The 57,671-nt window shown below is 64.3% G+C and carries 45 protein-coding genes and 1 tRNA gene (1 of these 46 running past the window's edge); 27 read left to right on the top strand and 19 right to left on the bottom strand.

Annotated features, from left to right (window positions below):
• The 13 genes from IFT76_RS17965 to IFT76_RS17905 all read left to right on the top strand — a co-directional run.
• Positions 1-1,419, top strand: the 3' portion of a protein-coding gene (locus IFT76_RS17965) for a putative bifunctional diguanylate cyclase/phosphodiesterase (protein WP_192059610.1). The gene continues 561 nt to the left of window position 1, outside the view; only the last 1,419 of its 1,980 coding nucleotides appear in the window; its start codon lies beyond the left edge, outside the window; it ends in the stop codon at positions 1,417-1,419.
• 178 nt (positions 1,420-1,597) lie between these two features.
• Positions 1,598-2,875, top strand: a complete 1,278-nt coding sequence (locus IFT76_RS17960) for a serine/threonine transporter (RefSeq protein ID WP_192059608.1) — start codon at positions 1,598-1,600, stop codon at positions 2,873-2,875.
• Positions 2,876-2,963: 88 nt separating this feature from the next.
• Positions 2,964-3,458 carry a hypothetical protein gene (locus IFT76_RS17955; RefSeq protein ID WP_122477871.1) on the top strand — a complete coding sequence of 165 codons (495 nt, stop codon included), beginning with the start codon at positions 2,964-2,966 and terminating at the stop codon, positions 3,456-3,458.
• A 251-nt stretch (positions 3,459-3,709) separates the two neighbouring features.
• Entirely contained in the window at positions 3,710-3,973 is a 264-nt protein-coding gene (locus IFT76_RS17950) for a DUF1652 domain-containing protein (RefSeq protein ID WP_122477873.1), read from the top strand.
• A gap of 126 nt (positions 3,974-4,099) precedes the next feature.
• The gene (gene tpx / locus IFT76_RS17945) at positions 4,100-4,600 is read left to right on the top strand and encodes a thiol peroxidase (protein WP_192059607.1); all 501 of its coding nucleotides are present in this window, start codon (positions 4,100-4,102) and stop codon (positions 4,598-4,600) included.
• 515 nt (positions 4,601-5,115) lie between these two features.
• Entirely contained in the window at positions 5,116-6,411 is a 1,296-nt protein-coding gene (locus IFT76_RS17940) for an MdtA/MuxA family multidrug efflux RND transporter periplasmic adaptor subunit (RefSeq protein ID WP_192059605.1), read from the top strand.
• On the top strand, positions 6,408-9,563 hold the full coding sequence (locus tag IFT76_RS17935; RefSeq protein ID WP_185793259.1) for an MdtB/MuxB family multidrug efflux RND transporter permease subunit: 3,156 nt from the start codon (positions 6,408-6,410) through the stop codon (positions 9,561-9,563). The genes IFT76_RS17940 and IFT76_RS17935 overlap by 4 nt, the downstream gene beginning before the upstream one ends.
• On the top strand, positions 9,560-12,667 hold the full coding sequence (locus IFT76_RS17930; RefSeq protein ID WP_192059603.1) for an efflux RND transporter permease subunit: 3,108 nt from the start codon (positions 9,560-9,562) through the stop codon (positions 12,665-12,667). The genes IFT76_RS17935 and IFT76_RS17930 overlap by 4 nt, the downstream gene beginning before the upstream one ends.
• Positions 12,664-14,103 (top strand): efflux transporter outer membrane subunit, encoded by a 1,440-nt coding sequence (locus IFT76_RS17925; RefSeq protein WP_192059601.1) that lies wholly within the window; start codon positions 12,664-12,666, stop codon positions 14,101-14,103. The genes IFT76_RS17930 and IFT76_RS17925 overlap by 4 nt, the downstream gene beginning before the upstream one ends.
• A 169-nt stretch (positions 14,104-14,272) precedes the next feature.
• Positions 14,273-16,363: a putative bifunctional diguanylate cyclase/phosphodiesterase gene (locus tag IFT76_RS17920; protein WP_122477884.1), complete on the top strand. Its 2,091-nt coding sequence runs from the start codon at positions 14,273-14,275 to the stop codon at positions 16,361-16,363.
• Positions 16,364-16,389: 26 nt separating this feature from the next.
• On the top strand, positions 16,390-17,136 hold the full coding sequence (locus tag IFT76_RS17915) for an SDR family oxidoreductase (RefSeq protein ID WP_192059599.1): 747 nt from the start codon (positions 16,390-16,392) through the stop codon (positions 17,134-17,136).
• A 639-nt stretch (positions 17,137-17,775) separates the two neighbouring features.
• Entirely contained in the window at positions 17,776-20,610 is a 2,835-nt protein-coding gene (locus IFT76_RS17910) for a bifunctional diguanylate cyclase/phosphodiesterase (RefSeq protein ID WP_244647982.1), read from the top strand.
• A 29-nt stretch (positions 20,611-20,639) separates the two neighbouring features.
• Positions 20,640-22,037: an FAD/NAD(P)-binding protein gene (locus tag IFT76_RS17905; RefSeq protein ID WP_192059594.1), complete on the top strand. Its 1,398-nt coding sequence runs from the start codon at positions 20,640-20,642 to the stop codon at positions 22,035-22,037.
• Between the two features lie 216 nt (positions 22,038-22,253).
• Here IFT76_RS17905 and IFT76_RS17900 read toward each other — a convergent pair whose 3' ends face one another.
• A complete protein-coding gene (locus tag IFT76_RS17900; RefSeq protein WP_192059592.1) occupies positions 22,254-23,360 on the bottom strand; it encodes a Gfo/Idh/MocA family protein in 1,107 nt (368 codons plus the stop codon).
• A 108-nt stretch (positions 23,361-23,468) separates the two neighbouring features.
• A tRNA-Leu gene (locus IFT76_RS17895) sits at positions 23,469-23,554 on the bottom strand.
• Between the two features lie 239 nt (positions 23,555-23,793).
• Between IFT76_RS17895 and IFT76_RS17890 the strand changes: the two genes are divergently transcribed.
• The 3 genes from IFT76_RS17890 (at position 23,794) to IFT76_RS17880 (ending at position 29,019) form a co-directional block, all read left to right on the top strand.
• A complete protein-coding gene (locus IFT76_RS17890; RefSeq protein WP_192059590.1) occupies positions 23,794-26,064 on the top strand; it encodes an ATP-binding protein in 2,271 nt (756 codons plus the stop codon).
• A 3-nt stretch (positions 26,065-26,067) separates the two neighbouring features.
• Complete coding sequence (locus tag IFT76_RS17885; RefSeq protein ID WP_122477893.1) at positions 26,068-26,529, top strand: response regulator; 462 nt, start codon at positions 26,068-26,070, stop codon at positions 26,527-26,529.
• A gap of 111 nt (positions 26,530-26,640) precedes the next feature.
• Positions 26,641-29,019 (top strand): hybrid sensor histidine kinase/response regulator, encoded by a 2,379-nt coding sequence (locus IFT76_RS17880; RefSeq protein ID WP_192059588.1) that lies wholly within the window; start codon positions 26,641-26,643, stop codon positions 29,017-29,019.
• A gap of 18 nt (positions 29,020-29,037) precedes the next feature.
• On the opposite strand, the gene csrA (IFT76_RS17875) is transcribed toward IFT76_RS17880, so the two are convergent.
• Positions 29,038-29,232 (bottom strand): carbon storage regulator CsrA, encoded by a 195-nt coding sequence (gene csrA / locus IFT76_RS17875; RefSeq protein ID WP_192049304.1) that lies wholly within the window; start codon positions 29,230-29,232, stop codon positions 29,038-29,040.
• A 195-nt stretch (positions 29,233-29,427) separates the two neighbouring features.
• On the opposite strand from csrA (IFT76_RS17875), the gene IFT76_RS17870 reads away from it, so the two are divergent.
• Positions 29,428-29,760: a hypothetical protein gene (locus IFT76_RS17870; protein WP_122477898.1), complete on the top strand. Its 333-nt coding sequence runs from the start codon at positions 29,428-29,430 to the stop codon at positions 29,758-29,760.
• A gap of 87 nt (positions 29,761-29,847) precedes the next feature.
• On the opposite strand, the gene csrA (IFT76_RS17865) is transcribed toward IFT76_RS17870, so the two are convergent.
• The 3 genes from csrA (IFT76_RS17865) to IFT76_RS17855 form a co-directional block, all read right to left on the bottom strand.
• On the bottom strand, positions 29,848-30,045 hold the full coding sequence (gene csrA, locus IFT76_RS17865; protein ID WP_122477900.1) for a carbon storage regulator CsrA: 198 nt from the start codon (positions 30,043-30,045) through the stop codon (positions 29,848-29,850).
• A gap of 256 nt (positions 30,046-30,301) precedes the next feature.
• Positions 30,302-32,119, bottom strand: coding sequence for a glycoside hydrolase family 15 protein (locus IFT76_RS17860; RefSeq protein ID WP_192059585.1), 1,818 nt, complete (start codon positions 32,117-32,119; stop codon positions 30,302-30,304).
• Positions 32,112-32,912: a glucose 1-dehydrogenase gene (locus tag IFT76_RS17855; RefSeq protein ID WP_192049308.1), complete on the bottom strand. Its 801-nt coding sequence runs from the start codon at positions 32,910-32,912 to the stop codon at positions 32,112-32,114. The genes IFT76_RS17860 and IFT76_RS17855 overlap by 8 nt, the downstream gene beginning before the upstream one ends.
• A 153-nt stretch (positions 32,913-33,065) precedes the next feature.
• Here IFT76_RS17855 and IFT76_RS17850 point away from each other — a divergent pair, with 153 nt between their 5' ends.
• Positions 33,066-33,209 (top strand): hypothetical protein, encoded by a 144-nt coding sequence (locus IFT76_RS17850; protein ID WP_163007541.1) that lies wholly within the window; start codon positions 33,066-33,068, stop codon positions 33,207-33,209.
• Between the two features lie 60 nt (positions 33,210-33,269).
• Here IFT76_RS17850 and uvrA read toward each other — a convergent pair whose 3' ends face one another.
• Positions 33,270-35,774, bottom strand: coding sequence for an excinuclease ABC subunit UvrA (uvrA, locus tag IFT76_RS17845; RefSeq protein ID WP_192059584.1), 2,505 nt, complete (start codon positions 35,772-35,774; stop codon positions 33,270-33,272).
• A gap of 81 nt (positions 35,775-35,855) precedes the next feature.
• Positions 35,856-36,893 carry a DNA topoisomerase IB gene (locus tag IFT76_RS17840; RefSeq protein ID WP_185793271.1) on the bottom strand — a complete coding sequence of 346 codons (1,038 nt, stop codon included), beginning with the start codon at positions 36,891-36,893 and terminating at the stop codon, positions 35,856-35,858.
• Between the two features lie 230 nt (positions 36,894-37,123).
• Between IFT76_RS17840 and IFT76_RS17835 the strand changes: the two genes are divergently transcribed.
• The 9 genes from IFT76_RS17835 (at position 37,124) to IFT76_RS17795 (ending at position 48,819) form a co-directional block, all read left to right on the top strand.
• Complete coding sequence (locus IFT76_RS17835) at positions 37,124-37,624, top strand: CS1 type fimbrial major subunit (RefSeq protein WP_122477908.1); 501 nt, start codon at positions 37,124-37,126, stop codon at positions 37,622-37,624.
• An 82-nt stretch (positions 37,625-37,706) separates the two neighbouring features.
• Positions 37,707-40,229, top strand: coding sequence for a TcfC E-set like domain-containing protein (locus IFT76_RS17830; RefSeq protein WP_192059582.1), 2,523 nt, complete (start codon positions 37,707-37,709; stop codon positions 40,227-40,229).
• 197 nt (positions 40,230-40,426) lie between these two features.
• Entirely contained in the window at positions 40,427-41,011 is a 585-nt protein-coding gene (locus tag IFT76_RS17825; protein ID WP_192059580.1) for a hypothetical protein, read from the top strand.
• Positions 41,012-41,407 (top strand): hypothetical protein, encoded by a 396-nt coding sequence (locus IFT76_RS17820; protein ID WP_192059578.1) that lies wholly within the window; start codon positions 41,012-41,014, stop codon positions 41,405-41,407.
• Between the two features lie 17 nt (positions 41,408-41,424).
• Positions 41,425-42,156: a molecular chaperone gene (locus IFT76_RS17815; protein WP_122477911.1), complete on the top strand. Its 732-nt coding sequence runs from the start codon at positions 41,425-41,427 to the stop codon at positions 42,154-42,156.
• A gap of 126 nt (positions 42,157-42,282) precedes the next feature.
• Positions 42,283-42,909, top strand: coding sequence for a response regulator transcription factor (locus IFT76_RS17810; RefSeq protein WP_192059576.1), 627 nt, complete (start codon positions 42,283-42,285; stop codon positions 42,907-42,909).
• 366 nt (positions 42,910-43,275) lie between these two features.
• The gene (locus IFT76_RS17805; protein ID WP_122477914.1) at positions 43,276-43,902 is read left to right on the top strand and encodes a response regulator transcription factor; all 627 of its coding nucleotides are present in this window, start codon (positions 43,276-43,278) and stop codon (positions 43,900-43,902) included.
• Positions 43,902-47,522, top strand: a complete 3,621-nt coding sequence (locus IFT76_RS17800; protein WP_192059574.1) for a transporter substrate-binding domain-containing protein — start codon at positions 43,902-43,904, stop codon at positions 47,520-47,522. Before IFT76_RS17805 ends, IFT76_RS17800 begins: the two co-directional genes overlap by 1 nt.
• 88 nt (positions 47,523-47,610) lie before the next feature.
• Positions 47,611-48,819 (top strand): EAL domain-containing protein, encoded by a 1,209-nt coding sequence (locus tag IFT76_RS17795; protein WP_163007560.1) that lies wholly within the window; start codon positions 47,611-47,613, stop codon positions 48,817-48,819.
• Positions 48,820-49,187: 368 nt separating this feature from the next.
• On the opposite strand, the gene modC is transcribed toward IFT76_RS17795, so the two are convergent.
• The 11 genes from modC to tusD form a co-directional block, all read right to left on the bottom strand.
• Complete coding sequence (gene modC, locus IFT76_RS17790; protein WP_192059573.1) at positions 49,188-50,267, bottom strand: molybdenum ABC transporter ATP-binding protein; 1,080 nt, start codon at positions 50,265-50,267, stop codon at positions 49,188-49,190.
• Positions 50,268-50,271: 4 nt separating this feature from the next.
• Positions 50,272-50,952: a molybdate ABC transporter permease subunit gene (gene modB, locus IFT76_RS17785; protein ID WP_122477920.1), complete on the bottom strand. Its 681-nt coding sequence runs from the start codon at positions 50,950-50,952 to the stop codon at positions 50,272-50,274.
• Positions 50,952-51,701 carry a molybdate ABC transporter substrate-binding protein gene (modA, locus tag IFT76_RS17780; protein WP_185793278.1) on the bottom strand — a complete coding sequence of 250 codons (750 nt, stop codon included), beginning with the start codon at positions 51,699-51,701 and terminating at the stop codon, positions 50,952-50,954. The genes modB and modA overlap by 1 nt, the downstream gene beginning before the upstream one ends.
• 115 nt (positions 51,702-51,816) lie before the next feature.
• The gene (ada, locus tag IFT76_RS17775) at positions 51,817-52,659 is read right to left on the bottom strand and encodes a bifunctional DNA-binding transcriptional regulator/O6-methylguanine-DNA methyltransferase Ada (RefSeq protein ID WP_122477924.1); all 843 of its coding nucleotides are present in this window, start codon (positions 52,657-52,659) and stop codon (positions 51,817-51,819) included.
• 73 nt (positions 52,660-52,732) lie between these two features.
• Complete coding sequence (alkB, locus tag IFT76_RS17770; RefSeq protein WP_122478261.1) at positions 52,733-53,383, bottom strand: DNA oxidative demethylase AlkB; 651 nt, start codon at positions 53,381-53,383, stop codon at positions 52,733-52,735.
• Between the two features lie 5 nt (positions 53,384-53,388).
• Positions 53,389-54,396 (bottom strand): glutathione S-transferase family protein, encoded by a 1,008-nt coding sequence (locus IFT76_RS17765; RefSeq protein WP_192059570.1) that lies wholly within the window; start codon positions 54,394-54,396, stop codon positions 53,389-53,391.
• 432 nt (positions 54,397-54,828) lie between these two features.
• Positions 54,829-55,845 (bottom strand): glycosyl transferase family protein, encoded by a 1,017-nt coding sequence (locus IFT76_RS17760; RefSeq protein ID WP_192059568.1) that lies wholly within the window; start codon positions 55,843-55,845, stop codon positions 54,829-54,831.
• A complete protein-coding gene (locus tag IFT76_RS17755) occupies positions 55,842-56,177 on the bottom strand; it encodes a TusE/DsrC/DsvC family sulfur relay protein (protein ID WP_185793283.1) in 336 nt (111 codons plus the stop codon). Before IFT76_RS17755 ends, IFT76_RS17760 begins: the two co-directional genes overlap by 4 nt.
• The gene (tusB, locus tag IFT76_RS17750) at positions 56,174-56,467 is read right to left on the bottom strand and encodes a sulfurtransferase complex subunit TusB (RefSeq protein ID WP_192059566.1); all 294 of its coding nucleotides are present in this window, start codon (positions 56,465-56,467) and stop codon (positions 56,174-56,176) included. Before tusB ends, IFT76_RS17755 begins: the two co-directional genes overlap by 4 nt.
• The gene (gene tusC / locus IFT76_RS17745) at positions 56,467-56,826 is read right to left on the bottom strand and encodes a sulfurtransferase complex subunit TusC (protein WP_192059564.1); all 360 of its coding nucleotides are present in this window, start codon (positions 56,824-56,826) and stop codon (positions 56,467-56,469) included. Before tusC ends, tusB begins: the two co-directional genes overlap by 1 nt.
• A gap of 1 nt (position 56,827) precedes the next feature.
• Complete coding sequence (gene tusD, locus IFT76_RS17740) at positions 56,828-57,220, bottom strand: sulfurtransferase complex subunit TusD (RefSeq protein ID WP_192059562.1); 393 nt, start codon at positions 57,218-57,220, stop codon at positions 56,828-56,830.
• Positions 57,221-57,671: the final 451 nt, after the last annotated feature.

Below are 57,671 nucleotides of genomic sequence, written 5' to 3'. Positions count from 1 at the left end.
GTGATGCTGGTCACGGGCATCATGCTGGTGGTGTTGCAGAACAACTACCGCAACTTCACCGGCCTGGTGAACGCCCAGGCGCACAGCGAAGCGCTGAGCGACGAGAACTTCCTGCTGGCCAACAAGGACAGCCTGACCGGGCTACCCAATCGCCGCTGGTTCTTCAACTGCCTGGACACCTGTCTGGCCCAGGCAGGGGAGCAGGGGCACAGACTGGGCGTGGGCATTCTCGATCTTGACGGATTCAAGCCGGTCAACGACCTGTACGGGCACAGTGTCGGCGACCGCCTGTTGGCCGAGGTCGGCACGCGCCTTGCTGCGCTGCTGCCGGACGGCGTTCACGTTGCGCGTCTGGGTGGCGACGAGTTTGCCTTGATCCTGCCCGATTGCGGCGACAACGCGCAGATTGCAGCCTTTGCCGAACGCATCTGCATCGAACTGGGCAAGCCCTACCTGTTGGTCGATGTGCCAATCCAGGTCGGTGCTTCGATGGGTTTGGCGACCTTCCCGGACCTTGCCACCGATGCGCACGAGCTGTTCGAGTACGCCGACTACGCGCTGTACCACAGCAAGCGCCATGTCGTCGGTCACATGTCGCTGTTCTCGGCGCTGCACAGGAAGCAGTTGCAGAGCGCGATCCTCACCGAGCAGGCGCTGCGTCGTGCCGATCTGGATCGCGAGTTCAGCGTCGCCTTCCAGCCTATCGTCGAGTTGCAGACCGGCGCCACCGTGGCGTTCGAAGCCTTGGCTCGGTGGCAGAGCGTGGAGCTGGGGCCCGTGCCGCCCGGCCAGTTCATTCCGGTCGCCGAGCGCAGCGGCATGATCAATCGTCTGACCCTGCCACTGTTGGCCAAGGCCCTGCAGGGTGCATGCACCTGGCCGGCGCCGATCCGTTTGTCCTTCAACCTGTCGGCCCACGACTGCGGCTCCCCCGACGCCGTGCAGGCCATCGTCAAACTCCTGGCCAGCGGCCCGTTCGACCCCAGCCGAGTCGACCTGGAAATCACCGAAACGGCGACCCTGCAGGATCTGGACCTGGTTCAGGAAGCGATCGCATCCCTGCGGGCCCTGGGCTGCGGTATTTCGCTCGACGACTTCGGTACCGGCTATTCGAGCCTGAGCCATCTACACGCGCTGGCCCTGACCAAGCTCAAGGTGGACCGCAGTTTCGTCGCCCGCCTGCACGAGAAACCGGCCAGCTACAAGATCGTCAAATCGCTGCTGGCCTTGACCCAGGACATGGACCTGGATTGCATCTTCGAAGGGGTGGAAACCCGCGAGGAGGCGCAGGCGCTGGCATTGCTGGGTTGTCGCTATGTCCAGGGCTATTACTTCGCCAGGCCCATGCCCGCGGACACTACCGCGACCTGGCTGGTGCAGAGCCTCGTACCGGAGAAATGGCTGGCAACCTCGACCTAAACGCGCCGTTGTCGGGCCGGATGGCCGTGCACCGACGGACCGTTGCTCGACTAACCCTTTGCTTTCCTTGCACAATCTTGGACAATCACGCCCCTTTTCAAGGCCGGGGCGCTGCCAGCTGCACGTTTTTCCCGCTTCCGGCCATCAGTTGAACACAGGCAAGCGGAGATTCGACCGGATGAACGAGCAGGCCAACAGCCTCGACCCACGCTACGCCCAGGCGCCCGCCGCCCAGAGCCCCTGGAGCCGCCACGACACCACCTGGATGCTCGGCCTGTTCGGCACTGCGATCGGCGCCGGCACCTTGTTCCTGCCGATCAACGCCGGCCTTGGTGGTTTCTGGCCGCTGGTCATCCTGGCCGTGCTGGCGTTCCCGATGACCTACTACGCGCACCAGGGCCTGACCCGCTTCGTGCTTTCCGGCCGCGCCGGCACGGACATCACCGATGTCGTGGAGGAGCACTTCGGCCTCAAGGCGGGGGCGTTGATAACGCTGCTGTACTTCTTCGCCATCTTTCCGATCCTGCTGATCTACAGCGTGGGCCTGACCAACACCGTCGGCAGTTTCATGGAGCATCAGTTGCACATGGATACGCCGCCACGGGCGGTGCTGGCGCTGGTACTGATTCTCGGTCTGTTGATCGTGGTGCGCTGCGGCGAACAGTTCATCGTCAAGGCGATGAGCCTGATGGTCTATCCGTTCATCGTCGCGCTGGTGTTGCTCGCGCTGTACCTGATTCCGCACTGGAATGGTGGCATCCTGGCGACCGCCGGGGACCTGCCCGCGCCCGGTGCGCTGATCCATACCCTGTGGCTGGCGATCCCGGTAATGGTGTTTTCCTTCAACCATTCGCCGATCATCTCGGCCTTCGCCGTGGACCAGAAGCGTCGCTACGGCGAGCACGCCGACCAGCGCAGCAGCCAGATCCTGGCGCGCGCCCATGGCTTGATGGTGGTGCTGGTGCTGTTCTTCGTGTTCAGTTGCGTGCTGACCCTGTCGCCTGAGCAGCTTGCCGAAGCCAAGGCGCAGAACCTGTCGATCCTGTCCTACCTGGCCAACCACTTCAGCAATCCGGTGATAGCGTTCGCCGCACCGCTGATTGCGATCGTGGCCATCGCCAAATCGTTCCTGGGCCACTACATCGGTGCCAGCGAAGGCATCAAGGGTCTGGTTCTGAAATCCGGCCGTCGGCCCAATGCCAAGGCCCTGGATCGTTTCACCGCACTGTTCATGTTGTTGGTCTGCTGGCTCGTCGCCACGCTCAATCCGAACATTGTGCGCATGATCGAAAGCTTCGGCGGGCCGGTCATTGCCGCGCTGCTGTTCCTCATGCCGATGTACGCGATCCGGCGTGTGCCGGCCATGCGCAAGTACGCCGGGCACGTGTCCAACGTATTCGTGACGCTGGTAGGCCTGGTGGCGATTTCGGCGCTGGTCTATTCGCTGAGCGCCTGAGCAAGCCTGTTACACTGACCCTCGATGCCCGACCTGCGGCCGCCGATTTGCGGCATGCCCAGGGCGGGCGCGCACCGAGGTGGTCGCGATGGACGAAGTACAGCAACTGGCTGACATGCTCAAGGAACACGCCGCAGCCCAGCAACGCCTGCAGCAGGCGTTCAAGGACCAGTGCCAGCACTGGCAAGCCAGCATCCAGGCACTGTTCGGTCAAATCGAAACCTGGCTGGCGCCCCTTACCGATCGGCAACTGCTGGCGATCGAACGTTCGCCCTGGGTCGCCACCAGCAGCAATTACCCCAGCGAGCACTCGCCTTTCATCAGTGAATCGCTGGCAATCATTCTCGCCCAGCGCCGGGTCGAACTGGTGCCGCAGGTGATGGGGCAGGGTGGGGCGATGGTGATAGCCGTCGCGGGTCTGACTTCGGATCGTCACGGCAGCATTTCCATCGTCAAGGACTCGGCGGATGGTGCCTGGTACTGGCGCAAGGAACGTGGCACCAAGGAAGCGGAGTCCAATGTGCTGGATGCCGATTTCTTCGCCCAGCAGCTTCAGGGGCTGATTCCAAAGCCGCGCGACTGAGCAGCGCGACGCCGCCGACTGCAAGCATTGTAGGGCTTTCACGGTGCTGAAACGCTTCTTTGAAATTTCTGTACAAGTATTTTATTTCTATTGATTTCAGTGGGTTGCGCTGATTTTTCGCTGAGCCGCAAACTCTCGTTGCACCTGTTCGAGCGCAGGTATATATCTCTTGGAACGAAACTGTTCTGTAGTCCCGAGGCCTAGTCCGCCGCGGGTAGGACGCCGATCACAGGCTCTACAGGAGATAGACCATGCTTCCCCCCGGACTCAGCGCGCTGGAGCTGCGCAATATCGTCGAACTGGCGTTTTTGCCACGCAAATGCGTGTGCACAGTGATCGGCGATGAATCGCTGTGTATCAAGCTGTTGAACGAGCAGACCGATGAGGTCGAGCTCTTCAAGGCGGATATTCCCTTTCAACGAGTGGTCAGCGCTGTCGAACGGGCACGGCTCGTTCTGGAACTGGAAAAGCCGCAACCTGCCACCACTGTCCATGCCCGTGCCAGAGCTGGTTGAGCCTCGTTTCAGGAGTGCCAGGGCGTCTGTGTGGCTGGAACACTTATTTTCAATCTACGCATAGGCCGTGCGTCACTTTTCATGGTTAACTTTGCCCTTTCTCAATCCCGAAAAAGGACAAGGCTCATGGCTCAAGTGACGCACAAAGGCAACGCGATCAACGTCAGTGGCGAGCTTCCCCAGGTCGGTGCCCAGGCGCCGGCGTTCACCCTGGTCGGCGGTGGCCTGGCCGAGGTGTCGCTGCAAAGCCTGGCCGGCAAGCGCAAGGTGCTGAACATTTTCCCAAGCATCGATACCCCGACTTGCGCCACTTCCGTGCGCAAGTTCAATGCCCAGGCCAACGACGTGGCCAATACGGCCATCCTCTGCATCTCCGCCGATCTGCCGTTCGCCCAGGCCCGTTTCTGCGGCGCCGAAGGCCTGGAAAACGTCCAGAACCTGTCGACTTTCCGCGCCTATGATTTTCATCACGCCTATGGCGTCGACATTGCCGACGGTGCCCTCAAGGGGCTGACCGCGCGTGCAGTCGTGGTACTCGACGAGAACGACAAGGTGCTGCACAGCGAGCTGGTACCGGAAATCGGCCAGGAACCTGACTACGCAGCCGCCCTCGCTGTACTGAAGTGATCCGTCGCAGTATCTGACAGCCCGCAGTGACCCCGGACGCGGCTCGCGCCGCTGCTACAAAAATTGCGATGTTTCTGTAGCAGCGGCGCAACCCGCGCCCGGCGACACCGCGCTCCCGTAGCAGCGGCGCAAGCCGCGTCCGGCGACACCGCGCTCCCGTAGCAGCGGCGCAAGCCGCGTCCGGCAGCACCGCGCTCCCGTAGCAGCGGCGCAAGCCGCGTCCGGCAGCACCACGCTCCCGTAGCAGCGGCGCAAGCCGCGTCCGGCAGCACCGCGCTCCCGTAGCAGCGGCGCAAGCCGCGTCCGGCAGCACCGCGCTCCTGTAGCAGCGGCGCAAGCCGCGTCCGGGAGCACTGCGATGTGTCTGATGCTTGCGCGCAAGCCACGACGCGGCTCGCGCCGCTGCTACAGGGCGTGTTATTTCCTGCCAAGGTAAATTGCCCGTAAAGGCGCTTTGCTTATGCATCCCGACTCCTTATCGTTCAGCCTCCTCAAAGTAGAAGCCCACCCGCACAATGGTCGATCATTCAATGCAGTCCCCAGGTCCCCGTAAATCGCGTCGCTGGCTGTTCGGCCTGTTGATGGTGGTGGTTGTCGCCGTGTTGTGCTGGTGGTTCTGGCCAGCCACCAAGAATTCCCAGAACGACGCGGCCTCGGCGCCCGCCGCCGGGCGCAATGCAGGTGCCGCGCGGCCCGGCTTCGGCGGCTCTGCCGAGCCCACCCCGGTGCGTGTTGCCGAGGTGATCACCGGCGACTTCCCGGTGTATTACAAGGCCCTGGGTACGGTGACGGCGACCAATACCGTGAATGTGCGCAGCCGTGTCGCAGGCGAACTGATCAAGGTCAACTTCCAGGAAGGGCAGCGAGTCAAGGCCGGGGACCTGCTGGCCGAAATCGACCCGCGCAGCTATGAAATCGCCCTGCAGCAAGCCCAGGGCACGCTGGCGCAGAACCAGGCACAGCTGAAGAACGCGCAGATCGACCTGCAGCGTTACAAGGGTCTGTTCGCCGAAGACAGCATCGCCCGCCAGACCCTGGACACCCAGCAGGCACTGGTGGGCCAATATCAGGGCACCATCCAGACCAACCAGGCTGCGGTCAACGACGCCAAGCTCAACCTCGACTTCACCCGCATCCGCGCGCCCATTGCCGGCCGTCTGGGCTTGCGCCAGCTGGACATCGGCAACCTGGTGGCCGCCAACGACACCAATGCGCTGGTGGTGATCACTCAGGTGCAGCCGATCACGGTGGCCTTCACCTTGCCTGAAAGCCAGCTCACCCCGGTGCTGGCGCGCTATCGCAGCGGCGCGAAACTGGCAGTTGAGGCCTGGGACCGAGGCGACACGCGCAAACAGGCCACCGGTGTGCTTGGCAGCCTGGACAACCAGATCGACACCACCACCGGCACGCTGAAGTTCAAGGCGCGCTTCGAGAACCAGGACGAAGCCCTGTTCCCCAACCAGTTCGTCAACGTGCGGCTGCTGTCCGATACCCTCAAGGGCGTGGTGCTGGTGCCCTCGGCGGCCGTTCAGTATGGCGTCGACGGCACCTTCGTCTACGCCATGGATGGCAACGACAAGGTCAAGATCCGCCAGCTCAAGGTGGGCGCGACCGACGGCAGCAATACCGTCGTCGAGCAGGGCCTGGCGCAAGGCGACCGGGTGGTGCTCGAAGGCACCGACCGCCTGCGCGACGGCAGCCGTGTCGAAGTGGTCGATGACAGCGCCAAGGTGCCGACCTCGCCTGGGCAACACCTGCAGGGGCAGGACGGAGCCGCTGTGCCTGGAACGACGGGCAAGACCGGCGCATGAATATCTCGCGGCTGTTCATCCTGCGGCCTGTCGCAACGACGCTGACCATGCTCGCCATCGTTCTGGCGGGCGTGCTCGCCTATCGTTTGCTGCCGGTGTCGGCGCTGCCGCAGGTCGACTACCCGACGATTCGGGTCATGACGCTCTATCCCGGCGCGAGCCCGCAGGTGATGACCAGTGCGGTCACCGCCCCCCTCGAACGCCAGTTCGGGCAGATGCCCGGCCTGACCCAGATGGCCTCGACCAGCTCGGGCGGCGCGTCGGTGCTGACCCTGCGCTTTAGCCTGGAAATCAACATGGACGTCGCCGAGCAGCAGGTGCAGGCGGCGATCAATGCGGCGAGCAACCTGTTGCCGTCCGATCTGCCCGCGCCGCCGGTGTACAACAAGGTCAACCCGGCCGACACCCCGGTGCTGACCATAGCCATCAGCTCGAAGACCATGCCGCTGCCCAAGCTCAACGACCTGGTCGACACCCGCATGGCGCAGAAGATCGCTCAGATCAGCGGTGTGGGCATGGTCAGCATCGCTGGAGGGCAGCGCCAGGCGGTGCGCATCAAGGTCAACCCTGAAGCCCTGGCGGCCAACGGCCTGAACCTGTCCGACGTGCGCACCCTGATCGGCGCCTCCAACGTCAACCAGCCCAAGGGCAACTTCGATGGGCCCACGCGGGTGTCGATGCTCGACGCCAACGACCAGCTGCGCTCCCCCGAGGAATACGCCAATCTGATCCTGGCGTACAACAATGGCGGGCCGCTGCGCCTGCGTGACGTCGCGCAGATCGTCGACGGCGCCGAGAACGAGCGGCTGGCTGCCTGGGCCAATCAGAACCAGGCGGTACTGCTCAACATCCAGCGCCAGCCGGGCGCCAACGTCATCGACGTGGTCGACCGGATCAAGGCGCTGCTGCCGACCATCACCGACACCATGCCGGCCGGGCTCGACGTCACGGTGCTGACCGACCGCACCCAGACCATCCGCGCCTCGGTCACCGACGTGCAGCACGAACTGCTTATCGCCATTGCCCTGGTGGTGATGGTCACCTTCCTGTTCCTGCGTCGCTTCAGCGCCACCCTGATTCCGTCCATCGCCGTGCCGCTGTCGCTGGTGGGCACCTTCGGGGTGATGTACCTGGCCGGGTTCTCGATCAACAACCTGACCCTGATGGCGCTGACCGTGGCCACCGGCTTCGTGGTCGACGACGCCATCGTCATGCTGGAAAACATCTCGCGCCACATCGAAGAAGGCGAAACACCGATGCAGGCTGCGCTCAAGGGCGCGCGGCAGATCAGCTTCACCCTGCTGTCGCTGACGTTCTCGTTGATCGCGGTGCTGATCCCGCTGCTGTTCATGGCCGACGTGGTCGGACGCCTGTTCCGCGAGTTCGCCATTACCCTGGCGGTAGCCATCCTCATTTCCCTGGTGGTCTCGCTGACTCTGACGCCGATGATGTGCGCGCGCCTGCTCAAGCGCGAGCCGAAGGAAGAGGAGCAGGGCCGCTTCTACAAGGCCAGCGGCGCCTGGATCGACTGGCTGATCGCGCGCTACGCCGGCGGTCTGCGCTGGGTGCTGCGCCACCAGCCGCTGACCCTGCTGGTGGCGGTTGCCACCCTGGGCCTGACGGTGCTGCTGTACCTGGTGGTCCCCAAGGGTTTTTTCCCGGTGCAGGACACCGGGGTCATCCAGGGCATTTCCGAGGCCCCGCAATCCATTTCCTTCAAGGCCATGAGCGAGCGGCAGCAAGCCCTGGCCAAGATCATCCTGCAGGATCCAGCCGTCTCCAGCCTGTCTTCGTACATCGGGGTAGACGGCGACAACGCCACGCTCAACAGTGGCCGGCTGCTGATCAACCTCAAGCCCCACGGCGAGCGCGACCTCACGGCCAGCCAGATCATTGCGCGCCTGCAGCCGGAGGTCGACAAGCTGCTGGGCATGCGCCTGTTCATGCAACCCGTGCAGGACCTGACCATCGAAGACCGGGTCAGCCGCACCCAGTACCAGTTCAGCCTGTCGTCTCCGGATGCCGACCTGCTCGCCACCTGGAGCGCACGCCTGGTGGACGCCCTGAAGCAGCGACCCGAGCTCACCGATGTCGCCAGCGACCTGCAGGACAAAGGCCTGCAGGTGTACCTGGTGATCGACCGCGATGCTGCCAAGCGGGTCGGAGTGGACGTCGCCGATATCACCGACGCGCTGTACGACGCCTTCGGTCAACGACAGATTTCCACCATCTATACCCAGTCCAGCCAATACCGCGTAGTGCTGCAGGCCACCGATGCCAGCACCCTGGGACCGCAGGCGCTGGAGCAGATCTACGTCAAGGCCAGTGTCAACGGCACCGGTACCACCAACCAGACCGCCGACAGCGACACCACGGCGACCAGCGGCACCCAGGTGCGCCTGTCGAGCCTGGCGCACATCGAACAGCGCCAGGCGCAACTGGCGATCGCGCACATCGGTCAGTTTCCGGCGGTGATGATGTCGTTCAACCTGGCCGAGGGCGTGGCCCTGGGCAAGGCGGTCGACGTGATCGAGCAGGTGCAGCGCGACATCGGCATGCCGTTGGGTGTGCAGACCCAGTTCCAGGGTGCGGCGGAGGCCTTCCAGGCGTCGCTGCAGAGCACCTTGCTGCTGGTGCTGGCGGCCATCGTCACCATGTACATCGTGCTGGGTGTGCTCTACGAGAGCTACATCCACCCCATCACCATTCTGTCGACGCTGCCCTCGGCGGCGGTGGGGGCCCTGCTGGCATTGCTCATCAGCGGCAACGACCTGGGCATGATCGCCATCATCGGCATCATCCTGCTGATCGGCATCGTCAAGAAAAACGCGATCATGATGATCGACTTCGCCCTGGAGGCCGAGCGCAATCAGGGTCTGGACCCGGAAACCGCAATCTACCAGGCCGCGCTGCTGCGTTTCCGGCCGATCCTGATGACCACCATGGCCGCGCTGTTCGGCGCGGTACCGCTGATGCTTGCCAGTGGCTCGGGTGCGGAACTGCGTCAGCCGCTGGGGCTGGTGATGGTCGGCGGGCTGTTGGTGAGCCAGGTGCTGACCCTGTTCACCACCCCTGTCATCTACCTGTACTTCGACCGCCTGGGGCGGCGCTGGGGACGCCAGCCGGCCGCCGTGGAACAGGCTGAATCATGAACCTGTCCGGACCTTTCATCCGCCGCCCGGTGGCGACCTTCCTGATGAGCGTGGCGATCATGCTGCTCGGCGGGGTCAGCTTCAGCCTGCTGCCAGTGTCGCCGCTGCCGAGCATGGACTTTCCGGTGATCGTGGTTTCCGCCAACCTGTCCGGTGCCAGCCCCGAGGTCATGGCCTCGACCGTGGCCACGCCCCTGGAACGCTCGTTCGGGGCGATTCCGGGCGTGACCACCATGAGCAGCCGCTCAAGCCAGGGCTCGACGCGGGTCATTCTGCAGTTCGACCTCGACCGCGACATCAACGGCGCGGCCCGTGAAGTGCAGGCGGCGATCAACGCTTCGCGCAACCTGTTGCCCAGCGGTATGCGCAGCATGCCGACCTACAAGAAGATCAACCCCTCGCAAGCCCCGGTCATGGTCCTGTCGCTGACCTCCAATGTGCTGGAGAAGGGCAAGCTCTATGACCTGGCCTCGACCATCCTGTCGCAGAGCCTGTCCCAGGTGCCCGGGGTAGGGGAGGTGCAGATCGGCGGCAGCTCGCTGCCCGCAGTGCGCATCGAGCTCGAACCGCAGTTGCTCAACCAGTACAACGTCTCGCTCGATGACGTGCGCACGGCCATCGACGGCACCAACGTGCGCAGGCCCATCGGTTTCGTCGAGGACGGCGAGCGCCAGTGGCAGGTGCAGGCCAACGACCAGTTGGACAAGGCCGACGACTACAAGCCACTGATCATTCGCTACCAGGACGGCTCGGTGCTGCGCCTGAGCGATGTGGCCAAGGTCACCGACGGTGTGGAAGATCGCTACAACAGCGGCTTCTACAACGACAACTCGGCCGTGCTGCTGGTGATCAACCGTCAGGCTGGCGCCAACATCATCCAGACCGTCAGCCAGATCAAGGAACAGCTGCCGGCCCTGGAAGCGCTGTTGCCCGAAAGTGTCGAATTGAACATCGCCATGGACCGCTCGCCGGTGATCACCGCCACCCTGCACGAGGCCGAGATGACCCTGCTCATCGCCGTGGTGCTGGTGGTGTTGGTGGTGTTCCTGTTCCTGGGCAATTTCCGCGCCTCGCTGATTCCCACCCTGGCCGTTCCGGTGTCACTGGTTGGCACGTTCGCGATCATGTACCTGTGGGGTTTCTCGCTGAACAACCTGTCGTTGATGGCGCTGATCCTGGCGACCGGGCTGGTGGTGGATGACGCCATCGTGGTGCTCGAGAACATTTCCCGGCACATTGACGACGGCGTGCCGCCGCTGCGCGCCGCCTACCTGGGCACGCAGGAAGTGGGCTTCACCCTGCTGTCGATGAACGTCTCGCTGGTGGCGGTGTTCCTCTCGATCCTGTTCATCGGTGGCATCATCGAGAGCCTGTTCCGCGAATTCTCCATCACCCTGGCCGTGGCCATCGTGGTTTCGCTGTTCGTTTCCCTGACCCTGACCCCAATGCTTTGCGCGCGCTGGTTGAAGCCGCATCGGCCCGAGCACGACAACCGCTTGCAGCGCCTGAGCAACCGCATCAATCAGCGCATGGTCGCCGGCTACGACCGCAGCCTTGGCTGGGTCTTGCGTCATCGTCGGCTGACCCTGCTCAGCCTGTTGCTGACCATCGTCGGCAACGTGGCACTTTACGTGGTGGTGCCCAAGACCTTCATGCCGCAACAGGATACCGGCCAGTTGATCGGCTTCGTGCGTGGCGACGACGGCCTGTCGTTCTCGGTCATGCAGCCGAAGATGGAAACCTATCGCCGCGCGCTGCTCGCCGACCCTGCGGTCGACAGCGTGGCCGGTTTCATTGGCGGCAACAACGGCAGCAACAACGCGACCATTCTGGTTCGCCTGAAGCCGATCGAAGTGCGCAAGATCAACGCGCAGCAGGTCATCGAACGGCTGCGCAAGGAACTGCCCAAGGTGCCCGGCGGCCGCCTGATGCTGATGGCCGACCAGGACCTGCAGTTCGGCGGCGCACGCGAGCAGAGCACCTCGCAGTATTCGTACATCATCCAGAGCGGTGATCTGTCGGCCTTGCGCACCTGGTACCCGAAAATCGTCGCGGCCTTCCGCGCACTGCCGGAACTGACCGCCATCGACGCGCGCGAAGGGCGTGGCGCCGCGCAGGTGACGCTGATCGTCGACCGCGACAAGGCCAAGCGCCTGGGCATCGACATGAGTACTGTGACCTCGGTGCTCAACAACGCCTACAGCCAGCGGCAGATTTCCACCATCTACGACAGCCTCAACCAGTACAAGGTGGTGATGGAAATCAACCCCAGGTACGCCCAGGACCCGATCACCCTGGAGCAGGTGCAGGTGATCACCATGGACAACAAGCGCGTACCCCTGTCGAGCATCGCCCACTACGAAAACAGCCTGGCCGACGACAGTGTCAGCCATGAAGGGCAGTTCGCCTCGGAGAGCATCTCCTTCGACCTGGTCAACGGGGTGACCCTCGACGTCGCCACGCCGTTGATCGAGCGGGCGCTGGTGCGAGTCGGCCTGCCCGAAGACATCATCGTCAAGGTCGCCGGCACCGGCGATGCCTTCGCGGCGGCGCAGAAGAGCCAGCCGTTCATGATTCTCGGCGCGCTGGTCGCGGTCTATCTGGTGCTCGGCATTCTGTACGAAAGCTACATCCATCCGCTGACCATTCTGTCGACCTTGCCCTCGGCGGGGGTGGGCGCGCTTTTGAGCATCTACCTCACCGGTGGCCAGTTCAGCCTGATCTCGCTGCTGGGCCTGTTTCTGTTGATCGGCGTGGTGAAGAAGAACGCCATCATGATGATCGACCTGGCGCTGCAGCTCGAGCGCAACGAAGGGCTGGGCCCGGCCGAGTCGATCCGCCGCGCGTGCCTGCTGCGCCTGCGCCCCATCCTGATGACGACCATGGCGGCCATTCTCGGCGCACTGCCATTGATGTTCAGCACCGCCGCCGGTGCCGAGATGCGCCGGCCGCTGGGCCTGACCATCATCGGCGGCCTGGTGTTCAGCCAGATCCTCACGCTTTACACCACTCCGGTGGTCTACCTCTATCTGGACCGCCTGCGCCACCGCTTCAACGCGTGGCGCGGCGTGCGTACCGATGCCGCTCTGGACACTCCGCTATGACCGATTCCGTTTTTCCGCGCGTCTCGCGCCTTGCCAGTGTGGCGCTGTGCAGCCTGATGCTGGGTGCCTGCACCCTGGGCCCGGACTACCAACGCCCGACCGTCGCCACGCCGGTGGCATTCAAACAGGCCGATGGCTGGCGCCAGGCCAATCCCAGCGATGCCCTGGCGCGTGGCGCCTGGTGGGAACTGTACGGTGATCGCCAACTCGATGCGCTGGTGGTCAGGCTCAACCGTTCCAACCAGACCGTTGCCCAGTACGAAGCGCAATACCGGCAGGCCCAGGCGCTGGTCCGCAGCACCCGCGGCGCGCTGTTTCCCACCGTCGATCTGAGCGCCGGCAAGACCCGCTCCAGCCAGGGCACCGGCAGCAGCGGTTCGAGCCTGAGCCAATCCAGCAGTGGTATTCGCGACACCTACAACACGCAGCTGGGCGTGAGCTGGGAAGCCGACATCTGGGGCAAACTGCGCCGCGGGCTGGAAGCCGACCGCGCCAGCGCCCAGGCCAGCCTGGCGGATCTGGCGGCGATGCGCCTGAGCCTGCAGTCGGAGCTGGTACAGAACTACCTGCAGTTGCGCGTGATCGATGAGCAAAAGCGTTTGCTAGAGGCGACCGTCCAGGCGTATCAGCGCTCCCTCGACCTGACCCAGAATCAGTACCGCGCGGGCATTTCCGGCAAGGATGCGGTGTTCCTCGCGCAAACCCAGCTGAAATCGACCCAGGCCGACCTGATCGATCTGGTCTGGCAGCGGGCGCAGTTGGAGAACGCGATCGCGGTGCTGATCGGCATGGCACCTTCGGAATTCAGCCTGGCCGGCAGTACCGACATTCCGTCGTTGCCGGCCATTCCCCTGGCGCTGCCGTCGCAACTGCTTGAGCGCCGTCCCGACATCGCCGCCGCCGAGCGCTCGGTGATGGCCGCCAATGCCGAAATAGGCGTGGCCAAGACGGCCTATTTTCCCGACCTGACCCTGAGTCTGGCGGGCGGCTACAGCAGCAGCAGTTTCAGCAACTGGGTATCGTTGCCCAATCGCTTCTGGTCGGTCGGCCCGCAGTTGGCGATGACCCTGTTCGACGGTGGGCAGCGGGCGGCCGAAGTGGACCGCAGCGAGGCGGCCTATGACCAGACCGTCGCGCAGTATCGGCAGACGGTGCTCGATGGCTTTCGCGAAGTGGAAGACTACATGAGCCAGTTGAAAGTCTTCGACGAGGAAGCCTCGGTGCGCAACGAGGCGCTGCAGGCGGCGCGGGAATCGTTGCGACTTACATCGAACCAATACAAAGCCGGCCTTATTGGCTATCTTGATGTGGTCAACGTGCAAGCCACGGCGTTGAGCAACGAACGCAGCGTATTGACGCTGATGCAGAGTCGGCTGGTCGCCAGCGTGCAGTTGATCGCGGCGCTGGGCGGCGGCTGGCAGGAACCGGCACAATAGCGGGTTTGTCACGCGCACGTCCCTGGCAGCGGCGCAAGCTGCGTCAACGCTGGGCGCCTTTCGTCGGATTCACCATGGCGTTCGTGACGCGGCTTGCGCCGCTGCTACAGGATGGCTGCGCAGAGTCACGTCACCCTTTGAAACCCCGCACGGCCTTGTCGAGATATCGATGCTAATTGGTACTTATTCTTCCGCTCTTGTCGTCGTATCGCTGTGTGTTGCCATTCTGGCGTCGTACACCGCGCTTGATCTGGTCGGGCGTATTGCCACGGCGCAGGGCCGGGCTGTGTACCTGTGGATGAGCGGCGGGGCGCTGGCCATGGGCATCGGCGTGTGGTCGATGCATTTCATCGGCATGCTCGCTTTCGAACTGCCGATCCAGTTGGGCTACGACCTCAGCCTCACGGCAGCTTCGCTGCTCATTGCCGTGCTCAGTTCCGGCTTTGCCCTGTGGCTGGTCAGCCAGCCGCAGCTTCCGGGGCCGCAACTGGCCGTCGGCGCACTGATCATGGGCGCCGGTATCAGCAGCATGCACTACACCGGCATGGCGGCGCTGCAGATGCAGCCAGGCATCGTCTACGACCCTGTGCTGTTCGTTGCGTCGCTGGCGATTGCCGCAGGGGCTTCCGGTGCCGCGTTGTGGATCGCCTTCCGCCTGCGCCGCAATCGTCCCAATGTACGCGTGGCCCGTGCTGGAGCCTCGGTGGTGATGGGCATCGCCATCGTCGGCATGCACTACACCGGCATGGCTGCGGCCGAATTCCCGGCGGGCAGCGTCTGCGGCGGGGCCCTGAACGGCCTGACCGGCGACGGCCTCGACTATCTGGTGCTGGTGACCACCCTGGCGGTGCTGGGCATGACCCTGTTGACGTCGGTACTGGATGCGCGCATGGAGTCACGTACCTCGGCGCTGGCCAACTCCCTGACCCTGGCCAACCAGGAACTGACGCAACTGGCCCTGCACGACAACCTGACCGGACTGCCCAACCGCATACTGCTGGCCGACCGCATTGGCCAGGCGATCAGCCAGGTCGATGCCGTCGGCGGCTACCTGGCGGTGATGTTCATCGATCTGGATGGCTTCAAGCCCGTCAACGACGCCTTCGGCCATCACATGGGCGACCAGTTGCTGCGTGCCGTGGGCTCGCGTCTGCGCGGCGGTCTGCATGGTCAGGACACCCTGGCGCGGATCGGCGGCGACGAGTTCGTCCTGCTCGTCAGCCTGGAAGAGCCGGCCTATGCCAAGGGTATCGCCGCGCAGCAGGTGCATCTTATCGGTCAGTCTTTCGAGGTGGCAGGGCACACATTGCAGATTTCAGCGAGCATCGGTATTGCCCTGTACCCAGGCAACGGCGTCGATCAGAACGAGTTGCTGATGAATGCCGACGCGGCCATGTACCACGCCAAGAGCATCGGCAAGAACGGCTACAGCTTTTTCGAAAGCTCGATGAACACCAATGCCCGCAAGCAACTGCAGCTGCTGCAGGAACTGCGCATGGCAGTCACCGAGCAGCAGTTGCGTCTGTTCTACCAGCCCAAGTTCGGTGCCCGCAGCGGCGAGCCGATCGGCGCCGAAGCGCTGCTGCGTTGGCAGCACCCGCGAATGGGCCTGCTGGCGCCTGCCGCCTTCATCGACCTTGCGGAGAAAACCGGGCTGATCATCGACATTGGCAGCTGGGTGCTCGACGAGGCCTGTCGGCAGATGCGCGAGTGGGTCGACCAGGGCTTCGGGCACTGGCGCATCGCGGTCAATCTTTCCGCCCTGCAGTTCGGCCATGCCGGCCTGGTCCGCGGGGTGGCCAGCACCCTGGATCGGCACGGGCTCGACGCGGCCAACCTGACCCTGGAAATCACCGAAACCACGGCGATGAGCGACGCCGACGCCAGCATGAACGTGCTGCAGCAGCTTTCGGACATGGGTGTCGATCTGTCCATCGACGATTTCGGCACGGGTTATTCGAGCCTCATGTACCTCAAGCGGCTGCCGGCCAACGAGCTGAAGATCGACCGCGGTTTCGTCCGTGACCTGGAGCAGGACAGCGACGACGCCGCCATCGTGTCGGCGATCGTCGCGCTAGGTCGGGCGCTGGGCCTGCGGATCGTGGCCGAAGGTGTGGAAACCAGCAATCAACAGCAGTTCCTGACCCGCCTGGGCTGTGATTCCTTGCAGGGCTATCTGCTTGGCCATCCGCTTCCGGCCGAGCGTTTCATGCACGACATTCAGGCGGCCAGGCAGGTCAAGAGCGCCAGCCGCGCCTGAATCCGTCTTTGGAGGCTACGTATTTCATGGAAAAAGTCATTGTCATCACAGGTGGCAGCCGAGGTATCGGCGCTGCGACCGCGCTGCTTGCGGCAAGCCAGGGCTATCGTGTGTGCATCAACTATCGCAGTGACGACGCAGCGGCCATGGATGTGCTGCAGCAAGTGCGGGCGCTGGGCGTGCAGGCCATCGCGGTGCGTGCCGACGTCAGCCGCGAAGAGGGTGTGTTCCGTTTGTTCAGCCAGGTTGATGCCGAGTTGGGCCGGGTCACTGCGCTGGTCAACAACGCGGCCACCAACGGCCCCAGGGCGCGGTTGGACGAGATGTCCGAGCAGCGCCTGCTCGGGTTGATGACGACCAACGTAGTCGGCCCCATGCTGTGCGCCAAGCATGCGGTAGGGCGGATGTCGCGGCGGCATGGCGGCCAGGGTGGGGTGATCGTCAACGTGTCGTCGATCGCCGCTCGGCTGGGTTCCGCGGACGAGTACATCGACTACGCGGCGTCCAAGGGGGCTATCGATAGCTTCACCATCGGGTTGGCCAAGGAGGTGGCCGGCGAGGGCATACGGGTCAATGCGGTTCGTCCCGGAATGATCTACACCGATTTCCATGCCCTGTGCGGTGAACCGGGCCGGGTTACGCGCAAGGAAGGCGCCGTGCCCATGGGCCGCGGTGGCCAGCCGGATGAGATTGCCCAGGCGATCATGTGGTTGGTGAGCGATCAGGCCAGCTACACCACCGGCGCCCTGCTGGACGTCGGCGGCGGCCTGTAAACCCGACCCCCTCCGGTAGGAGCGGTCATCGGCCGCGAAAGAATCGCCGCCGTGTACCCGCCACACCGCGGCGCCTGGTTCGCGGCCACGGACCGCTCCTACAGAGATTGCATTTACCCCTCCCGTAGGAGCGGTAATCGGCCGCGAAAGAATCGCCGCCGTATACCTGCCACACCGCGGCGCCGGGTTCGCGGCCACGGGCCGCTTCTACAGAGATTGCATTTACCCCTCCCGTAGGAGCGGTCATCGGCCGCGAAAGAATCGCCGCCGTGTACCCGCCACACCGCGGCGCCTGGTTCGCGGCCACGGGCCGCTCCTACAGAGATTGCATTTACCCCTCCCGTAGGAGCGGTCATCGGCCGCGAAGGGCTGGCACCGTATACCTGGCACACCGCGGCGCCGGGTTCGCGGCCGCGGACCGCTCCTGCGGATCCGCCAGCAGAGCGTCGATGTTGTGTCGCTTGTGGCGGGACAAGGGGTTTGCGACACAAAGGTTTGCCGTAAACGTCAGGGCCGTTCGTGGGGCTTGCCATTAGATGGCCATAGGCTCGAAGATGTACGCCGTTGGTTTTCTGGCATGGAGCGTCTATGAGTTCCGATTCCCCGACCTTTGCCGAGTTCGGCAAGGGCTCTACGCCCATGCTCGAGGCAGCATCGCTGGAAGCGATTCTGCAGCAGGCCCGTGAATGGCCCCACAGCACTGCGTGGGCGTGGTACCGGGCGGGCGAACAGCTGCATCTCGAAGGCCAGGGCGACCTGCAGCGACACTGGCCCCTGGTGCTGGCCAACCACGAACTGCAGCGTTTCTGCGAAAGCTGCAGTCTCCAGTTGTGGCCGACCGGGCAGGGCGAAGGGGTACTCGGCTGGCTGATGGCCCCTGTGCACGTCACCCACGACGGGGCCCTCGCCGACCTGGCCGCTGCCATCGGTCGCCAGGTGCAGACCGACGCTCTGGCCCGCGCGCAGATCACTCAACGCGTACTTTACGAAATCACCTACCTGGCCAGCTCGACTCGCGACCGCGGGATTTTCCTGGTGGGTGTACACAAGCTCCTGGCGAGCCTGATCGATGCAGAGAACTTCTACCTGGCGCTCTACGATGCGCAAAGCGGCAAGATCACCTACCCCTACTACGTGGACGTCATCGACGTCGAAGCGCTGGAAGCGGAAAACTACGAGTACCTGACCCCCGAACATCTGTCGCTGACCGGCCAGGTACTGACCAGCGGCCAGCCCCTGCTGATCGACGCCAAGGGTATCGCCCTGGCAGGGCGGCAGGGGCGTTTCCACTGCGTGGGGCACATCCCCGAATTCTGGATGGGTTCGCCGCTCAAGAACGCCCGCGATGAAGTGTTCGGCATGATCGCCATGCAGGTCTACGACGTGGAACGGGCCTACAGTGCGGAAGACCGTGCCCTGTTCCTGGTGGTCGCCCGGCACGTTGCCATGGCTCTGGATCGGATTCTGCATCGTGCCGACCTGGAAGAAACGGTGTCGCGGCGTACCCAGGAATTGTCCCAGCTCAATGCCGCGCTGCGCCTGGAAGTCTCCGAGCGCAAGCGCGCAGAGCACCTGCAGGTCGCGCTGTTCCAGATTGCCGAGCTGTCGAGCAAGCCAGGCGAAATCGACGGCCTCTATCACAGCCTGCACGTGATCGTCGGCGACCTCCTGTACGCACGCAACTTCTACATCGCGATCTTCGACGGCGAAAGCGGCGAAGTCAGCTTTCCTTACTATGTCGATGAGCAGCTCACCGGCCGCCCGCAGCCGCGCCGGGGGCGGCGTGGCCTGACCGAGTACGTGATTCGCCAGCGCTGCGCCTGCCTGATCGACTTCGACGCCGCGACGCGTCTGATGATCCAGGGTGAAATCGAAGACAGCCGCGAGCTGGTCCGCTCGCAATCCTGGCTCGGTGTTCCTCTGTTCGACGATGATCGCGTGCGCGGCGTACTGGTGGTGCAGAGCTACGCCAGTGACGTGCACTACACCCTGCGCGACCAGGACCTGCTGACCTTCGTCTCGCGCCACATCGACACCGCGCTGTCGCGCCGCAGCGCTGCCGAAGCCATCTACGAAGCCAACCTGCGGCTGGAAGCGCGGGTGCAGAGTCGAACGCGCGAGCTTGACCATGCCAACGCCAAGCTGCAGTACGAAAACGCCCACGACGCACTGACCGGGCTGCCCAATCGCATTCACCTGCAGCAGCGTCTGGCCCTGGCCTGGGACCAGTACTGCACCGATGGCCGAGAACTGGTGGTGATGTTCATCGACCTGGACCGTTTCAAGATGGTCAACGACAGTTTTGGTCATCACTTCGGCGACCAGTTGCTCAGGGAAGCCGGTGCGCGCCTGCGCAGTTGCCTGCGTGAAGATGACCTGCTGGCCCGCCTGGGCGGCGACGAGTTCGCGGTGCTGGCGCCGGATTCGAACCTGGAAGCTGCCGTGGAAATTGCCGAGCGCATTCTGGTGGCGTTCGACCGGCCTTTTTTCATCAATGCCCACGAGGTGTTTTCCTCGTGCAGCATCGGCATCGTCGGCGCCGACAGCCAGTTCCACAGCGAAACGGCCGACTTGCTGCGTGACGCCGACAAAGCGATGTACCGGGTCAAGAATGCCGGTCGCGACAGCTATGCAGTGTTCAACCAGGCGTTGCGCCGCGAAGTCTCCGACCAGGTCGAGCAGGAGGGGGCGTTGCGCAATGCGCTCAAGCGCAGCGACGAACTGCTGCCCTATTTCCAGCCCATCGTCGACGTACAGACCGGCGAGGTGCGGGCGCTGGAGGCCTTGATCCGATGGCACCAGCCGGACGGGCGCATCGTCGCCCCCGGGCATTTCCTGCCCGCGCTCGAAGGCCTGCGGCTGATCGGCCGCCTCGACCTCTACATGCTGACCTGCGTAGCGGAGATTCTCGCCCAGCCGGCGCACGCAGACTGGCCGCCGGTGCACGTGAACTGCTCCAGCTACAGCATTACCCGCAGCGGGTTCGCCGACGAAGTGCTGGCCGTGCTCGCGCGGCACCACGTAGCGGCGTCGCGAATCTGCCTGGAACTCACCGAGGGCGCGCTGGTGGCCGAGCCGGCCATGGCGCAGCGGACCATGCAGCAGCTGGCCGAGCACGGCATGAGCGTGGTGCTCGATGATTTCGGAGCCGGTTTTTCATCGCTCAGCTACGTTCACCAATACCAATTCAACGGGTTGAAGATCGACAAGTCGTTCATTCTCGAATTGACCAGCAGCGCGCGCAGCCGGGCGATCGTCCGTGCCATCGTGCGCATGGCCGAATCGCTCGGGCTGACGGTCGTCGCCGAAGGGGTGGAGGACCTTGCCACCCTGCAGTTGTTGCGCGAGATGGGTGCTTCCCAGGCCCAGGGCTATTACTTCGCCCGGCCCGCAGCACTGCACGATCTGGATCTGGCGGCTTGCCGGGGCATCGTGGCGGCGTCGCAGCGGCCGGGTGCCTTGCATGACGTATGATCGGCGCCATCGTCCTTGAGAACTTACCCATGACCGATGTTGTATCCAGGCACGCCGATGTAGTGATCATCGGTGGCGGCTTGAGCGGGACCCTGCTGGCGGTGCAGTTGCTCAGGCAATCTCACGCACGGCGGATCGTCATCATCGAGCCGCGCCCCGAGCTCGGCCGAGGTGAGGCTTACAGTGCCACTGAGTTGGGGCACACCCTCAATGGCAACGCGGCGCGCATGAGCGTCGACCCCGACAACGCCGACGACCTGACCGAGTGGCTCACCCGGTTCATCGACGACGGCGGGTGGCCGCAGTCGGCCGAGCAGTCGCTGCCGGTGGCGGAGCTGTTCCCGCCGCGCGGCATCTTCGGGCTCTATGCCCAGCAACGCCTGGCCGAGGCACGTGCAGCGGGTGCCCGGTACGGGGCCACGGCAGAGCATGTGCGCGCACAGGCGATCGATCTGCAGACCCATCCTGAGCAGGTCGAGATCACCCTGGACAACGGCCAAGTGTGGTTCGGGCGCCAGGCGGTGCTGGCCACGGGCATGTTTCCCGCCGCGCGCACCGCCTTGAAGGCGCCGGGTGGGCTGAACGCTGGGGCGGTCGACCCGTGGGACGTGCAGGCCATGCGTGGCCTTGACCGTCAGGCCCGGGTGTTGATCATCGGCTCGGGACTGACCATGGTCGATGCCGTGGTTTCGCTCGACCAGGCCGGCCATCGCGGGCCGATCACGGTGATTTCGCGGCACGGTCTGTGGCCTCATGTTCGTCGCCAGCCGCCGAGCTGGCCGGATTTCCTGGCGGCGGCCGACGATGTGCGCAGCCCGCGCCAGCTCATGGCCGAGGTGCGCAAGCAATGCCGCCAGGCGCAGCAGCAAGGCGTCGACTGGCAGGCGCCGCTGGACACCGTGCGTGCGCATATCGCCCGGCTCTGGAGCCAGGCCAGCGAACGCCAGAAACGCCAGTTCGTGCGCCATGTACGGCCCTGGTGGGAAAGCCACCACCATCGGTCACCGCCGCCCAGCGACGCGCTGGTGCAGAGGCTGATACGCGAGGGGCGGCTGACCCTTCAGGCGGCCAGCTATCAGCGCGCCGACGGCACGACCCTGACCATCCGCCGGCGGGGCGAATCTGCCTCGGTGCAGCTGCACGGGGATGCGTTGATCAATTCCAGTGGTATCGAATATGACTGGCGGCGGGTCGACAAGCCGTTGCCGCGCCAGCTTCTGGCGCGTGGCTTGATCCGGCCGGGGCCTTTGGCCCTGGGCATAGAGGCTGACGTCGAAGGTGCTGTCGTGGATGCCCAGGGGCTGGTCGCCGAGCGACTGTTCGCCATGGGCCCGCCGTTGCGGGGGATGTGGTGGGAGAGTACCGCTGTGACCGACGTCGCGGCGCAGGCCAAACGCCTGGCAACGACCCTGCTGAGCCGCTGCTGAACCCGGAGTGCACCCGCCACACCGCCGCGCGCTCTTCGCGGCCACGGACCGCTCCTACGGGGATTGCGGTTCCTCTTTTCGGGCGGTCATCGGCTGTGAAAAGGGTGTCCGGTACAGCCTACGGACCGCTCCTACAGGGGGAACCCCAATCTTCGTAGGAGCGGTCATCGGCCGCGAAGCAGGCGCTGCGGTCATTCAGGCAGATCGGTGCACTGCTCAGTCGTTGGGTTCAGTGGTATTGACGTACGGCGGCACCTTGGCCAGGGTCAGCGATCGCGCCTGATCGGCTTGGATGCCCTGACGCGAAGCCAGCGGCTCGAGCTTCTGGATCTCGCCGGTCTGCAGCGAGCGCTCGATAGCGGCCAGCACTCGCACGTCACGCCAACCTTCGTCACCATCCGCTTCGGGCTGGCGGTCTTCGAGGATGCACTGAGAGAAGTACTCCGTCTCACCGCCGAACTGATCGACCACCGGGAAGGTATGAGCCTGCGTTTCGCCGTCGATGATCGCGCGATAGGCAATGGCGACGCCTTCACCGAAACCGAAGCAAGGCGATGCCTCGAACTCCCCCTTGGTACCGATCAACTGGAACCGCTCGGTTGCCGGCAGGCTGTAGCTGACGGTGAACGTAGCCTGACGCTGCTCGGAGAACCGCAGAGTCACACTGACGGTGTCTGGCGTGTTGATCGGCCGTCCGGGTGTTTGCGCACCAACGGCATGAACTTCCAGCGGCTCGCCGCCGAACAGGTTGCGCACGGCATTGAGCGGGTAGGGCCCCATGTCCGCCGCTGGGCCCGCCCAGAAGCCGCTTTTCATCCGGTGGTTCTCGGCATCGGTATGTTGCGTGAAGGTGGCGGTAAACAGCCGTGGCTCACCGATATCGCCGCGGCGCACGCGCTGGACCATGTCCACGGTGCCCGGCTCGCAATGCAGACGGTAGGCGATCATCAGCTTGGCGTTGCCACGCTCGGCAGCCGCATTGATTGCCAAGCAGTCTTCCTCGCTGGCAGCCATGGGCTTTTCCAGCAGCACATGGATACCGGCTTCGAGCGCCGGGACGGCGAATTCGCGATGACGGAAGTTGGGCGTGGCCAGGTAAATCGCATCGATCTCGCCCGACGCCAGCAGTTCGGGAAACTGCTCGTAGCTGTAGCTCTTGAGGTCATACATCGCAGCCAGTTCATCGGCCTTGATCGGGTCGCCGGTCACCAGTGCAGTCATCACCGAATTGCTGGTCTGGTCCACACCGGGCATGAACGCACCTTGCGAAATCCAGCCACCGGCAACCACGGCGTAACGAATTTTTCCCTGAGCATCAGGCATGGGTCGGGCCTCCTTGTGTCACCAGGCGAAATGCGTGGCGTATAGGAAGTCGGCAAGCTGAGAGGGCAGGAGTTCCCGAAGATTGGGAAGAGGGGGGAGAAATCGAGATGGTGCGAGGTGCGGGAATCGAACCCGCACAACCAAAGGTCGTCAGATTTTAAGTCTGATGCGTCTACCAATTTCGCCAACCTCGCATAGTCGCGCATCATACTGATTAGGCTGAGAAATGTCATGCGCTAATGGTTCGATGGCGCGGCCTGCAAAACATGCACCCGCAGTGGCTAAAATCAATTTGCCATTAATGAACGTAAAGCCTACATGGCGCGTCTTAATTTGCTAAGGTGGTAGCCGATTGTAAGTTTTTCACATGCCACGGTTGGCGACCATGCAATGGCTTGCAGCACCGCGCTGATAGGCCGCCAGGAGATCCACTGTGACATCACGCGAGACTTCGGTCCTGCTCGCCGCTGCCATCGAGCAGTGCGCGAGCGAGCCCATACGTACGCCGGGCAGCATCCAGCCGCAGGGTTTCATGCTGGTGCTCGACGCCGCCGCCCAGCGTGTGCTGCAGGTCAGCGACAACGTCCGCCATTGGCTGCAGCTCGAGCCTGCGCACCTGCTGGAAACGCCGGTCGCCGACCTGATCGAGCGAGGTGCGGCACTGTCGGCGCGCCTGGCCGCCTGGTCCGGGGAAGAACAGCAGCCATTTCATTTCGCCGATGTGCGCTTCGCCCAGGGCAGCCGTCGCCAGATTGCCACGGCGATGATGGTGCACCGCGTCGACGGGGTGATCGTCGCCGAGTTCGAGCCCGCTGCTGATGAGGCCCATGCCTATGGCGCCTTGTACCCAATGGTGCGGACGTTCATTGGCCAGTTGCACAACGCCCAGGACATTCTCGAGTTGTGCGAGCGCTCGGTGGTCGAGGTGAAGCGCGTGACCGGCTTCGGTCGGGTCAAGGCCTACAGTTTCGACGAGACGGGCAACGGCACCGTGCTGGCCGAGGCACGGGACGAGGGCTACCCCAGCTACCTGGGGCTGTGCTTCCCGGCGTCCGATATTCCGCGTCAGGCCAGGGAGCTGTACTGCATCAACCGCATCCGGGTGATCGAAGATGCCAACTACCAGGCATCGCCGCTGATGCCGGCCAACAACCCCCTGACCGGCGAGCCGTTGGACCTCAGTCATGCAGCACTGCGCAGCGTTTCACCCGTGCATGTGCAGTACATGCGCAACATGCAGACGATGGCGTCGATGTCGATTTCCATCGTGGTCGACGGCCGGCTCTGGGGGCTGATCTCCTGTCACCACGACCAGCCTCATGCGGTCGGTTTTCAGACCCGCACTGCTTGTGAGCTGCTGGGCAGCGTCTTGTCGCTGCAGATCGAAACCAAAGCCGTCCATGCGCAGCATGAGCGCATGCTCGAACTGCGTCGGCAGATCGTCCAGTTGCTCTCCGCCATGGCCGACAGCGACAGCGTGCGTGCCGGCCTGCTGACGCTGCCCGAGACCTTTCTGGGCTTCGTCCGCGCCAGCGGTGCGGCGATCATCGCCGAGGCGCGCTGCGAATTGCTGGGTGACACGCCCCCGCAGGCGCTGGTCGATGCCCTGGCAGTGTGGCTGGCCGAGCGCGGCGGGCAGGAAATATTTCACAGCGACAACGTCGGTCGGGACCTGCCCGAGCTGCCCGAACTGGCGCGTTACTGCGGCGGTGTGCTGGCCGTGGCGATTTCCGAGATTCATTCCCACTATTTGATCTGGTTCAAGCCGGAGCAATCGCACACGGTGACTTGGGCAGGGCGGGCAGAAAAAAGCCTGGACAGTGCCGGTGTGCTCAATCCACGCGCCAGCTTCGATAGCTGGAAGCAGGAAGTCAGCGGCTTCTCAAGCCCCTGGGACGCACTCGAGATCGAAGGCGTACACGAACTGCGCACCGCCGTGCTGGGCATCGTCCTGCGCAAGGCCGAGGAACTGGCGCAGTTGGCGGGTGAACTGAAGAAATCCAACAAGGAGCTCGAGGCGTTCTCGTACAGCGTGTCCCATGATCTGCGTGCACCGTTGCGTCACATTGCCGGCTACGCCGAATTGCTGGCCGATTTCGAAGGCCCCAAGCTGTCCGAGCGAGGCTTGCGTTTTCTCGAACACATCGGCGAGTCGGCGCGGTTTGCCGGCACCCTGGTCGACAACCTGCTGAGCTTTTCCCAGATGGGCCGTTCGGCCCTGCGTTTCACCGACGTCGACCTCAACGCGCTGGTCGAGTCCATCCGCCTGGAGATGCAGCCCGATTACGAAGGTCGCGATCTGCAATGGCAGGTGGCGGCACTGCCGCGCCTGGTGGCCGACGCCGCGTTCGTGCACCTGGCGCTGCGCAACCTGTTGTCCAATGCCATCAAGTACAGCCGCACCCGCGAGCATGCGGTGATCGAAGTCGGCGCCTACCAGCAGGACGCCGAGACGATCATTTTCGTGCGTGACAATGGCGTGGGCTTCGACATGGCCTACGCCGGCAAGCTGTTCGGGGTGTTCCAGCGCCTGCACCGCATGGAAGAGTTCGAAGGCACCGGCATTGGCCTGGCCAGCGTGCGCCGCATCATCGAACGACACGACGGCCGGGTGTGGGCCGAAGGCGCCCTGGATCAGGGCGCCACTTTCTACATGGCGTTGCCGCGACGTACACATTCCGCCGGCACGAATCTACCGAGGTAAGCGATGCTCAAACCTATTCTTCTGGTCGAGGACAATCCCAAAGACCTGGAGCTGACACTGGTGGCGCTGGAGCGCAGCCAACTGGCGAACGAAGTCATCGTCATGCGTGACGGTGCCGAAGCGCTGGACTACCTGCTGCGCCGCGGCAGTCATGCGGCGCGTGACGCGGGCAACCCGGCGGTGCTGCTGCTGGATCTCAAGCTGCCAAAGGTCGACGGGCTGGAAGTGCTCAAGGTGGTCCGCGAAACCGAACAGTTGCGCAGTATTCCCACGGTCATGCTGACCTCATCCAGGGAAGAACCGGATCTTGAACGGGCTTACTCACTTGGAGTGAACGCTTACGTGGTCAAGCCGGTCGAATTCAAGGAATTCGTGTCTGCCATCTCCGACCTGGGTATTTTCTGGGCGGTGTTGAACGAGCCCCCACCCGGCTCGTCGCGAATCGTTCGTCGTCCCGGCTCTTGAGTCCTGCTCGCGCTGTGTGACGGTCGAGACCAACCACACCCAGCGTGCCCCACCCAATGGCGCACGGACGGCGCTAAGCGCGCCACACTCCAGCCACGTATTCGGATCTCTATGCCGCCCAAGCCTTTGCAACTGCTGTTCGTGGAAGACAGCCCCCTCGATGCCGAACTGGCGCTGATGACCCTTGAGCGCGCGGGCGTGGCCGTCGAGTCGACCCTGGTGTTCAATCATCAGGGTGTGGAGCAGGCGCTGGCGGACGGTGCGTTCGACCTGATTCTGTGTGACTACATGCTGCCAGGCTCATCCGGCCCTTTGGTGCTGCAGGCAGCGCAGCGCCTGGCGCCGATGACGCCGTTCATCTTCCTGTCCGGGGTCTACGGCGAAGAGCATGCGGTCGAGATGATGCGCCAGGGCGCTATCGACTATGTGCTCAAGCAGAACCTGAGCCTGTTGCCCCGCGCCATCCAGCGCGCCATGGACGAAGTTCACGAGCGTCATCGTCGGCGCGACGCGGAACGTTCCCTGCAGCATGCCGAAGTACGTGCGCACATCGCCACCAACGCGGCGCGCATGGGTGTCTGGGACTATGCGCCGCCCAGCGACACACTGCTCTGGGATGAACGCTGCCGGGCACTGTACGAGCTTGACCCCGCTGCCGAGGTGAACCTGGCGCTGTTTCTCGACTACTGCCACGGCGAAGACCTGCCCGTGGTTCAGGAGCGCATGACTGCAGCCTTGACGGTCGACGATGGGCGGTTGTTTCACATCGAGTATCGCGTGCGTCTGGCCAGCGGTACCCTGCGCTGGATTGCCAGCCATGGGCAGGCCTTCTTCGAAGACGGCGTGTGCGTGCGTTTCACCGGCGTCATCCAGGACATCACCGAGCAGAAGCAAGCGACCCAGGCCCTTGAGCAGCTCAACGAGATGCTTGGGGAGCGGGTGGTCAAGCGTACCCGCGAGCGCGACCGCACCTGGGAGCTGTCCCGCGAGTTGCTGGGGGTAATGCGCTTCGACATGTCGCCGGTGTCGCTCAACCCCGCGTGGGAATCCACACTGGGCTGGACCCGTGAGCATCTGGGCAGCATCCAGTTGTGGGAGATCATTCATCCCGACGATCTCGCGGCAACCCGCCGCGAGACCGAGAACATCGCCAACGGCAATGTCTCGACCCGCTTCGTCAACCGCATGCGCCACGCCGACGGAAACTACCGTTGGTTATCCTGGACCATCGTTCCGGACGAGGGGCTGATGTACACCGCCGTGCGCGACATCACCGGTGAGCGTGAAGTGCTGGATGAGCTGGCCGGTGCCAACCATCAGCTCCGTGAGCAGATCGACGAGCGCCAACGCATCGAGGCCACGCTGCACCAGCTGCAGCGCCTGGAAGCGGTCGGCCAGCTGACGGCGGGTGTGGCGCACGACTTCAACAACCTGCTGACGGTGATCCTGGCCAGTACCACCTTCATTGCGCGCGATTTCGAGAAAGGCAGGACCGAACGCATTCAGGGCCGCCTGCAGAACATCAAGGAGGCGGGCGAACGCGGTGCCAAGCTCACCGGTCAGTTGCTGTCCTTCTCCCGCCGCCAGCGCCTCGAGCCGGTGGCGGTGAACCTCAACGGTACCGTGGAAGGCATGATCGAGCTGTTGCAGCGCACCCTGGGTGGCAGCATCTGGATCGAAACCGACACCGCGCCCGACTTGTGGAATGCATTGGTGGATCCGACCCAGACCGAGATGATCATTCTCAACCTGGCGATCAACTCCCGCGATGCCATGCCCGGTGGCGGCACCTTGCGCCTGTCCACGGCCAACGAAACGGTGAGCATGGCGGCGCAGCGTCCGGAAGACCCGGAGCCCGGCAACTACGTGGTGCTGTCGATCCAGGATTCGGGTACTGGCATGAGCCAGCAGGTGGTGGCCAAGGCCTTCGAGCCGTTCTTTACCACCAAGGAAGTGGGCAAGGGGTCAGGCTTGGGTCTGGCTCAGGTGTTCGGCTTTGCCAAACAGTCGGGTGGGGGCGTGGCGATCATGACCTCGCCGGGCTACGGCACCACTGTGAAGGTCTACTTGCCGGGCGTTCCGGATCAACTCGTGGCGCAGGCAGACGAGCCCGCCTATGTCGCTGCCGATCATGACGAAAGCGAGCGCCAGACTATACTGCTGGTAGACGATGATCACGACGTGCGGGAAGTGACGGCGACCATGTTGCAGGGCCTCGGCTACAGTGTGATCGAGGCCGACAGTGCCGAGCAGGCGCTGAACAAGCTGGACCCCAGTGTCGACCTGGTACTGACCGACTTCGCCATGCCTGGCACCAACGGCGGCGAGTTGGCGCATATGATCCGCCGCCGTCACCCACGATTGCCGATCGTGTTCGTGACCGGTTATGCCGAGCTCGACGGCCTCGATTCCGAGCACTATCCTTTGGTCCAGAAACCCTTTCGCGAGCAGGACCTGGCGAGCAAGATCAGCGCTGCCTTCCGTGCCTAGCGACCGATGCCTGCCGATCTAGCGGCCGGCCGTTTTGGGTACCATCGGCACGCCTGCCTTGATGCGTTCGTAGATCTCTTGGCGATGCACGGCCACATCCCGTGGCGCGTCAATGCCCAGGCGGACCTGACCGCCCTTGACGTCGATGATGGTGATACGAATATTGTCTTCGATAACGATGCTTTCGTCGGTGTTGCGCGTCAATATCAGCATGATGGAATCCTTGCGCTCGGGGGATTTCGTTCCTGGCATCTCTGATTAGTGACGTATGCCGTGCGGGAATAATTCCTTTTGAATGCGCGCACCCTGCCTGCAACTGTTCTTCCGGCAGAGTTGTACTGAACCACCAGCCGTGTAGAAGGTCGGTTACATAAGGCATCGCCTTGATTACCCACAAGAGGTAGGCATATGACAGACGTAGAATTGGAAACCACCAAGCAGTTCATGGAATGGGAAGACTCGTCAGCGAATTATCTGGACGAGCAGGTTCGCCATGAGGAAACCCTCAAGAACGGCTGCCGTATCGTGGTGCGCGCACGCAAGATCGGTGAAGACAAAATCTCGGTGTTCTTCGGTACTTACGGCGTGGATGGCCGGGTGATCAAGGAACAGACCGAAATCCGCGATGGATTGACATGTGCCAAGGATGCACTGGCGTTCGCCACAGACAAGGCAAAGCGTCATGCAGGGGGTGGGGCAGGGGCTCCAGACGACAATCATCACCAGGCAACGCCTGTCTGACCGTGTGAGCGGTGACTTCGCGCCGCTGTGCAGCTTGGCTGAAGCCAGCTGCATGGCGGCGTTCGAAGGACCGCGGCAAGTGGCCGATCAGGCCTGGCCATCTCCCTTTTCCGGTGCAGGGCTGCCTGCCTGGATACGCTTGAAGATTTCTTCGCGATGTACCTGTACATCCTTCGGCGCATCGATGCCGATTCGCACCTGCATCCCTTTCACGCCAAGGATAGTGATCTTGATGTCGTCATGAATGACGATGCTTTCGCCTACCTTGCGGGTGAGTATCAGCATGAACGGCTCCTTGATTCCTTTGCTTAGAATTTATCCGGTGTTTGAAGTGTGTCGGTTGCTACCTGAATACGGACGCAACATGACAATTTTAATTCCCTCGGAGCGCCCTGTTTGTGGATACGCGGCAGTCATGGCACAACGAGTGGCACTAGGCGCCAGTATGGCGTGGTTCTGTACAGGCGCCTAGCAGATTGGCATTACGTTTGGTTTATCGGGGCGATAGTGGCACTCTTGCCACCATCGCTGAAACGAAACCCTAGGGTTGCCACTGGGTACGCTGGCCACTCAGCTTCCTGTCAAGAAAGCTGGCGGCGCTGATCAGAGCCAGATGGCTCAACCCTTGGGGGGTATTGCCCAGGTGATGGCCATGCCGATCGAACTCCTCGGCGAACAGCCCCAGCGGGTTGGCATAGCGCAACAACTGCTCGAACTCCAGATGCGCCTTTTCCACCTGGCCAGCCCGTGCCAGGCACTCCACATACCAGAACGAGCAGGCGGTAAACGCACCTTCGTCGCCCGGCAGGCCATCATCCTGGCGGTAGCGGTAGACCATGCCGTCACGCACCAGGGTGCGCTCGATTGCCTCCAGTGTGCTCAGCCATTGCGGGTCGCTGGCACCCACGAAACGCACCAGTGGCATCAACAGCATGGAGCCGTCGAGCTCGACGCTGCCCAGCTTCTGTACGAAATGCCCAGCATCGGCGTTCCAGAAATTATTCCAGATGTCGTCGTGAATCGCCTGGCGTTCCTTGTCCCAGCGCTCGAATGGAGCTGGCAGCGAACGCTTCTCGGCCAGACGCAGGGCCCGATCCAGAGCAACCCAGCACATCAGGCGTGAGTGCAGGTAATGCTCGGGCGGGTTGCGCATTTCCCAGATGCCGACGTCCTTCTGATGCCAGCTGCTGCACACTTTGTCGACGATGTGGGTGACGTGTTTCCAGCCTTGGTGGGAGATCGCCTCGCCGTACTTGTTGGCCAGGTACACGGCGTCCAGCAGTTCGCCGTAGATATCCAGCTGAACCTGATCATGGGCGCCGTTGCCCACCAGCACCGGCTTGGCACCGCCATGCCCGCTCAAGTGATCGAGCTCGGACTCTGGCAGCTCTTCGCGTCCGTCCAGGCCATACACCACGCCCAACCGGGCTGGCTCGTCGCAGCATTCGCCGACACGGTCGCGTACCCAGCGCATGTAGTCGTTGGCCTCGGTGGTGAAACCCAGGCGCATGAAGGCGTACACGGTGAACGATGCATCGCGGATCCAGGTATACCGATAGTCCCAGTTGCGCACGCCACCGGGCGCTTCGGGAAGGCCGAACGTCGCGGCGGCGATGATCCCGCCGTGACGACGTGACGTCAGCAGTTTCAAGGCCAGTGCAGAGCGATCGACCATCTCGCGCCAGCGACCCTTGTAGTTCGAGTGGCCGATCCAGTTGCGCCAGAACGCCAGGGTTTCGTCCAGGCAGGCCTGGCCTTCACCGGCACGCACCATCGGGTCTTCGGCGCCGCCGAGGATGAATTCGGCGCATTCGCCTTCCTTGAGTTCGAACACGGCGATGGCGCTGTGCGCCTCGATGCGCAAAGCCTGGGTCGCCGACAGCCGCAAGGTGGGCTGGCCTTCGGCGCTGAAGCAGACGTCCTCGCCGCTGGCGTGGGCCTGGGTATCGGCGCGGCTGTAGTCGTGCCGAACCCGGCAGCGCAAGCGGATGGTGGCAGTGCCGTTGCGCACTTCTACCAGACGTATCAGCCGGGGCAGGGCGTCGGCCGCTGCGGCGACCGGCATCAGGTCGGTGACCTCGACCACTGCGTCCTGGTCGATCCAGCGGGTTTGCAACACGTTGCTGTCGGGCAGGTAGATCTGCTGGCGACGCGCGCCGGGCAGGTCCGGGGCGAGTTCGAACACACCTGCGCGCTCGCAGTCCAGCAGGGCCGTGAAAATGGAAGGGCTGTCGAATTCCGGCCAGCAGCAGAAGTCGATACTGCCGTTGTCCGCGACCAGCGCGGCGCTGCGCATGTCGCCGATGATGCCGTGGGCCTCGATCGGGCTTTGCAGGGTGCTGCAGACGTCTTCAGCCATTGTTTCGGAACCCCGGATACAAGCTCATGCCACCGTCGATGAACAGCGTGGTGCCGTGCACGTAGTCACTCAGATCGGATGCCAGCCAGACGACCGCGTTGGCGACGTCGTCGACCTCGCCGACACGGCCGTAGGGAATCAGTTCGAGCAGCTTCTTCTCGGCGTCGCCTTGGGTGTTTTCTTCGTTGATGGCGGTGCGAATCGCGCCAGGGGCGATCGAGTTGACGCGAATGCGCTGCTCGCCGACTTCCTGGGCGATGCTGCGCATCAGCAGATCGATGCCGCCCTTGGAGGCGGCGTAGTTGACATGGCCGGCCCAGGGAATCAACTGGTGCACCGAGCTCATGTGGATGATCTTGCCGGCCGCCCGCGACAGCCAGGAGCGCGGGCCCTGTTTCTGGAACTGTCGCAGGGCAGCGCGGGCACAGAGGAATTGGCCGGTGAGGTTGACCTCGATCACCTTGTTCCAGTCGGCCAGGGTCATGTCGACCGTGGCAGCATCACGCTGCAGGCCCGAATTGGCGACCAGAATATCCAGTGCGCCGTAGGTGTCGATGGTGGCGGCGAAGAGCCGCTCGACGTCGTCTTCCTTCGACACGTCCGCGCCCACCGCAATGGCTTTGCCACCCCCCTCGCGAATCTCTGCAACCAGGCGTTCGGCGGGCTCGGCGTGGGAATTGTAGTTGACGACCACAGCGGCCCCGGCGGCGGCCAGTGCCTTGGCGGCAGCGGCGCCCAGGCCGGAGCTGGCGCCGGTGACCAGGGCAACCTGTTTGTCCAATGAAATCTGCATCCGGGATGATCCTCCAATAATGGCGTTTCAATGCTGACTGGCGATGCGGTGCGGGAGTTCAGCGCAGAAACGTTTGGGCACGAATGCCGAAGGCAGCTGCCTAAATCAAGTACCGGCTCGATGAGCCGTCCAGCCCCTGCCAGGAGAGACACCGTGGACAAAGAATCCAAGCGTGAAGACCTCGACCACAAGCCGGAAAATGCCGGCAAGGTGGGTGAGCAACACAAGCGCGCCAACCAACAGGGCGAAAAGGCCCGCAGCCCGTCCGACGAAGGCCAGAGCAAGCCGGTCGGTTGAAGCAACCCTGGGCAGCCCCGCGCGCTGGGGCTGCCGCTATGTGTGCTCGGTGGACAGCCGCTATACAGGTTCCGCCAGTGCGCTTTGCAGATAGGTTGCAGTGCGGCTGGCGCTGACCTTGGCCACGTCTTCCGGGCGCCCGGCTGCGACGACTTTACCGCCTTCGTCACCGGCCTTCGGGCCGATGTCGATCACCCAGTCCGCCTGCGCTACCACGCGCATGTCGTGCTCCACCACGATCACGCTGTTGCCGGCATCCACCAGATGATTGAGTTGCTGCATCAGCCGGTCGACGTCGCTGGGGTGCAGCCCCGTGGTCGGCTCATCGAGCACGTAAAGCGTGGCGCCCCGCTGGTTGCGCTGCAGCTCGGTAGCCAATTTGATGCGCTGTGCTTCACCGCCGGACAGTTCGGTGGCCGGTTGGCCCAGGCGCAGGTAACCCAGGCCGATGTCACGCAGCACGGTCAATGGCCGCAGCACTGCCGGCTGTTCGGCGAACACCTCGCACGCCTGGTGGACCGTGAGCTGCAACACGTCGGCAATGCTGCGGCCTTGCCATTTTACCGCCAGGGTCTTGGGGCTGTAGCGCGCGCCATGGCAGGTCGGGCAGGGGCTGAACACGCTGGGCATGAACAGCAGCTCGACGCTGACGAAGCCTTCGCCTTCACACTCAGGGCAACGTCCCTTGGCCACGTTGAAAGAAAACTGCCCGGCATCGAAACCGTGCCGCTGCGCATCGGGGGTGGCCGCGAACAGCTTGCGCACGGCGTCGAACAGCCCGGTGTAGGTGGCCAGGTTCGAACGCGGCGTACGACCGATAGGCTTCTGGTCGACCTGCACCAGGCGCTTGATGCTGTGCATGCCTTCGACGATATACCCCGATTCGGTCTGCGGTACGGCGTCTTCGAGCACGTCCTCGACGTCTTCGCGAGCCTGGCCCAGATGCTCGCCCACCAGTTCCAGCAGCACCTGGCTGACCAGGCTCGATTTGCCCGAGCCGGAAATCCCGGTAACGGCCGTGAAGCACTGCAGGGGAAAGTCGGCAGCGACTTTGTGCAGATTGTTGCGGCTGACGTCGGCCAGCTTCAGCCAGCTTGCGGTAGGCCGACGCGGGCGCGGCAGCGGCACGGCGCTGCCGTACAGGTAGGCACGGGTCTGCGACGCGTCGACCTGGGCCAGCCCTTTGGGCGGTCCGCTGTAGAGCACCTGGCCGCCTTGCTCGCCCGCCAGTGGCCCGACATCCACCACCCAGTCGGCGCGGCTCATGGTGTCCAGGTCGTGTTCGACCACGAACAATGAATTGCCTGCCGCTTTCAGCCCTTGCAGGGCGGCGTGCAACGATTCGCCATCGGCGGGGTGCAGGCCGGCGGTCGGTTCGTCCAGCACATAGACCACGCCGAATAGCTGCGAGCCCAGCTGGGTGGCCAGGCGCAAGCGCTGCAGCTCGCCCGAGGACAAGGTGGGCGTACTGCGCTCCAGCGCCAGGTAGCCCAGACCAAGGTCGATCAGGGTGTTCAGGCGACCCAGCAGGTTCTGCGCAAGCTGCTCGGCGGCCATGCGCTTCTCTTCACTGAGCTTCTTGCCGACTTGCTTGCCATCTGCCACCGGCTTGAGTTTCTGCGCCAGCTGGGTGAGCGGCAGTCGCGAGAACTCACCAATGTCCAGCCCGGCAAATGTCACGCTCAGTGCTTCCGGCTTGAGCCGCTTGCCGGCGCAGACCTCGCACGCGGCACCGATCATGAACTGGCTGACGCGCTTTTTCATCAGCGCGCTTTGCGAGTGGGTGAAGGTGTGCAGCACATAGCGCCGTGCGCCGGTGAAGGTGCCCTGGTAGCTGGGCTCCAGCTTGCGCTTTAGCGCGTCGCGGGTCTGCGCCGGGGTCATCCCGCCGTACACCGGCACCGTCGGGGTTTCCTCGGTGAAGAGAATCCAGTCGCGCTGCTTTTTCGGCAGGTCACGCCACGGCACGTCGACGTCGTAGCCCAGGGTCACGAGGATGTCGCGCTGGTTCTGGCCCTGCCAGGCTGGCGGCCAGGACGCGACCGCGCGCTGGCGAATGGTCAAGCTGTCGTCGGGCACCATGGTTTTTTCGGTGACCTCGTACACCCGGCCCAGGCCGTGGCAATGCGGGCATGCCCCCTGTGGCGTATTGGCCGAGAAATCTTCGGCGTAGAGCATGGCCTGGCCAGGCGGATAGGCGCCGGCCCGCGAATAGAGCATCCGTACCAGGCTGCCCAGGGTGGTGACGCTGCCCACCGACGAGCGTGTGCTCGGCGTGCCGCGCTGCTGCTGCAAAGCCACGGCCGGCGGCAGCCCCTCGATGCTGTCGACATCGGGCACCCCGACCTGATCGATCAGGCGCCGGGCGTAGGGCGCCACCGATTCGAAATAGCGCCGCTGGGCTTCGGCGTACAGGGTGCCGAAGGCGAGAGACGACTTGCCCGAGCCCGACACCCCGGTGAACACCACCAGGGCATCGCGGGGTATATCGACGTCGACGTTCTTGAGGTTGTGTTCGCGCGCGCCGCGCACTTGGACGTAGCCGCTGGGAGCGGTAGGTTTCATGAAAAGCCTTGGAATGTATGAGCGTTGCTATAACCGACCGCAGTGGCCACGCACAATTCCGGTGGTCGTTGCAGCGCTCGCTCAGGCCGCCGCCACCAGCCGCTCCAGGAACGTGGCCAGGGCCACTTCTTCCAGGCGCAGCCCTTTGCGCTGACGCGGCTTGGGCAACTTGGCCAGCTCACCCATGACGAAATGCTCCAGCACCTTGGGGTGGATGTAGCACTTGCGACACACCGTGGGGGTATTGCCCAGCTGCCTCGCCACGGCCTTGACCATGTCGACGATGTGCTGTTTGGCATCGGGTTCGGGCTGCCAGTGCAGCTCGCGCAGCATGGCCAGCGCCAGCGCGCTGCCGGCCCAGGTGCGGTAGTCCTTGGCGGTGAAATGCGCGCCGGTGATCTGGTGCAGATAGGCGTTCACGTCATGGGAGCTGACGCTATGGCGTTCACCATGCTCGTCCAGGTACTGGAACAGGTTCTGCCCAGGCAGCTCCATGCAGCGCTTGACGATGGTGGCCAGCCGACGGTCCTTCACCGTCACGGCGTGTTCGACGCCACTTTTGCCGCGAAACTGGAACGCGATGGTATGCCCCTTGACCTCCACGTGCTTGTTGCGCAGCGTGGTCAGTCCATAGGACTTGTTGTCCCGGGCGTACTGGCTGTTGCCAACCCGGATCAGCGTGTTGTCGAGCAGCGAGACCACCGCGGCCATCACCTTGTTGCGGTCCAGGCCCGGCGCAGCCAGATGTGCTTCCAGCTGCCGGCGCACCTTGGGCAGCATCTTGCCGAACTCGATCATGCGCGAATACTTGTCTTCGTCGCGCACCTCGCGCCAGCGCGGGTGATAGCGGTACTGCTTGCGGCCGCGGGCATCGCGCCCGGTGGCCTGCAAATGGCCTTGGGGGTCGGCGCAGATCCACACATCGGTATAGGCCGGTGGAATCACCAGTGCATTGATGCGCTTGATCTCGTCGGCATCGGTGATGCGCTCGCCGCTGGCATCGAAGTAGGCAAATTTGCCGCGCAGGGTCTTGCGGCGCAACCCTGGCTGGTTGTCGTCCACGTAATGCAGGTCTGGCGGGAGTACAACGGTCTGAAGGTCGTCTTCGATGTCAGGCATGGCTCGGCTCAGTGAAGGTACTTAGCCTTGTAGACAGTAGGAATCTTTCGCCGTGCAGTCAGACAGATCGCCCGTATTGTCAGACTCGTCACTTCATCGGTCAGACCTGTCTGACAGCCAAGCCAGCGAGGCTTCGGGACAATGTCGCCCATCGAGTTGAACGCCGCTCAGCCGTGAACGCTGCGGCCAATTCGATCCATCGTCCCTATGCCCAAGCTGGAGAAGTCCCCATGAAGAAAATCTACGCCGCGTTCCCATTGGCATGTTGTCTGGCCAGCCCGGTGTGGGCTGCCGATCAGATCGAAAAGCAGGTCACGGTGACCGCAACGGTTCCCACCGCTGCCTTCTTCGTCGAGCCCATCGGCGGCAACTGGATGAACGACCCACAGGACATGGCGTACAACTCGTTCACCAAGACCTTCGCACCGATCCGCAAGCAGCTGCAGGCCAAGAACACCGCCGCCGGCGGTATCAGCGCCAAACTGATGCGCCCGGCGGTGATCGTCAGCGGTGCCGACCAGATCCCCCTCACCGTGTCGGTAGGCGGCAAGAGCCTGAACCACACCACTGCGCAGCTGGTGGTCACCCAGGCCGATGCCCAGGCCGGCAACGGCGCCGTGGTGGACTTCCAGATCGCCTCGGCACTGGCGGCCGGTACCGCACCGAACGCAGGCAACTACCAGGGTGAAGTGAACATGATGTTCGAGCCCGGTCCAGTCGTTGCGCCCTGACCCGGGATAGACCCCACCACCCACGCGCTTCCTGGCCATCCACTCGTGCTGGGCCGCGAAGCGCGTTCACGAAAAGACCTGCATGTTCAAGACTACCTCATTGGCCAACGCCATCGGTGTGGCGCTAGGCGCGGGCTGGCTGCTGCTCGGACCCGTGCCGGCGCACGCCGCCAACACGCCGCCTGCCCTGGGGATCCTCGGCCAGGCCCAGGGCCTGCCGGCAGATTTCGCCGAGCATTTCTTCGATGTCCCGCTGGCGGTGCGTGTCGATCTGGACGGCCGCCTGCTGGGCGAGGCGCTGGTGGTGCTCGGCCGTGACGACACGCTGCAGTGGCTCGAGTACACCGATACCAGCGAAAGCCGGGAGACCCCGGTGGTACGGCAACGCTGGGCACAACGGTTGAGCGAGGGCGTGAGTCTGGGCAGCTGCACGACACAGTGCACCGATGGCTTGGTGGCCGTGCATTACAGCCTGGTCAACTCGCAGCTCTCGTTGCTGACGCGCGCCGTCGAGCAGACCACCGATGTCCAGCGCTACCATGCCTTGCCCGAGCAGGCCGAGCACGGGCTGATCCTGCGCAACCAGCTCAACCTCAGCCAGGCAGGCGATGAAACCGTTGGCCGCTACGCCGTGCAAGGGGTGGGCAGTGTCGGCGACTGGAGCACTCAGGCCAACCTGCAGATGGACAAGACCAATTTTCATGGCCTGCGCCATCGCGTGGACCAGCTCTATGCCGAACGCATCGAGCGCGATCGTTTCCTGCGCCTGGGGTATTTCGACCCGGTCGCCCAAGGCCTGATACGCCAGCCGCGGTTGATGGGCAGCACGGCGCAAACCGCCTTGGGGGTCATGCTCGGCAGCAGCGACACGCTGTACATCGACAATGGCACAACCAGTACCACGCCCATCTATGTCACGCCCAGCCGGCCCGGTACGGTCGAGATCTACCGCAATGGCCAGCTGATCAACACCCAGGCGGTGCAGCCGGGCCTGCAGACCCTGGACACTCGGGTCTTGCCCGGCGGCATCTACGCGGTGGAAGTGCGCTTGCTGGAGGACGGCCAGGTGACGTCGCGCAGCAACGAATTCGTGTACAAGCCCAGTGCCTGGCGCAACCCGGAACAGCGCTGGCGCTACAACGCCTACGTGGGTCGGCAGAGCACGCTGTTCAGTAACTGGGAGCAAGACCCGAACGGCGGGCTGGCTGCCGGCGTGATGACCAACTACCTGATGCATCCCCGGGCAATCGTGGGGCTTTCGGCGCAGCAGGTCGATACGCAGACGCAAGTGGGCACGTCATTGGACTGGGATGCCCTGGACCGCCTCAAGCTGTATGGCAACCTGTACCGCACCGACCGTCGCGGCAATGGCTACGACCTGCAGGGCGTGTGGAGCCATGGCTCGGGCAATGTGGTGCTCAACCACAACCGTGCCTGGCTGCACCCCCAGCGCGAACGCGGCGACAGCTACTACGTGGACCGTCGCGAGCCCGCTCGGCTCACCACCCAGACCTCGCTGTCGGTCAGCCATCGGCTCACCCGCAACAGCACGCTCACCGCCCGGCTCAGCCGAACCGACGGGATTGAAGCCGGCAATGCACTGGACCTGGGCTGGGCACGTTATGGCCAGTTCATGGGCACCGACGCCAACTGGCGAGTTTCGCTGTTCGACCGCCCCGGCACCGCCAGCACCGACGACCAGCGCAACCGCGGTATCAACCTCACGCTGAGCATGGCGCTGGGTGGGCCGGGCAAGCGCTTGTCTGCCAGCCTGGGCACCCGCACCGGGCGCGACGGCGAACGCGATCGCAATGCCTCGCTCAGCTACCAGCAGGACATGGGGCAAGGCACGCTGCGTACCTTGGGCGGGACCCTCAATGCCGACCGCTACGGCACCGGGCTGGGGGTCAACGCGGGGTTCCAGAACAGCGCCCTGTACGGCGATGCGTTTGCGCTCAGTTCTTCCTACAACGGCCAATTGTCTTCGGGCCTGAACATTGAAAGCACCTTGGCGCTGGGTGATGGCAAGGCTGCGTTCAGTGGTGAAGTCATGCCCCACGACGCCAGCCTGATCGTCGACCTGGAGTCGGACGTCCCCGGGCTCGAGCTGCGTGCCGATGACCACCTGGGCGGCGCTGCGCTGCTGCGTCCCGGGCGCAACGTGCTGCCGGTGGGTGCCTATCGCGCTGGTCACGTGCAGCTGGGCTTCGATAAGCAGGACCACCTGGCGGCCGACATCCAGCCGCCGACCCTGGACTACCACCTCAACAAAGGCGCGGTGCAGTACCGCCAGTTGAAGGTGGTGCGTACCGTCACCGTACTGGGTCGGGTCGTCGACCACGAGGGCAGGGCACTGAAAGGGGCGCAGGTGATCAACCATGCCAGCCGCAGCGTGACCGAAGCCGATGGCTTCTTCGCACTGGAAATGAGCGAGAGCAATCCGACCCTGGAGATCCGCCAGGGCGGCGTCCAGCGCTGCCTGCTGACCCTCGACACCCACACCAGCAAGCGCGAGCAGGATGTGCTGCTGCTGGGTGATCTTGCATGCGTCGCCGAGGGCGTTGCCGCCCTGACGACACCGAAACCGACAGGAGAGGCCGGATGAACGGCATTGTCGCAAAACATCGGTCACGTGCCCTGCTGGCCTGGGCCCTGATGGTTCTGGCAGCACCTGCGTGGGCTGCCGACGTTGTGCTTTCTGCTGTCTACGACGCTACACAGCAAGGCTTCAGGACCACCACACCGGTTGCGCGTTTCTGCTCGCGATTTCCTGGGATGTGTCTCTCAAGCGCATCGGCCAATTTGCCTATCACGTATCGCAAGGGCACCGAGCATTCGGCGCCCGACGTCCGCGACCAGTTCTATATCCGCATGCCTACGCCGGTGACGGTACAGCTGCGCAATCAGGTAGGCGATACGCATGATGTGGTGTTCACCACGACACGCCATAGCCACCACACGCGGACCTCACCAGACGGCCCTCCCAACACCACCCCGCACAACAGTAGTTGCGCCATCAACGCCGTGGCATCGGATACCACCTGGGCGGCTGCGCTCTGGCGGCTGCGCAGCACCACCAGCGGCGCCGGTTGCTATTCGAGCAGTCACCGAGGCAGTCCCGGAGACTTGCGCAGCAGTAGGGTCACCGAGTTCGGCATCCTCTATACCCTTCAAACCCCTTCGCCATTCAGAATGAAGAACGGCCGCTACACCGGTGAAGTCACCTTCACCGTGGGCAACGGCGGGCAGATCGACCTGGGCAACCAGGTGACCGAACTCAACGACGACACCCTCACCATCAAGTTCCAGCTCGACGTGCAGCACCCCTTCATCGTGGAAACCCCGCCCGGTTCCGAGCTGGCCGTGCTCGAACCGCAGGGCGGCTGATTGAACTGGAGCGGCGGCTCGCGGACGCCACCGCGTCTGTACCGCGACCACCCCCTGCGACTGTGGTCGGCGGGCCCGTTCAAGGTGCATACCCTGTGTGAATTTCCCATGGCTGGCCAGTGTGCGATCCGCAACCCCGGCGACGACCACCGGGTGCCGGTGGAGGTTGCTCTGTCTCTGCCCAGCGGCGCCGAGCACAACGGCGCACCGGCGCGGCGAGTTGCGCTGCCGGTGGAGGCGGTGAACGCCCTGGAGTTCGACGCTCAGGCACCGCTGCTCAATCGCCCGGGCATGCTGCATTACCAGGTGGTGCAGCCTTACGTCGCGCAGATGATGCAGCGCGCCGGAGCTCGTTATGAAGGCTGGGTGCGGATTGTCTTCGATGCACAACTGTAAACAAGGAGATCCAACCCATGCACAAGACTCTGGGGGCATTGGCCCTGATGATGGCCAGTAGCGCCGTGCTCGCCGGCCCCGAGCTCAATATCGGCGCCTTCTACGACTACCTGGAAGGCCCGCGCAGTACCTTGGTCAAGCGCGTGCGCAACGGCGGCGATGCCACCGCATTCGTCAAGGTCGAAGTGGTTGAAATCATTCATCGCCCGGGCCAGCCCGATCTGGAGCGATCCCTGGAAGGCTTGCCCGTGGCCGAACGGCCCTTGATCGCCAGCCCGGCGCGGTTGATTGTGCCGGCCAACGGCATGCAAAGCGTGCGCTTGCTGCACCGTGGCGAGCGCCAGCAGGAACGTTACTTTCGCGTGCGCTTCATGCCAGTGATGCCCACCGGCAACGACGACTTCGCCATGACCGACCAGCAGGCGCAGCAGTATCGCGAGTCACTGCGAGCCGGCGTGCAGGTGCTTTCCGGTTACGGTGCGTTGCTCTTCGTACAGCCGCAGGACACCCGGTACGCCACCGATATCCGTGAAACCCCCGGCAGCCTTCAGGTGCGCAATGACGGCAACGCCACCATCGTGATGGACCACTTCAACGACTGCGATCGCAGCGGCAAAAGCTGCGCAACCGCCACCCTGCATCACGTACTGCCCGGCCTGGAACGGCGTTTCGACAAGCAACCGGGGCGCACCTACAGCTTCGAGCTGATCGAGGGTCAGGCGCGGCGAAAGGTGATCAGTGAAGGGTAGGGTGCACACAGTCGGAAACGCCCTGCGCACACTGGAGCATCTACCTACATCGCAAGCGGAAAAGTCCGGATTTGTGCCACTGGCCGATGCGCTATACAACACTCACCCACTCCAAGGAGGTGTTCCATGCGCAAGGCATTGATCGTGGATGACCATCCGTTTATCCGCGCCAGTGTCAGGACGCTGCTGGCTCAGGAGCTGCAGTACCAGGTCATCGAAAGCGGCAACAGCACCGAAGCGGTGCGGTTGTATCGCGACGAGCGGCCGGAGCTGGTCATCCTCGACCTGTCGATGCCCGGCCTCGACGGCTTCGATGTGCTCAGGCGCATGAGGGAATCGACCTCGCCGGGCAAGATCATCGTGCTCACCTCCATGCCTCCCGGCTACTACTCGATGCGCAGCATGAAAGCCGGTGCGACCGCTTTCGTCTCCAAATCCGATGCGCTCGACCAACTGCGCAAGGCAATCGCCGCGGTGCAATCGGGATACACCTATTTTCCGGACTGCACCGACGTGTCCCTGGGCCGCGTGGACAGTGACAGCACCGAGGCGGCACGAATCTCCAGCCTCACCGACCGCGAGATTCTGGTGCTGGTGAACCTGGCCAAAGGCCTGTGCAATCAGGACATCGCCCACACCATGCTGCTCAGCCACAAGACCGTCAGCACCTACAAGATGCGCATGATGCGCAAGCTGCGGCTCAACTCGGTGATGGAAATGACGGACCTGGCCAGGCGTCACGAATTGATCTGAGCCCCGTGCCGAAACGGTCGGCTCCGTAGGAGATTTCGCCGAAAGCTTGGGAAATGTCCGGCTTCAATGTCATCCCGGCGCGGCAATACTGCTGCCGCCGAACAAGGAGGGCGACACGGGCACGGACATCCTACGGTGTGCGGGAAAATTTCCTTCAGGTATCCCGGAACCTTCCCATCGCTAATTCAGAATTTGACGACCGACTTCGGCCTGAATTTACGGAACACTCCTACGGTAGATGGCCTCGTCTGCGCTTGACAGCTGTCTCCTGATCCAGAACCAACAGAGTCGATGCAGCACGCTGCAAAGGAAGCCCGCGCCGGGCATGCAAGCGCCGTCCCGCGCTCACGCACTCAGGAGAAAGACATGCGTACAGCACTGATAATCGATGATCACCCGTTCATTCGATCGAGCGTCAAACTCTTGCTCAAACAGGAACGCTTCAGCGTAGTGGCGGAGGCCCAGGACGGTGTCGACGGAGTCCTGATGGCAAAGACTCACCACCCCGACCTGATCGTCCTGGATATTTCCCTTCCCGGGCTGGACGGCATGGAAGTCATCGCCAGAATCAAGGAGCTGGGAACCAGCAGCCGGATCGTCATTCTCACTTCCCAGGCCGCCGAGCACTTCTCCCTGCGCTGCATGAAGCTGGGCGCCATGGGCTATGTGTCCAAGCGTGATGACCTCAACGAGCTGCGCAAGGCGGTGACGGCCATCGGCTCCGGGTTCACCTATTTTCCGGTCGTGGCTTTCAGCTCGGTGCGCAGCAGTGACGGGCTGGGCAGCGAAACGGAGTGCATCGCGCGCCTGACCAATCGCGAGCTGACCATCCTCCAGCACCTGGCTCGCGGGCTGAGCAACAAGGCCATCGGCGAATTGATGCTGCTGAGCAACAAGACCGTGAGCACCTACAAGTTCCGCCTGATGGACAAGCTGCAGATGAGCTCGCTGGTGGAACTGGCCGAGCTCGCCAAACGTAACTTCCTGGTGTGATGAGCCTGATCGCGTGGGTCGGCCGCAGCACTCGCTGGGTGCTGGTGTGGCTGGCCGGCACGGCACTCGCCCATGCCCAGCTGCTGCCGTTGCACGGACGCTCGCAGCCCGAGCCGGCCTGGTTCGAACGGTTGCACATGCAACTGGCCGACCGCGACCGACAGTGGCTGCGCGCACGACGCGTTTTGCGCGTCGCCGTGAGCCGTCCGGACTACGGCCCTTTCGACCTTTCCGCCAATGGCGGCAGCTATGAGGGAATCAGCGCCGACTACCTGGCGCTGGTGGCTCGGCTGCTCGAACTGGATGTCGAGGTGCAGGCCTATCCTTCCCGCGAGCTTGCGCTTGCCGCGCTCGAAGCGGGCGAGGTGCAAGTGTTGGGCACCACCAGCCGCCGTGAAGCCTTGCGTCACGGCCTGCTGCTTTCCGACGCCTACATACAGGATCGGCCCGTGCTCGCCATGCGACCCGGCCAGTCGCTCGACGCGACCGCGCCGCTGCGCATTGCCCTGGTGCGCGATCACGTCGCGGCGAGCGAGGTCCGCGAACGCTTCCCGGAGGCCCAGCTGCAATTGCATCCGACACCCTCGAACGCCCTGGCAGCGGTGGCCTATCAGCAGGCTGATCTGTTCGTCGGTAACGCGCTGGCGGTGTTCCACCAGGCCGACGGCAGCCAGCTGCCCGGCCTGCGCCTGCAATCGGCCGAGGGCATTGGCGGCAATGCTTTCGGCTTCGCCGTGAACCCACGCGATGCGCGTCTGCTGCGCCTGCTCGACAAGGCCCTGGCGGTGGTGCCCGACGAGGCCCGGGCGGCCATCGCCCGGCGCTGGAGCGTCGAGCGCCCGCGCGTGGCGGAACCGGCTGCACTGCCCCTGACCGCCACGCAGCGCCAATGGCTGGCCGGGCGTACCGAACTGCGGGTGCTGATGGATCCGCGCTTCGTGCCGGTCAGCTACCGTGACGATCAGGGCCGCTTCGCCGGCGTGGCCGCCGACGTGCTGCACCAGATCGCGCGGCGCACCGGGCTCGCCATCGAGGTGATCGAAAGCACCTCGCTCACGCGCATGAGCGAAATGATCGAGCGCGGCGAGGCCGATCTGATCGCCGCGATGATTCCCAGCCCGGAGCGCCAGACTCGCCTGGCGTTCAGCCGCGGCTACCTGAGCAGCTCCCCGGTGCTGGTCACGCGGGAGGGCGGGCGCGGGCCGGTTTCGCTGGAACAATCGGCGGGCAAGCGGGTGGTGCTGGTGGAGGGCAGCCTGCTGCATGAGTGGCTGCAGGAACACTACCCCTCGATCAACCGCCTGCGCGCCGCAAGCTCCGCCGAGGCCCTGGCCATGCTCGACCGCGGTCAGGCCGACGCGGCGGTGCTGCCATTGATCGCGGCGCGCTACATGATCGCGCGGCAGTACCGTGATCGGCTGCGCGTCAGCGCGGCGCTGCCGGTGGCGCCGGTACATTTCGCGTTCGCCGTCTCGCCCCGGGCCCAGGTGTTGCAGTCGATCCTCGACAGCGCCCTGCAGGACATTCCGCCGCCACACATGAGCGAGCTGACGCGCCATTGGCGCACCGAGATGATCGTCGCCGATGGCCTTTGGCAACGTTACCGCGGGGCCATCATCCAGGGGTTCGCCGCCGCCTCGCTATTGTTGCTGCTGGCACTGGGCTGGGTCAGCTACCTCAAGCGTCTGATCCGCCAGCGGGTCGATGCCGAACGGGCCCTGACCACACAGCTGGAGTTCATGCGGGTAATGATCGACGGCACACCCCATCCGATCTACATCCGAGATCGCCAGGCACGCCTGATCAATTGCAACACCAGTTACCTGCAAGCCCTGGGTGTCACCCGCGAGGCGATCCTGAACAAGCCGCTGACCGGCTATGGCCTGCTCGAAGAACGGCACGCCCAGCTGGCCCAGGACGCGTATCTGCAAGCCATGGAGCGCGGCGAGCCAGTGGTCGAGGATCGCACGCTGACCTTGCCGTCGGGCGAGGTGCTGATCATTCACCACTGGATGCTGCCGTACCGCGGCGGCGACGGACGAATCCAGGGGCTGATCGCCGGGTGGGTCGACATCACCGAGCGCCAGCGTCTGTGCCAGGCGTACCGTGACGCCCAGGCGCAGGCCGAAGCGGCCAACCAGGCCAAGACCACCTTCCTGGCAACCATGAGCCATGAAATCCGCACGCCGATGAACGCCGTGCTGGGCATGCTCGAACTGGCCCTGAAGAAAGCCGAGCAGGGCATGCTCGACAAGCCTGCGCTGGAGGTTGCCTCGCAGTCGGCCAACGGTCTGCTGGCGTTGATCGGGGATATTCTCGATGTCACGCGCATCGAGGCCGGTCGCCTGGAACTGCTGCCGGCGCCGTGCCAGTTGGGGCAACTGGCCGGTGAAACCGTGGGGCTGTTCCAGGCCCAGGCGCGGGAGAAATACCTGCGGCTCAAGCTGGAGGTGCTTGGTGCCCCCGACACCTGGCTCAGCGTCGACCCGGTGCGGTTCAAGCAGATCATCGCCAACCTGCTGAGCAACGCCATCAAGTTCACCCGCGAGGGGCAGGTCTCGGTGGTGCTCGGGGTCTGGCCGCAGGCGCACGGCGCGCGAGTCGAACTGAGTGTGGAGGACAGCGGGCAGGGCATTGCCCAGGCCGACCTGTTGCGCCTGGGCGCGCCTTATCGACAGGCCGCCGGTGGCCGCGGCAGCCGCGTCGGTGCCGGTCTGGGCTTGAGTATCTGCCGCAGCCTGGCCGACCTGATGGGTGGCAGGCTGGAATTGCACAGTGTGCTTGGCTGCGGCACGCGGGTGCAGCTGCAGTTCGACGCGGTGCCTGGCGCGAACGCACCGCCGTCGGCCGCTCGCGAGCCTGCGCGCATTGACCTGCCGGCGTTGCAGGTGCTGGTGGTCGACGACTACCCCGCCAATCGGGTGCTGCTGGAGCGCCAACTGACATTCCTCGGCCACCGCGTAACGGTAGCCGAGCACGGTGCCGCCGGGTTGCGCGCCTGGTTGCGCGGCGCCTACGACGTGGTCATCAGCGACTGCAACATGCCCGGCATCAATGGCTATCAGTTGGTCAAGGCGGTGCGTGAGCACGAACGGCGCAAGCATCAGGAACCGTGCCTGTTCCTCGGTTGTACGGCGAATGCCCAGATCAGCGAGCGCCGCCGTTGCCTGCAGCAAGGCATGGATGACTGCTTGTTCAAACCGTTGAGCCTGGAAACCCTGGCACTGCACCTGGACCCGCACCGCGCCCGTCGCATGCTCGGTGCGCCGGAAGACGACGTCGACCTGGGCAGTCTCGATCAGCTCACCGGCGGCGATGCCAGCCTGTTGCTGCGCCTGCTCGATGATCTGGCCGAGAGCAATCTGCAGGACCTCAAGCGCCTGCATTCGCTGTCTCAGCCCTACCAGACCGGCGAAGTCGCCGACCTGGTGCACCGGATCAAGGGCGGGGCCCGCATCGTTCGGGCGCGACGCCTACTGGCGGCCTGCGAAGCCCTGGAACAGGCCTGCACGGCAAGCTCTTCGGTTGAGCGGATGCGGCGTGGCGTCGACGATCTGGCAGCGGCCATGGTTGGCCTCGATGACTACCTGGCACGGCACGGCACATCCGGCAAACCGTAGGAATTTTCCGATGCGTATTGGGAAATTGCCTGCATCCCGGTCATTGCACGGAGTTGAACATAGGCATGAAGAAACAGGGGAAGTGATCGTGTCAGACATCAAGCCAACGGTGTTACTCGTCGAAAGTCATGGGTTCCAGCGTGCGATCGCGGTGCAGATGCTCAGCCAGTTGGGTTGCTCGTGCGTGTACCAGGCGCAGACCAGCGAGCAGGCGCTGCAGTTGCTGCGCGAGCACCAGCCCATCGATGTGCTGGTGTGCAACGTCGACGTGCTGGGCGTGGGTGCATTGCGCATCATCCAGGAAGCGGTTACCCGCAAGCGTGTGCGCGCCGTGCTGATCGGCGGCGGGATCGAGCCGGAAGTGCGCACCGGGCTGTACCAGTGGGTGTCGATGCTCGGCCTGGAGTACCTGGTCGACGCTGGCAGCCCGTTGGACTTCAACCGCTTGCAGCGATTCTTCGAAGCCTTGAACACGCCTCGCGGCGCGCTGGTGCCAGCGCCTGCAAAGGTGCGGATCGGGCGCGTGGAGGTGCAGGCGGCGATCGCTGGCGGCCAGTTCGAGGTGTGCTTCCTGCCGCGCTGCACGGTGGCCGACGGACGCATCCGCAGCGTCGATGCGCAACTGAGCTGGCAGCATCCACGGCATGGCCTGCTGGCCATGCCGCAGTTCTGCCCGGCGGTGGAGCGGGCCGGGCTGGGCAATGCGTTGCTGCTGTACATGGCCGAGCAGGCGGTCGAGGTCCAGCAGCAGCTTGCCCAAGCCGGATTGCAGGTGGGCCTGAGCCTGGGTATGCGGCTCGAACAACTCGGTCACCAGCCGCTGATGAACGAGTTGCTGGGCATATTGCGTGGGCACCTGACCGGCAAGCACCGCGTGGCACTGGAGCTCAGCCATGTCGGCCTGGCCCGGCCCAAGGCGGAATACCTGGAAACCCTGTTGCGCGTGCGGTTGATGGGCTGTGACCTGGGCATGCAGGGGTTCGGTTTCGGCGGTGCCTCGCTGCAGCGCCTGTGTCAGTGGCCGATCAACCAGCTGCGTCTGGCGTCACCCTTTCTGCTGGAAGCCCCGCACCAGTCGCGCCATTTGGCGGTGGTGCAGCACATGTCGGTCGCCGCGCGCACCCTGGGTATCGAACTGACGGTGGCGGGGGTGCAGAGTGCGGTGCATCATCTGCTGTTGTTCGACCTCGGCTGCCTGCGCGGACAGGGCGACTACTTCGCCAAGCCGCTGAGCGCCGACGCGCTGCGCGAACGTCTCCAGCAACCGAAAACGCTGCAACCGATACGCCGGGAGTAGCCCCGTCCGCGTGCGCGTGACCTGTAGCAGCGGCGCAAGCCGCGTCCGNGGCGCTGCGGAGTGTCAGGTGGGTTGCGTGCGCCAATGACGCGGCTAGCGCCGCTGCTACAGGGGATCGCGGTCTGTAGCAGCGGCGCAAGCCGCGTCCGGGGGCGCTGCGGAGTGTCAGGTGGGTTGCGTGCGCCAATGACGCGGCTAGCGCCGCTGCTACAGGGGATCGCGGTCTGTAGCAGCGGCGCAAGCCGCGTCCGGGTGCGCTGCGGAGTGTCAGGTGGATCGCATGCGCAGATGACGCGGCTAGCGCCGCTGCTACAGGGGATCGCGGTCTGTAGCAGCGGCGCAAGCCGCGTCCGGGTGCGCTGCAGTGCTCAGGCCAATACCGCCACGGCCTTGATCTGCGCCCACGCCTGCAGGCCCGCCACCACCCCTAACTGATCCGCCGAATAACGGGTGATTCGCGCCAGGATCACTGTCTCGCCGGCGCGCAGACTCAGCTGCACGTGGGCCGGATTGTGCGCTGTCGACACCTGCTCGACGGTGACGGCGAAACGATTGAGGATGCTGCTGGCGTCGTCCGGGCTCAGGCTGAGGCTGACGTCACGGGCCTGGATCTTGACCCGCAGGCGGTCGCCAACCGTCCGAGGGGTATGGGCGACGCGCAGCGGTTCGACGGCCCCCGGCAGTTGCAGGGACAGCAGCTGATAGACCGGATCGTAGCCGCGGACCGTGGCCTGCACTACCACACCTGCGTCGGCTTCGCGCGCCATGGGCAGATCGAGGCGCTCCAGCGTCGGCCCCAGCGGCCCGCTGCCCAGCACGCGGCCCTCCTGCAGCACCACCAGATGGTCGGCCAGTCGCGCGACCTCATCCTGGGCATGGCTGACGTACACCACGGGAATGTCCAGTTCGTCATGCAACCGTTCCAGATAGGGCAGGATCTCGGCCTTGCGGCGGCTGTCCAGCGCCGCCAGCGGCTCGTCCATCAGCAGCAGCCCGGGGCTGGTCAGCAGCGCGCGGGCGATGCCGACGCGCTGCCGTTCGCCGCCGGACAGGTTGGCCGGCTGGCGTTCCAGCAGATGTTCTATGCCAAGCAGGTCGCACGCCTGATCGAGCGCGACCTTGCGTTGACCAGGCTTGATCCGCCGCCAGCCGTATTCAAGATTGCCGCGCACCGACAGGTGCTCGAACAGGCTGGCTTCCTGGAATACATAGCCGAGCGCACGTTTGTGCGGCGCCAGGAAAATTCCCCTGGCGCTGTCCTGCCAGACCTCGCCATTGACTTCGATGCAGGCATCGGGCGCTTTCACCAACCCGGCCAGGCAGCGCAGGCAGGTGGTCTTGCCGGATCCGGAGTCACCGAACAGCGCGCTGACACCACGTCCGGGCAGTTGCAGGTCGACGTCCAGCGAAAACGCGCCATAGGTCATGTCGATACGGGCACGGATCATTCCATCAACTCCACGCCGAGCGCGATTGACGGCCGCGGTGCAGCAACAGCAGCACGGCGAAGGAAAACACCAGCATGGCGCCGGCCAGCCAGTGCGCCTGGGCGTATTCCATGGCTTCGACATGGTCGAAGATCTGCACCGACACCACCCGCGTCTTGTCCGGTATGTTGCCGCCGATCATCAGTACCACGCCGAATTCACCCACGGTATGGGCAAAGCCCAGAATGCTGGCCGTGACGAAACCAGGCTTGGCCTGCGGCAGCACCACGGTGAAGAAACAATCCCAAGGGCTTGCACGCAAGGTCGCGGCCACTTCCAGAGGTCGCTCGCCAATGGCCTTGAAAGCGTTCTGCAACGGCTGGACCACGAAAGGCATGGAGTAGATCACCGAACCGATCACCAGCCCGGTGAAGCTGAACACCACCGAGCCCAGACCCAGCGCTTGCGTTGCCTGGCCGATGAAACCGTGGGGACCCAGCAGCAGCAACAGGTAGAAACCGATGACCGTCGGCGGCAATACCAGGGGCAGCGCCACCACTGCGCCGACAGCGCCGCGCCAGGGCGACGCGGTGCGCGCCAGCCACCAGGCGACGGGCGTACCGACCAGCAGCAGAATCACCGTGGTCAGGCTGGCCAGCTTCACCGTCAGCCAGATCGCACCCAGGTCGCTGGCGTCCAGCGGCATCAGATCTGGTAGCCGTACGACTTGATGATGGCCGCAGCTGCCGGGCCTTTCAGGTATTGCATGAGCGCCTTGGCGGCTTCGCTGTCACGACCTTTGTTGAGAATCACCGCGTCCTGCTTGATCGGATCATGCAAGGCGGCCGGGACGATCCAGGCCGATCCTTGTTCGACTTTGCCATCCTTGTAGATCTGCGACAGTGCCACGAAACCCAGCTCGGCATTGCCGGTCGAGACGAACTGGAAGGCCTGGGTGATGTTCTGCCCTTCGACCAGTTTGGGCTGGGTGGCCTGAGTCAGGTTCATCTTCGCCAACACCTGGGTCGCCGCCAGCCCGTAGGGCGCGGCCTTGGGGTTGGCGATGGACAGGTGCTGATAGCTGTTGCCCTTGAGCACGGCGCCTTCGGCGTCGACGTAGCCAGGCTTGGCCGACCACAGCGCCAGGGTGCCGGTGGCGTAGGTAAAACGTGAGCCCGGAACGGTTTCCTGCTCGCTTTCCAGTTTTGCCGGGGTGCTGTCGTCGGCGGCCAGGAACACTTCGAACGGCGCGCCGTTCTTGATCTGGGTATAGAACTGGCCGGTCGAGCCATAGGCGGCGACGAGCTTGTGCCCGGTGTCGGCCTCGAAGGCTTTGGCGATGGCCTGTATGGGGGCGGTGAAATTGGCGGCGACAGCCACCTGTACCTCATCGGCGTACGCACTGTTGAGGGCCATGGCGGCGCCGAGGGCAAGCAGGCGAGTGGTGAACTTCATTGGACGGCGCTCTGTGGGAAAAAAGACTACCGTCATATAGCAAAATATATAGCGCTTTGCCAGTCCTGCACGCTGTTGTCCGCAGCCTGCGAGAAGTCCACTGACGAGATCGGCGTCAAGGCGTGTCAGGCCGACGCTCGCGCTCGAGCAGTTCGCGCTTGCGCTCGATACCCCAGCGGTATCCGGAAAGCCCACCGTCGGTGCGTACCACTCGATGACAGGGCACCGCCACGGCCAGGGCGTTCGCCGCGCAGGCCCCGGCCACCGCACGTACCGCGCTCGGCGCGCCGATGCTGGCCGCAACCTGCGCGTAGCTGGCGGTAGTGCCCGGTTCGATCTTGCCCAGCGCTTGCCATACCCGTTGCTGGAAAGCCGTGCCGCGAATGTCCAGGGGCAAGTCCAGACCCGCCCTCGGCGCCTCGATGAAGCCCAGCACCTTGGCCACGATCGCTTCGAAGTCTGAGTCGGCGCCTATCAGTGCTGCCTTGGGAAAGCGCCGTTGCAGATCATCGAGCAAGGCTTGCGGCTCGTCACCGAGCAGGATCGCGCACACACCGCGCTCGCTGCAGGCCACTAGCACCGCGCCCAGGCTGCATTGGGCAAGGGCGAAATGGATCGAAGCCTTGCTGCCCCCTTGGCGGAACGCCGCCGGGGTCATGCCGAGCATGCCGTTGGCGGCCTCGTAGAACCGCCCGGATGAATTGAAGCCGCTGGCGTACAGGGTTTCGGTGACGGATTTGCCCTGCTGAAGCTGCTCGCGGACCTTCTGCGCCCGTCGGGCACTGGCGTAGCTGCGCGGCGTCAGCCCGGTCACGGCCTTGAACACCCGGTGGAAGTGCCATGGGCTCAAGCCGGCCCGTTCGGCCAGCGCGCTCAACTCGGGCGGAGCGTCGCTGGCCTCGATCTGGCGGCAGGCGGCGGCAACCAGTTGGCTGTGGTGAGCGGTAGGGGTGGGCATGGCGCGATTCCGTGGATCGTCGAAGCAGCCATGTTAGCCGTTGCTGCGGGCACTGACACTCCGCTGCTTGCGCTCAGCCAGCCTTGCGCAGGGTGAAGTTGATCCGTTGTGGGCCCATCACCGGGTGCACGCCTTCCTTGAGCGGCAGCACGCCGTGAAAGCGCAGACGGTCGACACCGCCCCATACCATCACATCGCCGTGCAGCAGGGGCACGCGCAGCGGGCGGTCGCTGCGCTGCAGGCCGCCGAGCTGGAACATCGCCGCGAGGCCCAGTGAAACCGAAACGATGGGCGCGCCGTAGTCACGTTCATCGCGATCCTGGTGCAGGGACATCCTGGCGCCCGGCACGTAGCGGTTGAGCAGGCAGGCATCGGGTATGAAATCATCGAAACCGGCCGCTGCCGCTGCTTCCCGAGCCAGCGTGCGCAGCACCTCGGGCAGCACCGGCCACGGGCGGCCGGTGAGAGGATCGTCGCTGACGTAGCGATATCCTCGCGCATCCGTGCTCCAACCGAACTGCCCGCAGTTGCTCAACGCCACCGACATGGTGTGCCCACCGGGCGTTTCCATGCGCCGAAACGGGGCTGCCCTGAGCACTTCGCGCAAGGCCGGCAGGATGTCGTCCAGCCAGGGCAGGGCGAAGCCACGCAGGACGAAGGTCTGCTCGCCCAGGGATTCGCGACGACTGGGTTGTTGTGGCTCATCGAACAGTGAGGACTGCACCGGGCTCACCCCTCGCCGTGTTGCCAGATACCCCGGCCGTGAAGGCGCTCACGGTCATGGGCAGCGTTGAAATCCTGCGCGGGCCCCTTGGGCACGATACCGGTCGGGTTGATGGTCGGATGACTGGTGTAGTAGTGGCCTTTGATGTGTTCGAAGTCCACCGTCTGGGCGATGCCCGGCCATTGGTACAGCTCGCGCAGCCAGTTCGACAGGTTCGGATAATCGGCGATGCGCCGCAGGTTGCACTTGAAGTGTCCGTGGTACACCGCGTCGAAGCGGATCAGGCTGGTGAACAGGCGCCAGTCGGCTTCGGTCAGGGACTCCCCGGTCAGGTAGCGCTGGGTGTCCAGCGTGGCTTCGAGGCGGTCGAGTTCGGCGAATACATCGTCGAACGCACTGGCGTAAGCCTGCTGCGAAGTGGCAAAGCCGGCGCGGTAGACGCCGTTGTTCACATTCGGGTAAACCGCGTCGTTGACGCGGTCTATGGCTGGGCGCAGCGACTCGGGATAGAGGTCCAGGCGATTGCCGGTGAGGGCATCGAAGGCGCTGTTGAACATGCGAATGATCTCGGCCGACTCGTTGCTGACGATACGGCTCTGCTGCTTGTCCCACAGCACCGGCACCGTGACTCGGCCGGTGTAGCGCGGATCGTCGCGGGTGTAGCGTTCGTGCAGGTAGCGCAAAGGCTCGAGGTGATCACCGCTCGAGCCTGTCTGGCTGTCGAACGTCCAGCCGTGCTCGCCCATGTGCCAGCTCACCACCGATACGTCGATCAGCGTTTCCAGGGCCTTGAGCTTGCGCACGATCAGGGTGCGATGGGCCCACGGGCACGCCAGCGAGACGTACAGATGGTAGCGACCGGCTTCGGCCTTGAAGCCGCCCTGGCCACTGGGGCCGGGTTGGCCGTCGGCCGTGACCCAATGGCGGCGCTGCGAGGTCTCGCGCTGAAACGCGCCGTCCTCGCTGCTTTCGTACCACTGGTCGTGCCAGCGTCCTTCGATCAGCAAACCCATGGTCGTCTCCCGAGTGCGTATCGGCGAACTGTATCACGCTGCTCCGCCGCAGCGGCCCATACCAGGTGTACCGCCGACGCGGCTCGCGCCGCTGCTACACGCGTAATCAGGGCACAGCGCGTGTACCGCTGACGCGGCTCGCGCCGCTGCTACACGCGTAATCAGGGCACAGCGCGTGTACCGCTGACGCGGCTTGCGCCGCTGCTACATGGGTATTCCGGGCACAGCGCGTGTACCGCTGACGCGGTTGCGCCGCTGCTACACAGGTATTCCGGGCACACCGTATGTACCGCCGACGCGGCTTGCGCCGCTGCTACATACGCGCCGCGATTCTCCGTAGGAGCGGTCAGTGGCCGCGAAACTGGCGCCGCGATGGATCAGGCAAGCCGCAGGGCCTGTTTCGCGGCCACAGACCTCCCACAGAGGGCGCTGTCAGCTCTTCTTCGTGCACGCCGCCAGGTCGCGCGCTGCCCACAGCGCGCGGGCTTCGTCGAAGGCCTGCTCGCGGGAGCTGCCCAGCCCTCGCAGGGCCAGGGCCATGGTGGAGATCAAGGCCATTTCGCCGTAGCTGTCCTGGCGCTCACCCTGCCAGAACTCAACCAGGTGGCCGACTTCGAGAGTCGGCGGCTTCACGTGGCGCTGGGCGGCCAGGGCAGGCCATTCCTCATCCCAGGGCAGGTGGTCGCCGGTGCCATAGAGATGGCTGGCGCTGTCCGGGTTGATCTCGATTTCGCCACCGTCGCCCTTGACCACGATCGCCGTGTCGCCGAGCAGGCTGCTGGCATCGCGATGCACTGCCTGGTAGCCCGGGTGGAAGATGCTCTGCAGGCCACAGCGTGCCCCGAGCGGGTTGAGAATCCGCGCCAGCGAATGAATGGGCGAGCGCAGGCCCAAGGTGTTGCGCAGGTCGATCATGCGTTGCAGTGGCGCTGCCCAGTCCATCAACGGGGAAAACGCCAGGCCGTGCTGGTCGAGCGCCTGGCCGACGGCATCCCAGTCCCGACACAGCGCGATGTTCAAGGTGCCGAGCAATTGTTCGCTGTACAGCCGCCCGGCGGTGTGGGCGCCCGCGCCGTGCATGAATATGCGCCGGCCGCTGCCGCCCAGGCATTTCGCAGCCAGCAGGTACCACGGCAAGTGGCGCTTCTTGCCAGCGTAGGTCGGCCAGTCCAGATCGACCGCCAGCGCCGGCGCCTGCAGGCGTTCGCGCAGGGCGAGGGTGAAACCGGCGAGTTCCTCGGCGCTTTCTTCCTTGTGTCGCAGCAGCATCAGGAAGGCGCCCAGCTGTGTGTCTTCCACCCGGCCATCGAGCAGCATGCCCATGGCCTCGCGGGCCTCCTCACCGGTGAGGTTGCGTGCGCCGCGCTTGCCCTTGCCCAGGGCTCGCACGAATTGGGCGAACGGGTGCTCTTCGGGGGTTTCCAGCATCAGTGCAGGGTAGTCGGTCATATGCAATTGGTCGGTTTGGGCAGGCCCGCCAGCTTGGCAGCGAGTTTGGCAGGAGTGCCATTGAACAGGCGATTGAGGTGCAGACTGTTGCCCTTGTCAGCGCCCAGTTGCTGCGCCACGTACTTGATCAGCGGCCGGGTGGCAGGCGAAAGCTGGTACTGGGCATGGAAGCGGCGCAGCAGCTCGATGATCTGCCAGTGGTCAGGGGTCAGTTGCAGATCCTCGGCGCCGGCCAGCGCCTGGGCGACTTGCGGACTCCAGTCGGCGAGCGACTGCAGGTAGCCGTCCTGATCCAGCGCGATGCTGCGCCCGTCGACGATGAGTGTCGTCATAGCCAGCTATTGACCTTTTCATAGGCCAGCGTCAGCTCGACGAACGCCGGGTAATCGAGCAGCTCGACCCCGGGGTTGTTCGGCAAAGCGCGTGCCTGCGCATCTTCGGCCAGGGCAAAGACGGCGACGCCGGCGCTCGCCAGCGCTGCCCAGGGCTCGCTGCCGGGCGCCAGGGCGTAGACCGCATCGCCGCTGAGCAGAATGGCGTCGTCGTCGCCCAGCAGACGCAGGCAACTGTACAGGCGCTGGTCGCTGAACGGCGAGTGTGACAATACGTGAAGAGTACTCATTACAAGGTCACCACAAGGTCGAAGCGCGCCAGCAGCTCGCGCAATTGCGCATCTGCAAGTGCCTGGGCGGGCAGGGCCAGCCCCGAGGAGGCCAGGCCACGTTGGGCAAGGCTGGCGCTGCAGACGAATACCTCGTCGACACCGAACAGCGGCAGCGCCTGCAGATTGGCCGCCAGGTTCTTTTGTTGCAGAACAGCCGGCGCCTGGGTGTCCAGCAGTTGGTAGACACCGTCGTCGAGAAACAGCATGGCCAGCGGCAGGTCATAGGCACCGCCGGCCAGAGCGATGTCCAGCGCCTCGCGCGCGGCGGGGCCTGCCCAGGGGGCTTGGCGGCTGATGATCAGCATGGACTTGGCCATGTCAATGGCCCCCGAAGCTGACGAGCCGATCGGCCTGCTGGGCGGCTTCGTGCAATTGCCCCAGCCCGGACAGCTGCCAGGGTTGGCTCAGGTTGGCGGCCGGGCGCTGGTAGCGACGTGCTTCTTCTTCGTCGAGCACGCCGCGCCGCAGGGCCGCGGCGATGCACACCACCGCGTCTATCTGATGTTCGACGACGAACGCGCGCCACTGCGCCGCCGTGTCGGTTTCATCCTGGGCGGTGACGATGTTGCTGGAAGCCGTGTGCACGCCGTCCTGGTAGAAGAACACCCGCAGCAGTTGATGGCCTTGAGCCAAGACCGCTCGGGCGAATAGCAGCGCGCGCCGCGAGGCCGGCGAGTGGGCGGGCGAATAGACAGCGATGGCAAACTTCATGGTCGGCTCTGGTGTGGAACTGTGGCCATGATAAAGGCTGCCTTCGCAAAAAGCCTAGCAAGAAGCGCCGCGCGGGGAATCAGTGCTCGCACATTTCCCGTGGGAGCGGTCAGCGGCCGCGAAAAGGGCGCCGCCGATGGGCTGATACACCCCGGCCCCCGGTTCGCGGCCACGGACCGCTCCTACAGAGGTTGTCCATGGTTGCCAAGGATGCGTTTCCCGTAGGAGCGGTCAGCGGCCGCGAAAAGGCGCCGCCGATGGGCTGATGCACCTCGGCCCCCGGTTCGCGGCCACGGACCGCTCCTACAGAGGTTGTCCATGGTTGCCAAGGATGTGTTTCCCGTAGGAGCGGTCAGCGGCCGCGAAAAGGGCGCCGCCGATGGGCTGATACACCTCGGTCCCCGGTTCGCGGCCACGGACCGCTCCTACAGAGGTTGTCCATGGTTGCCAA

The organism is Pseudomonas sp. CFBP 13727, from assembly GCF_014841915.1.
Classification (GTDB): Bacteria; Pseudomonadota; Gammaproteobacteria; order Pseudomonadales; family Pseudomonadaceae; genus Aquipseudomonas; species Aquipseudomonas baltica.
The sequence above is the reverse complement of the archived record's forward strand: the minus strand, read 5'-3'. Positions and strand labels throughout refer to the sequence as shown.

Bases quoted from the DNA above. Each gene is read 5' to 3' on its own strand.
- uvrA (WP_192059584.1), bottom strand. From the start codon at position 35,774: ATGAAACCTACCGCTCCCAGCGGCTACGTCCAAGTGCGCGGCGCGCGC.
- IFT76_RS17830 (WP_192059582.1), top strand. From the start codon at position 37,707: ATGTTCAAGACTACCTCATTGGCCAACGCCATCGGTGTGGCGCTAGGC.
- modC (WP_192059573.1), bottom strand. From the start codon at position 50,267: ATGATCCGTGCCCGTATCGACATGACCTATGGCGCGTTTTCGCTGGAC.
- tpx (WP_192059607.1), top strand. From the start codon at position 4,100: ATGGCTCAAGTGACGCACAAAGGCAACGCGATCAACGTCAGTGGCGAG.
- IFT76_RS17755 (WP_185793283.1), bottom strand. From the start codon at position 56,177: ATGACGACACTCATCGTCGACGGGCGCAGCATCGCGCTGGATCAGGAC.
- IFT76_RS17855 (WP_192049308.1), bottom strand. From the start codon at position 32,912: ATGCAGATTTCATTGGACAAACAGGTTGCCCTGGTCACCGGCGCCAGC.
- tusD (WP_192059562.1), bottom strand. From the start codon at position 57,220: ATGAAGTTTGCCATCGCTGTCTATTCGCCCGCCCACTCGCCGGCCTCG.
- IFT76_RS17885 (WP_122477893.1), top strand. From the start codon at position 26,068: ATGCTCAAACCTATTCTTCTGGTCGAGGACAATCCCAAAGACCTGGAG.
- IFT76_RS17835 (WP_122477908.1), top strand. From the start codon at position 37,124: ATGAAGAAAATCTACGCCGCGTTCCCATTGGCATGTTGTCTGGCCAGC.
- ada (WP_122477924.1), bottom strand. From the start codon at position 52,659: ATGCCCACCCCTACCGCTCACCACAGCCAACTGGTTGCCGCCGCCTGC.
- IFT76_RS17910 (WP_244647982.1), top strand. From the start codon at position 17,776: ATGCTCGAGGCAGCATCGCTGGAAGCGATTCTGCAGCAGGCCCGTGAA.
- IFT76_RS17950 (WP_122477873.1), top strand. From the start codon at position 3,710: ATGCTTCCCCCCGGACTCAGCGCGCTGGAGCTGCGCAATATCGTCGAA.
- IFT76_RS17960 (WP_192059608.1), top strand. From the start codon at position 1,598: ATGAACGAGCAGGCCAACAGCCTCGACCCACGCTACGCCCAGGCGCCC.
- tusB (WP_192059566.1), bottom strand. From the start codon at position 56,467: ATGAGTACTCTTCACGTATTGTCACACTCGCCGTTCAGCGACCAGCGC.
- IFT76_RS17935 (WP_185793259.1), top strand. From the start codon at position 6,408: ATGAATATCTCGCGGCTGTTCATCCTGCGGCCTGTCGCAACGACGCTG.
- csrA (WP_192049304.1), bottom strand. From the start codon at position 29,232: ATGCTGATATTGACGCGCAACACCGACGAAAGCATCGTTATCGAAGAC.
- IFT76_RS17920 (WP_122477884.1), top strand. From the start codon at position 14,273: ATGCTAATTGGTACTTATTCTTCCGCTCTTGTCGTCGTATCGCTGTGT.
- IFT76_RS17810 (WP_192059576.1), top strand. From the start codon at position 42,283: ATGCGCAAGGCATTGATCGTGGATGACCATCCGTTTATCCGCGCCAGT.
- IFT76_RS17915 (WP_192059599.1), top strand. From the start codon at position 16,390: ATGGAAAAAGTCATTGTCATCACAGGTGGCAGCCGAGGTATCGGCGCT.
- IFT76_RS17805 (WP_122477914.1), top strand. From the start codon at position 43,276: ATGCGTACAGCACTGATAATCGATGATCACCCGTTCATTCGATCGAGC.
- IFT76_RS17800 (WP_192059574.1), top strand. From the start codon at position 43,902: ATGAGCCTGATCGCGTGGGTCGGCCGCAGCACTCGCTGGGTGCTGGTG.
- IFT76_RS17940 (WP_192059605.1), top strand. From the start codon at position 5,116: ATGGTCGATCATTCAATGCAGTCCCCAGGTCCCCGTAAATCGCGTCGC.
- IFT76_RS17930 (WP_192059603.1), top strand. From the start codon at position 9,560: ATGAACCTGTCCGGACCTTTCATCCGCCGCCCGGTGGCGACCTTCCTG.
- csrA (WP_122477900.1), bottom strand. From the start codon at position 30,045: ATGCTGATACTCACCCGCAAGGTAGGCGAAAGCATCGTCATTCATGAC.
- IFT76_RS17815 (WP_122477911.1), top strand. From the start codon at position 41,425: ATGCACAAGACTCTGGGGGCATTGGCCCTGATGATGGCCAGTAGCGCC.
- IFT76_RS17760 (WP_192059568.1), bottom strand. From the start codon at position 55,845: ATGACCGACTACCCTGCACTGATGCTGGAAACCCCCGAAGAGCACCCG.
- IFT76_RS17900 (WP_192059592.1), bottom strand. From the start codon at position 23,360: ATGCCTGATGCTCAGGGAAAAATTCGTTACGCCGTGGTTGCCGGTGGC.
- IFT76_RS17880 (WP_192059588.1), top strand. From the start codon at position 26,641: ATGCCGCCCAAGCCTTTGCAACTGCTGTTCGTGGAAGACAGCCCCCTC.
- IFT76_RS17905 (WP_192059594.1), top strand. From the start codon at position 20,640: ATGACCGATGTTGTATCCAGGCACGCCGATGTAGTGATCATCGGTGGC.
- IFT76_RS17955 (WP_122477871.1), top strand. From the start codon at position 2,964: ATGGACGAAGTACAGCAACTGGCTGACATGCTCAAGGAACACGCCGCA.
- IFT76_RS17870 (WP_122477898.1), top strand. From the start codon at position 29,428: ATGACAGACGTAGAATTGGAAACCACCAAGCAGTTCATGGAATGGGAA.
- IFT76_RS17840 (WP_185793271.1), bottom strand. From the start codon at position 36,893: ATGCCTGACATCGAAGACGACCTTCAGACCGTTGTACTCCCGCCAGAC.
- tusC (WP_192059564.1), bottom strand. From the start codon at position 56,826: ATGGCCAAGTCCATGCTGATCATCAGCCGCCAAGCCCCCTGGGCAGGC.
- modA (WP_185793278.1), bottom strand. From the start codon at position 51,701: ATGAAGTTCACCACTCGCCTGCTTGCCCTCGGCGCCGCCATGGCCCTC.
- IFT76_RS17860 (WP_192059585.1), bottom strand. From the start codon at position 32,119: ATGGCTGAAGACGTCTGCAGCACCCTGCAAAGCCCGATCGAGGCCCAC.
- modB (WP_122477920.1), bottom strand. From the start codon at position 50,952: ATGCCGCTGGACGCCAGCGACCTGGGTGCGATCTGGCTGACGGTGAAG.
- IFT76_RS17765 (WP_192059570.1), bottom strand. From the start codon at position 54,396: ATGGGTTTGCTGATCGAAGGACGCTGGCACGACCAGTGGTACGAAAGC.
- IFT76_RS17925 (WP_192059601.1), top strand. From the start codon at position 12,664: ATGACCGATTCCGTTTTTCCGCGCGTCTCGCGCCTTGCCAGTGTGGCG.